The sequence below is a fragment of the Acinetobacter sp. YH12097 genome, from assembly GCF_013419225.1.
GTDB classification, from domain to species: domain Bacteria; phylum Pseudomonadota; class Gammaproteobacteria; order Pseudomonadales; family Moraxellaceae; genus Acinetobacter; species Acinetobacter amyesii.
This window is the reverse complement of sequence record NZ_VPAN01000023.1, coordinates 1-47,193: the sequence shown is the minus strand read 5'-3', so window position 1 is coordinate 47,193 and position 47,193 is coordinate 1. Positions and strand designations below refer to the sequence as shown.

Below are 47,193 nucleotides of genomic sequence, written 5' to 3'. Positions count from 1 at the left end.
TTGTTCCATTTTAGAGATTTGTTTAAGATAAGATATAACTCATTGAGATGTGTCATAGTATTCGTCGTTAGAAAACAATTATTGTGACATTATTTCAATGAGTTATCTATTTTTGTCGTGTACAGAGAAGAAAATTATAAGTTTTCAGTTGAGGATTTACTAAGTTTTTCCGCTTTTTTAGAAGATGAGATACAGAGTAATTTTGATGAGGGAAAAAAAGAAATTCACTTATTAGATTTATATCGCCAACGTTTTTTAGAGAAATGTGATGAGAATATTGCAAATTTTCCTTTGGAGATGCAAAAATTAAAAGATGATAGTGAACTACAGGAAAGAATGAAGAATTTTTTGGATAATTCTTTAAAAGTTTTTTCTATTCCTATTTCTAAAATGTCAGACAAATTCGAAAGTGAAAAATTAAATAATATCTTGAATGTGTTTTCATTAAAAAGAGGTGATGCAAAAGAAATAATTTATCTTACTGATAAAAATCCGATACAGTTTAAATCTCTATTTATTGATAAAGATAGAATTTATTATGTCGCTAATAATTCATTCTTCATCGCCATCATTAATTTTTTAGAAAACTTTTTATACAAAGAAGTAAAAAGTGCTCAAAAAAATATTCAAAATCGAGACAAAAAGCTTGAGTCAAAGACTACCGAATTATTTAAAAGAATATGTAGTAGTAATGCTGAGTTTTATGAAAGTGCCTTTCAGAATGCAAATTCTACAAATGAGCATGACTTAGTCATTTATGATAATGGTGTGCTGTTAATTGTAGAGGCAAAAGCATCTCCGCCAAAAGAGCCTATGCGTGATGCTGAAAAAGCTTTTATCAAAATTAGAGATCATTTTAAAAGTAATGCAGGTTTACAGAAAGCATTTGATCAGGCTAATAGTTTAAAAAATCGAGTCTTAGAAGATGAAAAACTAACTTTATATACAAAAAAAGGGAAACTTTTAGTAGAAATTCCTTTAGATGAAATTAAAGATATTCATACTATTTGTGTGACAAGAGATGATTTTGGAGCTCTTGGCTGCAATCTGGACTATTTATTAGATAAGCAAGAGGATGAATCTTATCCTTGGGTTATTGATATTGCAAATCTCGATAGTATTGTTCAGGCATGGGATCATTTAGAATTAAATTATTCTGAGTTTTATGAGTTTTTATCTCAAAGGAATCAGTTACATAATAAAGTAGTAAGTATGGATGAGTTGGAATATGTTGGTGCTTACTTAAAGTATCAAGGAGGATTAAAGGGGTTTATTTCAGCTAAAGCAGATTATATTCCTCTATCAATGGAGGAAGCAGATATTTTTGATGAAATTTATTTTACAACATTAGCTGATGACAAATATGAATTGAAGAAAGTACCATTATCATTACATCGTATTCGACGAGAGGATCTTTTTGGTAAAAATCAGGATAAAATTTCGAAAGAAAAGCCTAATAGAAAGCCTAGGTCTAAAATCCAAAGAAAATCGAGAAAAATGAACAGAAATAAATAGAGTTTTCACCATAGCCAAAAATCTCCCGAATAAAAAGTCGAAGAGGAAAAACGCTATATCGCTGCAAATGGTGCGGTAAAAAACGCTTAATTTGAACTATTTCTAACAGCCCCAATCAAGCGATTAGAGTCACTACTGCCATGAAGCCTGATGCAGATTCAGAAATCTTCGACAGCTTTGCAAACGACAAACTTTGGGTAGTTCGCATAATAGAAGTTGTAAATCATTCAAATGTCAGTGACGCGACATTAGTCAGATTATTAGAAGCTAAAGTTAGTAAGCGCGATGTCGTTCATCATGCAGCATATAAAAAATTGATGGAGCGAGGCATCAAAATAGATGAAGATAAGAATCTAGATGTGATTAATTATGAATAAGATTTTGAATTATAGTATTTATTTAATTTTATGGAGGTTGGAAATCAAAAAACACCAAAATTTCCATTCGAAATTATACTTTGCCTAAATGCCATTATCAATTGTCGAAATGACCAATAGACATTCATCACAAGAGGGTTATACTGAATCTACCATTTCTAAAAACACATGGAGAACAAAAATGGTTACTGCTGGTCAAAAACCCGGAACAGGCTTCTATTTTTGTGTTCAATGCGGACACCGCGTCTACTTAGAAATTGGTACTGATCGTTTACCACCGTGTACCAAATGCCAAGGCAATCAATTTAACAATAAGAATGCCTAAGCTGCAAAACACTAACAGTTATCCGCTGTTTAGAAAGAAAAGCCCTATCACTCGATAGGGCTTTTTGCTAACGTATAACACTGCATCTATAAAAACAAATTGTACGTTTAACCGTTCGGAGAAGCCCATGGAAACAATATTAGGACTGTGTATCGGTATTGGCTTAAGTGCTGCCTGTGGTTTCCGTGTCTTTGTACCTTTATTGGTGATGAGTGTTGCCTCCATTTTAGGACTATTCGAACCAATGAAAGGATTCGAATGGTTGTCTATGCCTGCGGTTTGTATTGGCTTGGCAATTGCGACTGTCTGTGAAATTGCCGCGTACTATATTCCTTGGGTAGATAATGCGCTCGACACCATTTCAACACCCGCAGCAATGATCGCAGGGACGATTGCCACAATGGCAGTCAGCTCAGGTGAAATGTCACAGTTTGCCAGTTGGGCGGCAGCAATTATCGTGGGTGGTGGTACAGCAACAGCAGTGCAAATGAGTACCGTCGCAGCGCGTGGCGTATCTACCGCAACCACAGGTGGCGTTGCAAATCCAATCTTATCTACAGGGGAATGGATTGGCGCGGCTGTCTTGTCAGTATTGGCCTTTTTAGTTCCATTTTTCGTGGTGATCTTAGTGATTGCAATCGTGATCTGGTTAGTTCGCCGCATACGCCAAAAACGAACTGTACAGGTCGATACCCCTTTATAAACCAGTCAACATTTCACTCTAAAATGAATCCATCTTTTAGAGTGAGTGATCTGCGTGTTTGCTTAATAAATATAGAAATAAAAATCCGAAACTGAGTTTTTGGCAGCGTTTGATAAAGATTATAAAAAATTATAAGAAGTGCTACTGATACAGAAAGCATCATACAGTTAGCGACGAGTACTATGGGTTGTCTGATTTGGACGCCATATTTGTTGATGTCAGCTCGAGTGAAAAATACCTTTACTCAACATTCAAAGCACTTGGCTTAAGCGCAAAAAATACTATCGAGCAATTTCACCTATCCGTCCTAAAAGAGCAGATCATTCTGCGTTTAAGTCATCCAAGAGACGGCTAAAAAAATCTTTAAAATTTGGTTGATTTTTAAACAATAAAGGCATAATTTTAGTATGTGATTATAAATCACATAATTTTTATATGGATTTATTAATCTTTGAATTTTATAAAAAATAATGAGGGGAATGATAGATGATTAAATTTATAGTCGATGAAAATGCCTTAACGAATGGCTCGCATTTAATTCACAATGGTTCGCAAGGATGCGTAGACATGCCGCAATTTGACCAGCAAATATTGATTGGTTATTTTGCCAATTTCGAACTCGCTTATAAGCGTGCACGAATGAGCTGGCCAACAGAAAAAGTTGTCGGTTGCGATAAATGCTGTAGTCAAAGCTAGAAATGCAACATGCATTAACCTTGAAATAAAGCTGTATATCCAAGAATAATGGCGCAGAAATTGCTAACTAAAACAGGTAATCGCGTTATTAATAGGATATACAGCATGACCACAGAAACCATCCGTTCTACAAAATATCCAGCAGTGGCACATGCCTATGCAGCATGGCCTTTGATCTTGATCATCATTGGTGGTGCGATTGGACTGGTATATGCCGTGATTGCTTATTTGATCAATCTCAAAATATATGCATCAGACCTCAGTCGAATGAATAAAATTTTGGCCAATTTACTCTGTGGTATGGCGGCATGTAGTGGTTGGTGGTTTAGCGCACAGTGGGTACAAAGCTATTTAGCTCATTGACCAATAATGCATTGAATAGATCATCCATTAAATAACTGATGTTACACACTTAAAAGTAGTTTTGCATTTTTAAAATGATTTTTAATTCTATTCGACGGTGTCTTATATCTAGGGATTGAATAAAAGGATTAGCCTTCGGCTGGAGGTACTCTTACGAAACGTTGTTTCTCATTCGGCAAAATGAGAAGCGAAGCTTCGCAAGGAAACCATCTTGCGGAGCAATGCTCCTCACCGCAAAACTCGTTCATTACCGTCAAATTATTCACAGTATCGCAAAAACATTTTTGATTAAAAATAGCCCTGTCTCAAACACTTGCGGATGACGTTACCGCGTATCGTTCATTTATTTGAAGCAAATTGCGCTTCTGATGTTACTGCGTAACCTCAGTTCAATAAGTAGAACAAAGATAGATCTAGATCATTAGTTACTCACTGAGCGGTGTTTTGTGAGTCGTGTTCAACCTAGATGGATGAAGCAAAGGGGATGAATGCTCAGTGGCGATACATTTTTAGAATTTGACGCTGTGTTCGGACATTTGGTCTGTTGTGAAAGAAAAATTTCTTATAATTGGGTAAATCTGCAGATAAAAAACGCTGAAATGAGCTGAAAAGATAAAATATCCTGCTAAACCTAAAATGGCTGAAAAAATTTGCTGAATTTGCAGAAAATTAGAAAAACTTAGGAAATTAATCCCGATGCCCTTTGGTTAAAGTATATCTCAAGGGTGTGATAGAGATTGAAAAGAGTAGCATGCTGACAGTGGTGCAAAACACGCGTACAGTACTCACCCAAAAGGTCTCGATTCAGCTTAGGACGCTATAAACCAGAAGTTTATAGGCTATAAGATCATGACTTACAAAGTGATGATAGTTGAAGTAAACAACATTGTTTTCTCTTATACCACCCCAAAAATTTAAGCCAAAATAAAAAAGAATAATGAATCATTACTCCTTTAATCTGCACAAAACAAACAACACCAGTTAAATCAGCACAAGCTCAAAGATCGTCAGGCATCTCTCTTAAAAATAGTCCAAATCTAAGTGGAAATTTAAAAGCAATATTCAACTGTTCGAAAGGGGCATAAACTAAGGAAAAAATACGCTTAGGAGATTTGTCATGAACTTGAGTCATTTAAGCGATTTCTTGCTGTATAGCTTAGTGATTAACTATCTGATTTTAATCATTTGGTTTGTGGTATTTGTCTTTGCTAAAGATTGGATGAAACGCCTGCATGGGCAGTGGTTTAAGCTGAGCGATCAGCAGTTTGACGCTATTCATTATGGTGGAATGGCTGTCTATAAAATTGGTATTCTACTTTTGAATTTAGCACCCTACATTGCACTGCACTATCTAAAATAAGCTTAAATCATAAAAAATATTGGTGTAAAAGCACAAGCTGCTTGCATTAAATTTAGGCAAAACAGTATGCTCAAAAGAACATAAAATTCAATTAGGCAAGGCAAGAATGAACGGGAAAGTAGAATGCCGTACTTGTTTGGTGTGCAAAAAAAGTTTCCCACTGAAAAATATGATTCCAATGGGAACCGTGCGTAAAGTCATTACAGAAGAAATTGCTCAGGATTTTCCTGAATCTGGTGCTCAGGACTATATATGCCAAACTGATTTGACCAAATACCGTATGCAGTATGTGCAGTCAATTCTGAACTCCGAACAAGGCGAAGTCTCCAATTTAGAATATGAGGTGCTGAACAGCATGCAGCAGCATGATCTGATTAGCAAAAATGTTGAAGAAAAGCTGGATCAGCAGTGGAGTTTTGGCGAAAGGCTTGCGGATAAAATTGCAACATTCGGCGGCAGTTGGGCGTTTCTTATTTGTTTTACATTGTTTTTAGCAGTGTGGATTTTAGTCAATACGGTGGTAATGGTGAAGCATCCTGCTGATCCTTATCCTTTTATTTTGCTGAATTTGATGTTGTCTTGCCTCGCTGCCATACAAGCGCCCATTATTATGATGAGCCAAAACCGTCAAGAAGCTAAAGACCGCATGCGTTCGGAAAATGATTATCAAGTGAATTTAAAAGCTGAATTAGAAATTCGCCATTTACATGAAAAGATAGATCATTTGTTGATGCATCAATGGGATCGTCTTGCCAAGATTCAGGAAATTCAGTTGGATTTACTGTCCGAAATGAGTAAAAAGAAGCAATAGTGTGCTTTGAACAGCATAAATAATTGTTATTTGAGTACTAAGTCTTGGCGGAAATTCTCGGAAAAAGTCATTTATGAGATGGAAAAAAGGCTAAAAAATGATACATGGAGAAAATATTTTCAATATATCTTTAAATGTGAAAAATATTTTTAAAATAAGCTGAAAACAGTAATTTTCAGGGAAACAATCCCTCATCGATACCACTACTATATATCTCAAGGGTGTTACAGAGATTGAAAAGAGTAGCATGCTGTCAGTGGTGCAAAACACGCGTACAGTACTCACCCAAAAGGTCTCGATTCAGCTTAGGACGCTATAAACCAGAAGTTTATAGGCTATAAGATCATGACTTACAAAGTGATGATAGTTGAAGTAAACAACACTGTTTTCTCTTACACCCTAAAAATTTTTTTAAGAATTCAATCGAATAATAAATCCTTCCATCTTTTTCAAAATTCCAGACTTCGCATGTATTCCCAACAAACTTTGATCATTGCTGATGTAATAAATATCACGCAGAAGATAGCAAAATTAAGCAAACCTTTAGATTGTCCTTTGCCACAAAGTTGTTATGCTTAACTATCTAAATTTTAAATAATTTTGTTATGGGTTATCTGGATCAATTGATACAGGATTGTCTGCAGGCACAGCAGACTAAAGCTGAGCGTATATTTGAGTTTTCAAGCTTTGATGATCTTGCTCAACATGCACTTTATATTTACGTGATAGAGCTAGTCGGTGGCGATATACAGCAGACATATCAAGACTATGCCGCATTTAAGGCATTGAAAACCCATGCCTGTGCCAAGTTAAATCAACCCAATCACATTCTGTATGTTGGATCATCACGGACAGGGATAAAGAGCCGTTTAAAACAACATTTAGGTCTTGGGCCTAAACAAACCTATGCCTTGCATTTGTCGCAGTGGTTTCAGGGCGAATATCGCATCACACTACATCAGTATCCATCAACCACGAGTTCAAGCATCTTACAATTACTGGAGGATGATTTATCTCATTCATTAGCGCCAGCCTTTGGTAAATTGGGGACCAATAATCGTTAGGGTAGAACCTGATCGGTCAAAGTCGATTGACAGCGAATTAGTCAGTTGTTATTTTGCCGACATTCTCCCAGTACACAGTCTGTCCATGCCTTTAGATCCCAACTTTGTCTATGCGCCGCCTCAAGGTCCTCTACGTATTTTGTATGAAGATGCAGACTTGGTTGTCATCGAAAAACCAGCGGAATTGTTGTCGGTTCCGGGACGTTTGCCTGAGCATCATGACAGTGCCTATCTTCGTGTTTTGGAGCAGTATCCTGCTGCAAAAATTACCCATCGTTTAGACATGGCAACATCAGGCATTTTGATGTTTGCGAAACACCGCGATGCAGAAGTGGCGGTGAGTAAAATGTTCCAAGCGAGGACGGTTCAAAAGCAATATGTGGCTTTGGTTCAAGGCAAACTCGAAGGTGAGGGCAGTGTTGAAGTGCCCCTCATTACGGACTGGGAAAATCGCCCACGACAGATGGTGCATTTTGAATTGGGCAAACCTTCAAAAACCTTGTATCAAGCCATCAGCTATGACGCAAGCAAGGATATTAGCCGAGTATTATTAACACCAGTGACTGGGCGTTCTCATCAGCTACGTGTACACATGATGCATATTGGGCACCCAATTACTGGGGATCAACTGTATCACCCGAATGCCAAACAGAGCTCACTCGGACGGATGGCTTTACATGCTTGCGATCTGGCATTTACCCAGCCCTTAACCCAACAAGCTGTTCATATTCATTGCGCGGCAGAATTTTAAAGCATATTCATGTGAATGCTCATTGTTCATAAAACCTGCTGTGTTGCATTGAAACTTTTAGGGTATGTAAAAAGCGCAGAATATCTACAGCTTTAAATTAGTTTTTCTGCTTAAAAATGAAACATGATATACGCCATATCCCCAATTCTGGGGATATATAAATAATTTAAATATCTCTATAAAGTGTGTGAAAAATTTAGAAAGATTGATATTAAATTTATTTGTATCTTTTAGTAAATAAATACCATTTCTAAAGTTTTATTATATTTTCTAATGAATATTGATTGATTATTTTTTAATATGAAAAATATTTTATTAAATTTATTTAAAACAGTATTTTAGTTAAATTGTGTGCAAGTGTGTATTTGGTCAGATAAATACATTTTTTTGCATTTATTCTGCTAATATGAAATGAATTATTGATTTTAACTTTTGTAACTTAGGTTTGTTTTGGGGAATAAACTTAAATTATTGAAGCTTATTTTGAGGATTGGCAAATGATCAATATTGCTTTAATCGTCCTTATCATCCTATTAATTGTGGCTCTCCTTTTTGTTTATAACCGCAAATTGAAAAATGATAAAACCCTACGTTCACTGCAGGAAAACTTCGATCGTGCACGGTTAAAACTGGCTGAAACAGAGTCGCAACAAGATGAACTGAATTATGAAATCAGTCAATTACGCATTCAAAACAGTGGCTTAAAAATCCAAGTCGATAAAGTAGCGAAATATCAACATATTGTGGATATTGAACAATATGTTGAGTATCGAACTTTACAGGCAGATGGCTTGTTAGAAGTCACCAAGGCCAATGCAGATATCATGTTGAATGATATTCGCGCACAGATCGAACAAGTGCGTCAGTATTTGAGCAAATATCAAGAAAAAGCCAAATTACAAACGCAGGAACAAGCCCGTGCCGAGTTAAAGGGTTTATATAGCCAAGCGCTGGATCAGCAGCATTTGGAAAACATCAACCGTGCTTTGGACAACAAAATACGGGGCTATCAGTCAGCGTTCTTTTTGCCTTTACAGAGTATTTTAGATCAGCTGATGGATGGTATGAATGAATCTGCGGCAAAGCAAAATTTGACTGCGGTACGTTGCAAAATGATTGATGCAATGGAGCAGCAATCGACTGCAAACTGTAATTATGTTGATGAAGAACGTCGTTTGGCTGCGATGCAATTATTTACATTGGTGTTTAATAGTCGTGCTGATTTGTATTTAGCCCAATTAAATACCAAAAACTTAGGTGAGCTATTGCAGGCTTTGGCGGATGATTTCACCTTGCTCAATGCGCATGGTGTACATTTTAGTCAGGCACGGGTACTCGACAGTTATCTACAATTACGCTTAGAAGAATTGAAAATGGCAGCTTTGGTTTTACATCTCAAAGAAACTCAGGCCCACATGGATGTTGTGGTTTAATTTGAATTGTTATCAGAAAGATCACTTCGGCGGTCTATTTCTGATTAAAGAGATTTAGCTAATGCAAATTGCAACAATTATCCGTTAATCTAAGTCAACAGAATAAAATTCATAAACGATAAGGGAAAGTACAATGACTCGTGATTTTAAACAATTTCCAGATGATGATAATGGCAATGTGCTGTGGCAGATGCAGCAAGATGGTGATGATTTATCTGTGCCGCACGAAATCGAATATTCAATTGCCTTTTCGAACGAAGCGCAGGCTGAACAGTGTGCATTGTATTTATTGAAAGAAGAGCAAAAAATTTCATTGTTCCAAGATGAAGAATCAGATCGCGTGGAATGGATTATCACGGTCTATGTTTATATGGAACCTGATTATGAAGATATCGTTGATTTAGAGCAGTGGTTTATTAAAATTGCGGAACAACATTCGGGCGAATATGACGGTTGGGGTTGTATGGCTTATATCTATGAAGATGATGATCTGGATGAAGATGAAGCACAATTGAGCTAAGTCTAACTATTGTATCGTTAGCAATAAGAACCCAGTGATTTAACTGGGTTTTTTATTATTTAAATTTTATAAAAATTGTGTAAAATTTTGATTTTTCAATATTTTTAATCAAAATCAATATGAAAGCAGCTCACAAAACATAACACGGCATTGCGTTAAAGTGATGGGATCAATCTGTAGGATTCGCTATAGTATTGAACAGCAATGACCTTTCTCGCACGTCTCAAGGCTGTCTCATTTAGAACGTTTCAGTGTGATAAAAATGGACGATAAAGCGAGGGTGAATGCATGTGGATGATTCAGTGAAAACAATGACACAAGGACATCATCATGAGCAATACTGTTCGATTACATCGTGTTTTTAGTGCGCCTGTAGAGCGCGTTTATCGTGCCTTTGTGGAGCCAGATGCTTTGGTGAAATGGATGGCACCGCATGGATTTACGGCCCATGTGGAACATTCGGATGTGCGTGTAGGTGGCTCGTACCGCATGTCGTTTCAAAATTTTTCAACAGGAACCACACACGCTTTTCATGGCGATTATCATGAAGTCGTGCCGAATCATATACTGCGTTATACAGACCAATTTGATATGCCAGAGTTAGCTGGTGAAATCGAGGTCACTGTTGAGTTTAAAGCGGTTATCAGTAGGAACCGAAGTGACGATTGTACAGGCAGGGTTGCCGAGCGTTATTCCACCTGATGCCTGTTATTTGGGTTGGCAGGAATCTTTACAGTTGCTGGCTTTTTTAGTGAATCCAGCGATCCCCGATGAATAATTTGAAGAATGATCGAAAAACTGTAAATAGATGATGGAGGGCTTAATGACCGTACATATTAAACGTATTTATGATGAGATAAGCCCAGATGACGGTAAACGCATATTGGTCGATCGCTTGTGGCCGCGTGGTATCAGTAAAGTGAGCGCAGAGCTAGATTTGTGGCCGAAGGCATTGACGCCATCTACAGATTTACGTCGTTGGTATCATCAAGATGAGGCAATGGCTTCTCGATGGGACGAGTTTAAACAGCGCTATTTGCAAGAAATACAGCCACATCAAGCCGAGTTGGAACAACTACGGGCATGGGAAAAAGAGGAGCCACTAACCTTACTCACAGCGGCTAAACATACGGATAAAAATCATGCGCATATCTTAAAAGCGTTAATATTAAACACCTCATTAGATATCTAAAATTTAAACCTTCAAGTGCTGTAGCGTTGTGAAATTTACGACCTTCACAAGGTGATTAAACCATACGATATTTATGGTTTTTAAGTTCATGAAATACATAAAAATGTTATATTAAGATTTTATGGATTTTTGCATCCATCTTTTTTTGAGGTCTTTTATGTCTTTACCCAATTGTCCCCAATGTAATTCTGAATATACCTATAATGATGGCGATTTACTGATTTGTCCTGAATGTTCACATGAATGGCGTGAAGGCGAAGGCGCTACAGATGAGCAGGTGGTGATTAAAGATGCCAATGGCAATGTATTGAACGATGGTGACACGGTTACTGTGGTGAAAGATCTTAAAATTAAAGGTTCATCTTCAGTGGTGAAAGTTGGCACCAAAGTTAAAAATATTCGTCTTTTAGTCGATGCAACAGATGGTCATGACATTGATTGTAAAATTGATGGTATCGGGGCAATGAAGCTCAAATCTGAATACGTGAAAAAAGTTTAAGTTTCGTTTTTGTTCGCTCCAAAGCAAATTTCAATCATCCTAAGCGAAGGCCACACTTGGCTTAGGATGTCTACTTAAACATGAAATAGATAACTAATTCGCTATAGATTTTACTTTTCAGCCTGCATAATAGAAGCATTACAGGTTTGAAATGTCTTTACTATGCCGCATATTCATTTGGAATATTCCAATAACCTTGAGCTGGAGCCTCGTCCTTTACTTAAAGCGCTGAACGCTGCCTTATTTGAATCGGGTCATGTAAGTGCCATCAATGATATTAAGAGCCGCGCTGTCGCTCAGGAAGAGTTTGTTGTGGGTTTGGATGAACACGCTCAACATGCGTATATGCATGCCAAAGTTTCATTATTGACGGGTAGAACGGTTGAAGTTCAAAAGCAAATTTCATTGTTGTTATTGGACGTGTTGAAACAACATGTCACAGCTTCAGCAATAGAAGTGCAACTTTGTGTGGAAATATTAGAAATGAATAAAGCGACGTATTCAAAGCAGATCGTCAGTCCTTAAAGCCTTTATTCAATGCGTTGAGTAATGCAACTCTATTCACAAATTCAGCATGATGAAAGAATGATGAAATCCGACTTCGGTCGGATTCTTTTTTATTGGAATTATTTATTAAAAATCATTTTCTTAGTGATTAAATTTTAAGCCTTTACACAGATCAAAAAAGACATTGAAAAATGTGACCGAGTTCATTTATATTCTGTAGATCAGGTTGAATTTCCAACAACAAATCCTGATCGAATAATAGATAAAACAATGAAAATGAAGGGGTAACATATGTCGGGATGGTACGAGATCAGTCATTCTAATGATCAGCAGTTTCGTTTTGTATTAAAAGCAGGGAACGGTGAAATCATTTTAACGAGTGAATTATATAAAGCGAAAGCATCAGCCCAAAATGGGATTGAGTCTGTACAAAAGAACAGTGCAGATGACAGCCGTTTTGAACGACTGACGGCCAAAAATGGCAAACCATATTTCAATCTGAAAGCGGCAAATCATCAAATTATTGGGACCAGTCAATTTTATGCCAGTGAGCAATCGCGTGATAAAGGCATCGAATCGGTTAAAACCAATGGTGCAAGTACCCAAATTAAAGATCTAACTGCTTAAGCTTGAAACAACCTGATTGAGACAGTCAAAGCGGGATGAACTAAACCTGAAGGCTTGTCAAAATCACAAGATCAAAAGCAATATGGTTCTCAAGTAAGCGCTGTTGGGTTGGACGCTCAACCTAGATCAGGCTTATTTGGCGGTACAAGGAAGTACCACAACTTCACTGGCTAGAGTGGTGAACGATGAATAAGCAGAATCATATTTGGTATTATGGGCTCATTACGATCTTGATCATCGTCATGGGTTGGATGATTGCGTCTCCGTATTGGGTGCTGTATCAAATACGTCAAACTTATGAGCACAATCAACCTGAAAAAATTGCTCAATATATCGATTTTGCGGCAGTCAAATCGAGTCTAAAACCACAAGTCGAAGATCTCATTCAACAGAAAACTGGGCTACAGCATTTACCCGAATTCGCCCAGTCTTGGGGTGGGCAGCTCAGCACAGTCCTCAGTGCAACGCTAGTCGACAGTCTGGTCAATCCAACCAGTATTATGCTGCTTTTACAAGGTAAAGCATTAAAAGAGTCGATCCAACTACCTGAAATAACCAAACTGACCAATCCGAGCAGCATGCTTAGCCCAGGGATTGAACTATTCACGCATGCTGAAAATAAGGTCGCAGAACCACCTCATACATCAACATTATCCAAAAATGATTCAACTTCAACAGCTGTTGCTTTAAAACAAAGCCAGCCACTTGAACCCAAAGCCAGCTATAGCGCTTGGAATCGATTTGATCTGTATGTGCCGCTCCAAGGCCTAAGCGAAGCAAAATATACCGTATTTAGTATGCAACGCCGTGGTTGGAGCTGGAAGATCGTTGAAATTCAACTTCCAAACGCCTCCCAGAACAATGCTTCATAAATAATAAAAGAAATAGGTGCCAGAGATGCAAGATAAAATCAAAATAGTCGGTGACCAACAGGCCGCTGACGAAATTCTGCAATTTTTAGCCAATTGGGATGAGGTCATCTGCCAATTGAAAATTGAAAATATCGCTGAATCCTGCGCAGCAGATGTGTACTTTTTTGATGCCAGTTGTGAAATGCGTGGCTTAATGGCATATCAAAAAATGTGGGAATTTTATCGGGAGTATTTTCGTGAAGGCTTAAAGGTGTTTAGGCGGGAACTGGTCATCCATGCAGATCCTGATATTGCCTTTCTGCACTGTTATTCCAAAATTGATGATCAGAGCGGGATACCGACGCCGGGGATCTCGTGGTGTCGTAACACCATTGGGATGAAAAAAACGCAGTCTCAATGGAAGATCGTTCATCAACATATTTCTGTTCCCGTGGATATTGTGACACATCAAAGTAAAGTGATTACCTTTTAATTCCTCTCGAAACGCAGTATGAAAACAGAGCCATGTCGCTCTGTTTTTTTCTTTGCAAATCATTACATGAAATGCGTATGCAGCCCTAAAACTTCAGCCTAAATTAAAAAATAATGACCATCGTTCAGGATAAGAAAATGGATCATAAAAATAATAAATTAGCGCAAGATTTTGAATCATCACCATCAGGTCAAAAGCAAGGCTTGCAAGATCTGAACGCATCGAAGCAAATGCCCCCTGCAGATTTACATAAAGTGATTCGAATCACGGCAGGATTTATCATCGGTAGTTTGCTGATTGCCGCCTTATATCTTGGCAAAGATATTTTTATTCCATTGGCACTCGCAATTTTATTGGCTTTTTTAGTTGATCCTTTGGTGATGAAACTCCGTGGTTGGGGACTACCACAGATGCCATCTATATTTATTGTGGTCGGTTTGGCTTTGGCGATTTTGTCCGGCGCAGCCTCATATTTGGGTTATCAACTGGGGCAATTAAGCCAAGAATTACCGCAATATCAGGGCACAATTCAAAAGAAAATGGATTCTATTCGTCAATTTGCACGCGGCCCAAGTGTTTGGGATGGCGCAAAAACCACCATAGATACCGTTGAAAACTCGATAGATGATGTGGTGCCTGAAGAGAAAAATCCTAAAGTGCAGCAAGTGAAAGTGGTGGGGCAACAACAAACCACGGCTGAAGCAGTCATGACTTGGAGTGAGCGGGTACTCAATCCTTTGGCAACTGCGGGTATTGTTTTTTTGTTTGTGATTCTGATTTTGGTTAATCGGAAAGATTTGCATGATCGGTTCCTTAAGCTGCTGGGCGGAAATTTAAATATCGGAACAGACGCCTTAGATGAAGCGGCCAATCGTATAGGTAAATATTTACGTATGCAGCTGATGGTCAATGTGACCTACGGTATTCCGATGGCCTTGGGACTATGGTTTATTGGGGTTCCGGCAGCAATTATGTGGGGAATGGTGGCGATTGTGATGCGCTTCGTTCCCTATGTCGGCCCGATGATTTCCGCGATTTTCCCCATTGCATTGGCTTTTGCGGTAGATCCCACATGGAATATGGTGCTGTGGACAGTCGGCTTAATCCTGCTCTTAGAGTTGGTCAGTAATAATATTATTGAGCCTTGGTTGTATGGGGAAAGTACTGGACTTTCAACTTTAGCCATTATCATCGCAGCCATGTTTTGGACGGCGGTGTGGGGGCCAATTGGTTTAATTTTATCGACGCCTTTAACCGCGTGTTTATTGGTGCTTTCGAGCTATGTGCCATCCTTAGGTTTAATTAAAACCCTGATCGGTAGTACTCCAGCATTGGCGCCGCATGAGCGCTTTTATCAGCGATTGGTCGCTGATGATGTGCAAGATGCCATGGATGTTGCACAGACTTTTATTGCTGAAAAGTTACCGAAAGATGCCATGGATGAAATTAAGGCACGTCGGGTCAATGCGTTTTATGCCAAAGTGGCGATTCCAGCCATACGGATTTTTTCGAGCGGACACAACACCGAGGCTAGTGCAGAGCATCGACTACGCTTACATCAAGGCTTAAAGCTGTTTAATCATAGTTTTCAACGGGCATATCCAGTGGCACAAGAGGATCAGAAAACTGAGGTTTTATGTATCGGCGCACGTTGGGAAATTGATGTTCAAGTATCGGCTATGTTGGCGCATGGGCTAAGTTTAAGTGGTATTCAGGCTCAGGCATTTAGCGACGTATTGATTCAAAATCAGCATCAAAGTATGGATGATATCCAAGAGGATATTCAGATCGTATGTATTTCGATTTTCCATACAGCACCAGAAGCTCAAATTCGCCTTTTAAGCCATGTTTTTAAGGCACAGTTTCCAGATATAAAACTGATTTTTGCACTGTGGAGCTGTGATGAGATATCCCAATTAGATGCGATCAAAGAAAATTTCACCGTCGATGCAGTGGTCAATAATATGAATGACTTGTTATTAACCATTGAAGCTTTTCAATTGAAGCATGGTGAATCTTGGTTGGATGAGCCTGATCCTAGCGTTGAAGCGCAGCGCTTAAAAGCATTAGAAGAACTGAATGTTTTGGATGAGCGGAATTTACCGATCTATGAACAATATATTGAAGAAGCCAGACAAGCCTTCGATGTGAAATATGCACAAATTTCTTGGGTCAAGCAAGACTGGGTCTATACCCCAGGTAGCCCTTTGGCTGAGGCTACCGAGCAACCGATGCAGATACGTCAGTCGAAGCAAGATTCGATCTGCAGTCATTTGGTGTATCAAAATGAACGTTTGATTATTGAAGACCTACAACGTGACCCACGCTTTGCGCATTTACCTGAATTGATGCATAACCGCATTCGCTTTTATGCAGGCGTTGCACTTAGAGACCGTAATGGGGTGGCGTTGGGAAGTTTTTGTGTTTTAGATCGGCAGCCGAATCAAATGACCGATGATGATATGAGTCTGTTAAAAGGACTGGCGGCAGATTTGATGAATACGCTCAGTGATGAAAATGTGAAGCGAAAAAAATGTGAGGAGATACAGCAACTGAATGATTCATCTTCATAATTTCAAATGATGCAGCAGATCTTTTTAGGCTGGAGTTTCGGTGAAAAGCATTTTAAGATGGTTCTAATATAATTATTTTGAGCCAAAGACATGAACAAAAATAATGTCATCTGGCAACTTCTATTGGGCTACGTTGCTGCATTGGGTTGTAGTATGAGCTTTGCTCAAATTCAAGGAAACTATTTTTCACATAAGGATTGGGAAATCGCTTGTGATAATACGGGGACTTGTCGCGTTGCAGGTTATCAAGCGGAGGGCAATCAGCCCGCTATTTCTGTGTTATTACAACGTGCCGCGGGCGCTCAAGCGCAAGTCAGCGCACGAGTAAAACTCGATCCTGAAACCTTCAATGCGGCAAATCAACCACTTCAACTTTATATTTTAGGTAAAAATCAGGGAACTGTGCAGCTTGATGCCAAAACTGCGGAAGGTCAGTTAAGTGCAGCTCAAACTCAAAAACTGATTCAAGCCTTACAAGCCAATCAACCGATTGTGTGGAAAGGCAACAACAAAACATGGTTATTGTCCGTACAAGGTGCTAGTGCGGTTTTGCTCCGTATGGATGATTTTCAAAAGCGCATAGGGACAAATTCAGCATTATTACGTAAAGCCAATAGCAGTTCGGTTAATGTACTCAAACCGAAAAGTATTCCGAAAGTGAATATTCAAAATTACAGTAAAGGCTTACAAACACGGTATGCCGTCAATGCGCCCACCGCCAAACAATTATTTGGATTGATAAAGAAGAAAACGACAGTGGAAGATTGTCCTCAACTCTTTGATGCAAATTTTTTAGAGGATGATCGGGTCGTGGTGTTTCCAATCAATGGGAAAAATGCCTTGGTCGAAGTGCCATGTTGGCGTGGGGCATATAATAGTGGTAATGGTTATTGGTTGATGGATCGCAACTTAAAGCAAATCAAACAATCCGTGACCTTTTCTGGAAGTGGTTTTAGCGAAGGGCAAATTTTTTCCAATCAACGTGGGCGAGGCATTGGTGACTGTCATAGTACGGGGGAGTGGTCTTGGAATGGTCAGCGTTTTATCCAAACCTATATGGCAAAAACCACACAGTGCAAAGGATTTGCTGGTGGTGCATGGGAAATTCCAACCTTAGTATATCGCGTTCAACTCGACTCTTAATTTGAAAAAGCCCTGATATTCAGGGCTTTAAATGATGCAGCGTTTTATTCTATCGGGTTTAAATAAATAACCGAGTACTTTAAAAACGTTTTGGAATTTTCTGTCCTCCGACAACTGGTGATTCAGCGATTTTCAACACACCAAATAGCCATGTTTCGGCATGATGAACAGCCGTTTTGAGCTCATCACCTAAGGCTAAACGCCCTGCAATAAAACTCGCCAATGAACAGCCCGAACCATGATATTCCCCATCCAGTCGTGGACAACGGGTTTCAGAGACTAATTCACCCTGAACGTACAACGAGTTTTGGATATAGTCAGGCGTATTTTCATGCCCACCTTTTACTAATACCGCTTGAGCACCCATCGCAAAAAGTTGCGCAGTTGCTTTAGAAATATCCTCTTCACCTGTGAGCGCACGTAATTCTACGGTATTGGGTGTAAGCACAGTGGCAAGTGGAATTAGTTCTGCAAAGGCTTTGACCAACGTTGCTTGATCGCCCAAAGAGCCACCACTATTGGCAACTAAAACGGGGTCGAGAACATAGTGATATTCGGGATGTTCACGTAAAAACTCAGCGAGAGCCGCGATATTTTCAGTCGTTCCTAACATTCCTGATTTTACACAGCGAATAGGGAGGTCACCGACGACGGCATGTGCTTGAGCCAGCAATAACTCACGAGAGGTTGCTTCAAACGAATACACTTGTTGTGAGTTTTGAACGGTTAATGCTGTACACGCAATGGCAGCATGTGCGCCACTTTGACCAATGGCTTCAATGTCCGCTTGCAGTCCTGCACCACCTGAAGGGTCAAGACCTGAAAAGCACAGTACAGTAGGGCGCACAATGATGTCCTTATTACACAAAATTTGCGATAGTATAGGCAACTTTGAGCGAACACTCGATAGTATTTTTGCAGAAGTGAATGGATAAGGTAAAAGCTGTGATTAAGAATATATTGATCGATCTCGATGGAACATTAACAGATCCAAAAGTTGGCATTACCACTTCAGCACGCTATGGACTGGCGAAAATTGGACATCCCATTTCGGATGAGACCAATATCGATTGGATCATTGGGCCACCTTTGAAAGCCTCTTTGGCCAAAATCCTCAATGTCGATGTGCATAATGTACTTGCAGATCAGGCTTTACTAGGTTATCGCGAGCGCTTTGCAGTGACCGGCTTATTTGAAAATAAAGTTTATCCTGCCGTTGCCGACACTCTAGCAACTTTACAACAGCAAGGCTTTCACTTGTACGTCGCTACAGCAAAGCCGACGGTCTATGCCCGCCAAATTTTAGAACATTTTGATTTGGCACAATATTTTACTGTGATCTATGGCAGTGAACTGAACGGTGAGCGCACCAACAAAGGCGATTTAATTGAATACATTTTGCAGCAAGAACAGTTGGATGCGAAGGAATGTGTGATGGTGGGAGACCGTGAGTACGATATTTTAGGCGCACGCCGTAATGCAGTGCATAGTATTGCTGTGAGCTATGGTTATGGTAGTGCAGAAGAAATTCAAACGGCTGCACCGGCACTGGTGATTGATCGTTTTAACGATTTGATTTCGAGTATTGAGCAATTGCAGCAGCAGAAAGTGTCGTAGTTGCACCTAATCAAGAGAATGATGCTGATTATTTAAAGATAATCAGCAAAATGAGCAAGATCACCCCACAGAAAAGCCATTTGAGCAAAGGAGACTCATCATTTTTGATGGTTTCTGCTTCGAGTGCGATACCATGTTTGTCGTAAACAAATACAAAATGTGCATTTGCGCTTAGAGCCATTTCTTGAATGGCTTGTAGCTCGAGTGCGCTGACTTCTTCACTTAAGCGTTCTTTTAACTGAATAAAAATAACCGGCTGTCCAAACTCATACCACTTGAAGTGGATCTGTTGTATGAGTTGGTTGAAGCACTGTTCTGCAACATGATAGTTTCGGACAAAACTTCCACGTTCTATAAAAGCCAGAGGGCAGTTTTGTTCAGCTACAATTTGATGATCACGCGTTAAAACTTGCATTTGATCATAATGAATCTGTACCCAAACTGCGTCAGGAAAAGACGCTAATTTTTCTTTTAACATCACTTTTAGGTTTCATTATTATTTTAGTGGATAGCAGTATGTCATTAAAATTTAGAGAAAAATATAGCTGAGATATAAAAAACACATCGATCTATCGAGTTTTTATCTTAAAACGTCTTTCGCAGTTTTGTCACTTTGAATTTTTAACTTCTACAATTGAAATATCTAAATCTTAAGTGTGTTTTTAAAGCCATTATCCTTTTTCTAGAAAACTGTTTCTCATCTGATTTATGTAATCGATCTTGTAACTGTTTCAGGCTTTTGAAAAAATTCAGACAGAAAACAATAAAGCTGAATGCTATGTCCAAATCATTTTTATTCCCTAGTCAGTGGCTCAAACCTTTGCACCCACGTGATCCACATGAGCATCATCGTGTCGCGACCTCTTTAGAATTGCTTTTTGACTTGATCTTTGTCGTGGCGATCGCAACAGCAGGGCAGCAACTGCATCATGCCATTGTTGAAAATCATTTAGCTCAGGGTTTAACGCTGTATGGCATGGTGTTTTTTGCCTTGTGGTGGGCGTGGATGAACTTTAGTTGGTTTGCTTCGGCGTATGATAATGATGATGCGCTCTATCGAATCTTAACTTTCGTACAGATCATTGGTTCTTTGGTCATTGCTGCAGGTATTCCAAGCGCTTTTCAAAAGCAGGATTTTGACGTAATTGTGATTGGTTATGCCATTATGCGTTTGGGCTTAGTTACAGCAGTGGTTTCGCGTTGCAAAGCATGATCTGTCCCGTCGGAAAACAGCATTACGCTATGCTTTTGGCATCATACTGGTGCAAGTGGGGTGGCTGTTCTTTCTTTTTTCACCGCTGCATTTCACCGTTTATCTTTTCATTTTGCTCGCAATTGCTGAACTGTCTATCCCAGTTTTTGCAGAAGCTGCAAGCCGTACACCTTGGCATGCGCATCATATTGCAGAGTGATATTCACTGCTCACCATTATCGTTTTAGGCGAATCTATTGTCGGATGCTCGATTGCCATAACCGATGCATTAACAAATCAGCGTTTTAGTACTGAACTGATTTTTCTGATGGTGGGTGGTCTGATGATGATGTTCACCATGTGATGGTCTTATTTTGATACCAGTATTGCAGAGCGTTTAAATAGCCGAAAAATGGCATTTACTTGGGGTTATGGACATTTCTTTGTCTTTATTAGTATCGCGGCGATTGGTGCAGGTTTAGCTGCCGCAGTTGATGTGGTTTCGCATGAGGCGCTGATTAGTTCTGAGAAAGAAAGCTACTTTGTGGCGATCAGCCTCGTGATTTATACGACAAGTTTATATTTACTTCATGAATTGCATCATCAAAGTGGTTTTAGAAAACTTTTATATCCTTTAACCGTGGTGATTGTTTTGTGTATTCCGTTGTTTATTACTCCTGCGGGTTATGCAATATTTGCGATGGCAGTGGTATATGCATTGAGATTGATGTTTACAAAATGCTATTTGGCAAGATAAGTTAATGATATGATATTCATCAATAATTCGTTATATTGCTGATGAAAATAACGTCCAAGAATCATCAAATAAAGATAAAACATAGAGGATTATATGAAAGGGCAAATACTCGATTTTTCTGTTCAAAATAATACAGGCATCATCAGTGGAGATGATCAGAATCGTTATCAATTTTCTGGAAGCGATTGGAAAGGACAAACTGTTCCTGCTCGTGGACAATTTGTTGATTTTGAGACAAGTGGATTGGGTTACGCAACCGATATTTACTTAGTCGCTGTGCCGAATGCTTTAGGCACGCAATACGGTCAAAAGAGTCGTATTGTTGCTGCACTCTTAGCATTCTTCCTTGGTGGATTTGGTATACATAAATTCTATTTGGGTCGTATTGGATGGGGGATTGTGTATCTGCTATTCTGTTGGACCTTTATTCCATCCATTGTTGCTTTTATTGAATTTATTATTTATCTATGCACTTCAGATGAAGATTTTGCGCGTAAATATGGCTAAAGTTTTTTGTTAAAAGATAAGGCGCATTGTGCGCCTTATTTTATTGTTGCAGATCTCTAGCGGGTTGACCCCATTGGTTGTTCTCGGCTTTGGTGTCTGTAGCCCACCATATAATCAGTGGAATGATTCCGATGATTGTGAGCATTAAAAGTTGCCACCAACCTGAACGTCCCGTGTCATGTAGTCGACGTGCGCCAACAGCTAAGCTAGGAATAAGTAAAACGATATTGGTAATATTTTCTAGCCAAGGTTCACTGCCAATAACGAAATCGCAAATAGAGGCAAGTATAGTGACCAATATACAAAATAGCCAAAAGAACCAGAACTCTTTACGTCGAGCACGTCCTTCAAATTCAGCAAACTTTTTCAGTGGTTTGAATGACCACGCGAAAAAGTCATAGTTTTCCTCTTCTTCACTGTAGTTTGCTCGCGTATTCGTGGAAAAACTTTGTTGGTGTAATGCAATATAGACTTGAATCGCTTGCCCACTTTCATCCAAAGCAAAATCAACCTGTTCTCCACGTGTAGGTGGTCTTTGACCGCGCCATTCATGACCAGCAAATTGATAGTGTTTTCCATCTTCAGCACTAATCACCCCAGTATTAGTTTGAATCGAAAAATCTAGTATTTGTCCTTTCATATTTTTCCTGAGTTAATGTGCTGTAGATAGGGTGGCTACATAAATAGTAGCCACGATTTTTTATTTATTTGGCAGGTTGTCCCCATTGGTTTACTTCAGGTTTTGTTTCCGTTGCAAGCCAAATTAGAACCAGAATTGGTCCAACGAGCGGAATCATTTGTATTAACCAATACCAACCAGATTTATTAATATCATGTAAACGACGTACTGCAACAGAAAGGGACGGAATAACCATTGCTAAGATGAAAATACCTGTGAATATTCCTCTGGTTCTAAGCACTGAATCGACAATCAGAGTAATAATCATTGCGATAAGATAGACCAAAACAAAAAACCAATATTCTTTACGGCGTGCACGTCCAGTAAAGTTGGCATAATTTTTTAGACATTTGACAAACCAATCAATCATGTTGAATTTTGATTCAGCTTGGTCTTGGTTTGAAATTTTATCGAGGTGCTGTGAAATTTGTTGAATAGGATTACTGCTGCCAAGTGCATTGAATACTTGAACCGCTTGACCTTCGGGACTGATATCGAAATCTACATGATCGCCACGTTTAGGTGAGTTTTGGCCACGCCATTCTGCACCTGTAAACTCATAACGGTTTTGATCATCTCCACTGATGATGCCTGAATTGGTTTGTACTGAATAATCTAATATCTGACCTTTCATTCTGTCCTCTTTTATTATGTGATTTTTATTAATTAATGTATTTTTATACCGTTTTATATTAGCAGAATATGAATTAAATTAAATGCATAGATTTGCTTGGGTGAATGAAATTCTTCATAAAAAAAGCGGAACACTTGGTTCCGCTTTTGATATTTCGCTGAAAAATTTATTACCAGCTTAACGCACCACCAGTTTGGTAATCCGTTACGCGAGTTTCAAAGAAGTTCTTCTCTTTACGTAAGTCCATCATTTCTGACATCCACTGGAATGGGTTATTCACACCAGCAAATTGTTCAGGTAAACCTAATTGGCTTAAACGACGGTTACAGATGAACTTCAAGTATTCTTCCATCATGCCTGCATTCATACCCAATACACCGCGTGGCATAGTGTCACGAGCATATTCGATTTCAAGCATTGTACCTTCAAGAATCATTTGAATGATTTCTTCTTGGAACTCAGCAGTCCATAGGTGAGGGTTCTCGATCTTGATTTGGTTGATCATGTCGATACCAAAGTTCAAGTGCATGGATTCATCACGTAAGATGTATTGGAATTGCTCAGCAACACCATTCATCTTGTTACGACGTCCCATAGACAAGATTTGGCTGAAACCACAGTAGAAGAAGATACCTTCAAGGACGCAGTAGAACGCGATCAAGTTGCGAAGCAAGATTTGGTCGTTTTCAGGTGTACCTGTTTTGAAAGTAGGATCACTTAAAGATTGTGTATATTTTAGGCCCCATGCCGCTTTACGAGCCACTGAAGGAATTTCACGGTACATGTTGAAGACTTCGCCTTCGTCCATGCCTAAAGATTCGATACAGTATTGGTAAGCGTGCGTGTGAATCGCTTCTTCAAATGATTGACGTAAAATGTACTGACGGCATTCAGGGTTGGTAATGTGACGGTAGATTGCAAGAACCAAGTTGTTTGCAACCAAAGAATCCGCAGTCGAGAAGAAACCTAAAGAACGCATAACAATGGTACGCTCATCTTCGGTTAAGCCATTTTCAGACTTCCAAAGTGCGATGTCATGGTTCATGTTCACTTCTTGCGGCATCCAGTGGTTTGCACAACCGTCTAGATATTTTTGCCAAGCCCATTCGTATTTAAACGGTACAAGTTGGTTTAAGTCAGCGCGGCAGTTGATCATCGCTTTATCGTCAACTTGAACACGCTGAGCACCCATTTCTAGCTCTTCTAAGCCAGGTGCAACGTCTAGATTTTCTAGAGCGTTAGATGCTCTTGCCAACGGATCGGTTGGATCTGTTGGTCGATTTGTACTGGTTCGAGCGGGTTGTGCAGCTGCCAAATTCGGCGATGAGTGCTGTGCATTAGATACCACTTGCGAATCAGTCGTTTTTTGCGGTTCGACGGGCGCAGGCTGGTGAGCTTGTGCAGCTTGTTTCGGTTCATCATCTTCGAAATCGTCCCAACTTAGGATAGACATAACAGTTCTCTCTTCGTTGCTTTATATCTTTTATAGACATCCAGCGTCGCTGAGATGTCCTACTATACGCTCAATTTGTGTAAGCAAAATTAAGTTTTGTCGATCACTGCTCTAAAATTGTTCGGTAGAGCAAATATCCCCACTACTTATTTTGATTACGCGATTTATATGCCTTGAACCAGAAATAGGCGATCGGGACATAAAAAGTCAAAATAAAGGAAACCACCAAGGCAATTAACCCTAACTGATAGTTATGCGTCATATGTGGCATGGTGGATTCCTTTATTTATTTTTAATTTTTAAATCTCCCCAAACCCCTCTTTAAAAAAGAGGGGCTTCCTTGAATCCAAAAGGGTTTTAGGAAGTCCCCCTTTACAAAGGGGGATTTAGGGGGATTAAAACCTGTCAGATTATTGACAAGCCTCACAATCAGGGTTGTCAATTGAACATGCTTGCGGCACTGGCGCTGCATTTGCAAAGCCATCTTCCTCTGCAGGAACTTCTGGTTTTGCTTCAGGAGCTGCAACCACGGCTACAGGTGCTGCAACAGTAGCAGGCTTAACCGCGTTCAATGCACCAGTATTAATGGTTGATTTCTCAGCAGAAGTCGCACCCAATGCACGTAGGTAGTAAGTGGTTTTTAGACCACGTAACCATGCCATTTTGTACGTCATATCGAGTTTCTTACCGTTTGCACCAGAGATGTAAAGGTTAAGAGACTGAGCTTGGTCGATCCATTTTTGACGACGTGATGCAGCATCAACAATCCAACGTGGCTCAACTTCGAACGCAGTCGCGAAGATTGCTTTAAGCTCTTCAGGAATACGTGCAATTTTTTGAACCGAACCTTCGAAGTGTTTCAGGTCGTTCACCATTACAGAATCCCAAAGACCGCGATCTTTTAACGCACGTACTAGGTACGGGTTGATCACTGTGAATTCACCAGAAAGGTTAGATTTCACATACAAGTTTTGGAAAGTTGGTTCGATTGACTGCGATACGCCACAAATGTTCGAAATGGTTGCAGTCGGTGCAATTGCCATCACGTTTGAGTTGCGCATACCGTCTTTTTGAACTTTAGTACGTAAAGTATCCCAGTCCAAACGTGTTGTACGGTCAACTTCGAACATACGGTCAGGACGAGCTTTTTGTACGATATCTAAAGAGTCAATTGGCAAGATACCTTGATCCCAAAGTGAACCTTTAAATGTCTCGTAAGTACCACGTTCAAGTGCCAAGTCGCTAGACGTTTGGATTGCGTAGTAAGAAATCACTTCCATAGATTCGTCAGCGAATTCAACCGCAGCATCAGAACCATAAGCCAATTTCATTTCGTATAAAGCATCTTGGAAGCCCATGATACCCATACCCACTGGACGGTGTTTCAAGTTCGAGTTACGAGCTTGAGGAACAGCGTAGTAGTTGATGTCAATCACGTTGTCGAGCATACGAACAGCAGTTTTTACTGTACGAGCAAGTTTTTCACGATCTAACACACCGCCTTGAACGTGTTGTACAAGGTTGATTGAACCTAAGTTACATACTGCGATTTCATCTTCGTTAGTGTTCAGCGTAATTTCTGTACACAAGTTAGAAGAGTGAACTACACCCACGTGTTGTTGTGGTGAACGTAAGTTACATACGTCTTTGAATGTGATCCAAGGGTGGCCAGTTTCAAACAACATAGACAACATTTTGCGCCATAAGTCTTTCGCACGGACTTTCTTATGTAGCATGTTGGTTTCTTTCGCAATGCCTTCGTAGTAAGCATAGCGTTCAGCAAATTCTGCACCTGTTAGGTCATGCAAGTCAGGTGTTTCAGATGGTGTGAACAGAGTCCATTCAGCATCTTCGAATACACGTTGCATAAACAAATCTGGAACCCAGTTCGCTGTGTTCATGTCGTGTGTACGACGACGGTCATCACCTGTGTTCTTACGAAGCTCTAGGAATTCTTCGATGTCCAAGTGCCATGTTTCAAGGTATGCACATACTGCACCTTTACGTTTACCACCCTGGTTGACTGCAACGGCAGTATCGTTGGCAACTTTAAGGAACGGTACAACACCTTGTGACTTACCATTTGTACCTTTGATGTACGAGTTAAGCGCACGAACTGGCGTCCAGTCATTACCTAAACCACCCGCCCATTTAGACAACATTGCGTTATCACGCATTGCGCCATAAATGTTGTAAAGGTCATCTGAAATCGTTGTTAAGTAACAGCTAGATAACTGTGGACGTAAAGTACCCGAGTTAAATAGAGTAGGCGTAGACGCCATGTAATCGAAGCTAGACAATAAGTTATAGAATTCGATTGCACGTGCTTCACGGTTGTCTTCGTTCAATGAAAGACCCATTGAAACACGCATGAAGAATAATTGTGGTAATTCGAAACGTACGCCATCTGAGTGGATGAAGTAACGGTCAAATAAGGTTTGTAGACCTAAATAAGTAAATTGGTTTGAGCGTTCTGGTTGAATCGCAGCAGCCAATTTTGCAAGGTCAAAGTTAAGAAGTTCTGGAGAAAGAAGATCAAGTTCGATACCTTTCTTCAAGAAAGTTTCTAAAGCGTCGCCTTCGTTCGTGTCAGTATCTAAACCTAAGAACTCTAACCCTGTAGCAACAAGGTCGTTACGCAATAAACGCGCAGTCACGTATGTATAGTTTGGCTCTTGTTCGATACGTGTACGAGTAGCCATCATCATGGTCGTTGAGATGTCTGACTCTTTTACGCCGTTATATAGGTTTTTCACAGTCTCATCGATAATCGCTTGAACATCGATGCCTTCTAAACCTTCAGCTGCTTTGACAATATTTGCCTCAAGCGCGCCAAGATCAAGCGGTTTAAGCTGACCGTTTGAACCCGTCACTTGTAAAGTAGGGTGGTGGTGAGCACCAGTTTGTTTACGAGCTTCAGCACGTTGTTCGCGGTAAATCACGTAAGAGCGAGCAACTTTTTGCTCACCTGTACGCATAAGCGCAAGTTCAACCTGATCCTGAATTTCTTCAATATGAATGGTACCGCCAGAAGGTAAACGACGGTTAAAGGTATTCAGTACCATCTCAGTTAATTGAGAGATACGGTCATGAATACGACTGGAGTCAGCGCTTTGCTGGCCTTCAACGGCCAAGAACGCTTTACCAATCGCCACAGAGATTTTTTCTGCATCAAAAGGTGCAACGTCACCGGTGCGTTTAATCACCTGAATTTGACCAGGGGTTGAATTCGTTACGCTCATGCTAGCATAGCTCCATTTTTCATCTATTTTTATGTTAGGACCGTTTGAACTGGGCAATTTTTATGCCACAGTGTTTGAGGTTTAAACACAAGACCTAGTGGTTTAAAAATTTATTGAACACAAGATACGGGAAAATTTAGGGTAGATCAATATTGACATTTTACTAAAAGCTTTGAACGTTTCTGGCAGCTATCCATCTCAAAAAATCCCTATTTTTTATCTTTGTTATATATGCCTTATCCGACAAGGGCATAGCATAGCAAAGTCGAAAAAGAGTGCTTATAGATAACATTGTGGATAACTTTAGAAAGCGTAAAAAGTTGTGAATCAACCAGTCAGTTTTTATCCGATGAAAATGTATCCAAATTTATAATTGTTGCTATTGTGAGCAATAGGTCATGGAAATGATCGGTAAATAAAATTGCAGAAATATGGCAGGTTAAAATTTATTACAAAATACGATATTGATGTATCAGTTTGGTGAATGCCATCTTGTTTACAATGTAAACGTGTGTATATTGCAAACTATGTTTAAGCGTATCTATCGGATTTCAAATAGGATACGCCCAATCAAATAAGGGGCAATCAATGAGCCAAGAAGAAAAGTTACCTAAAATTTTAATTGTTGAAGACGATGAGCGTCTTGCTCGTTTAACTCAAGAATACTTAATCCGTAACGGACTTGAAGTTGGGGTAGAACCAGACGGTAACCGTGCAATCCGCCGTATTATCGCTGAACAACCAGACATGGTATTACTTGACGTGATGCTTCCGGGTGCAGATGGTTTAACCATTTGTCGTGAAGTTCGTCCGCATTACCATCAACCAATTTTAATGTTGACTGCACGTACCGAAGACATGGACCAAGTTTTGGGTCTAGAGATGGGTGCAGATGACTACGTTGCAAAACCTGTTCAACCTCGCGTTCTACTTGCGCGTATTCGTGCATTATTACGTCGTACAGACAAAGCACCAGAAGATGAAGTTGCACAGCGCATCGAATTTGATGACCTTGTGATTGATAACGGTGGTCGTTCTGTCACGCTCAATAATGAGTTGGTTGACTTTACTAGTGCGGAATATGACCTTTTATGGTTATTGGCATCTAATGCGGGTCGAATTCTTTCTCGTGAAGATATCTTTGAGCGTCTTCGTGGTATTGAATACGATGGTCAAGACCGTTCAATCGACGTGCGTATTTCACGTATTCGTCCAAAAATTGGCGATGATCCTGAAAACCCGAAACGTATTAAGACCGTACGTAGTAAAGGTTATTTATTCGTAAAAGAAACCAACGGCATTTAATGTAAAATGCCGTCCCTCAGTTTGGCAAAGTAGGACACTTTTTACGTGTTTAAACACAGTATATTTTTGCGCGTCTACGCGGGACTACTGATATTAGTCTTCTTAGTCGCTACATTTGGCTATTTGCTGGTACAGATCATCAACTACCAGCGCGCGCAAGAATATCGTGAGTCGCTTACTGACGGCTTGGCTTTCATTATTAGTGAAGGTATTGCACGTCAGCCAAACGAACAACAAAAGTCAGATTGGGTGTCAGATGCATCTGATCTACTTGAGTTGCCTATTTATTATGTAAAAGCTAATCAGGTTGATTTAACCCGAGCGGAAACAAAACGTATAGAAGAGCGTAAAGCTGTAGTGCGTTGGGATGCACAAACTACGGCAGCCTATATTATTATTGGCTTAAAAGATGACCCTGCGCATCTGCTGTATATCAAAGCCGATAATATTTCAGAACGCCAAATGAAGGCGTTGCCTGTCTTTATACTGGATTATTTGGTTTATTACCCAGGTCAAGAAAAACAATATCTTGAAAAAATTCAGCATCATTTTTCATATCCAATTTCAATTCAAAATGTTCAGAGTTTACCTTTAGATTCTGAGCAAATCGGCCGATTACGCTTAGATCACAGCATTATTTTGTATCGTGACAGTGCGACGGAGCGCGGCACGACCATTTCGATTGTATCGCCAATTCCAAGTTCAACTTCAGAAGTCTTGGTCATGGGGCCGGTACCATTATTTAATTGGATGCCTTTCCAGTTGGCAGCCGGTATTACGCTACTAAGCTTATTTGTCTTGAGCTTGGGTGTTTATGGTCTATTGGTGCCGATGCAACGTAAGTTACGTGCTGTAAATTATGCTTTAAATAAAATGAAGGGCGGGGACTTATCTGTACGTCTGCCTGTCGAAAGTACCGATGAATTTGGTACCTTGGCATCGAGCTATAACTCAATGTCAGATCATATTGAACGTTTAATTGAAGCACAGCGTGAGTTGATGCGCGCGGTATCGCATGAACTGCGAACACCTGTGGCGCGGATTCGCTTTGGTGTAGAAATGATGGCGGATGAAGACGACTACGACTACCGTCAGCAGCAAGTTGAACAAATCGACAAAGATATCGAAGCTCTCAATACCTTGATTGATGAGATCATGACTTATGCCAAGCTCGAACAGGGCATGCCATCTTTAGAGTTTGAAGATGTCAGCTTGTTTGAAGTTTTAGATCAGGTCTTGATTGAAACCGAAGCCTTAAAGACAGGGAAAACCTTGGAATTGCAAGCACCACCGATTGGGGTGATTGTGGAAACCGAGCGTCGCTATTTACATCGCGTTGTACAAAACTTGGTGGGTAATGCAGTGCGTTATTGTGATGATAAAGTGCTGATCAGTGGTGGTGTGAATGATGAAGGCATGGCCTATATCTGTGTTGAAGATGATGGCCCCGGCATTCCAGAAGAAGATCGTAAGCGTATTTTTGATGCCTTTGCACGCTTAGATGATAGTCGTACCCGTGCTTCAGGGGGCTATGGTTTAGGTTTATCGATTGTTAGCCGTATTGCTTATTGGTTTGGTGGAACAGTTGGTATTGATGGAAGTCCAACATTGGGTGGGGCGCGTTTTACCATGACATGGCCTGCGACACGTTTTAAGAAGAATAAGCCGAAGCTAGATGGTAAAGAGCTTAGTGCCAATGAAAGCTAAACAGCCTAAGAAATCTAACTCAGCTGTATTTAGCGAGTGGTACATATAAAAAGCCATTCAATTTGAATGGCTTTTTTACATCAGGTTTTTATTTATTCGGTAATCGTTGCATCAGGTTCAATAATGGGTTTGCCATTTTTCAGAGCAGCAAGGGCATCTGCATTGAAATCGATGAGTAAAGAGTTGTTTTTAGCATCGATAGAATAATTGCTAATGAGTTTTTGGTCGCCGTTTAGAGTCTCAATTTTATATTCATCTACAATATTCATAATCCCGCTAAGGTTGGTGGTTGCAGAAGCTAAATCTTGACGTAATAACTCATAGATATCACGTAAATCAAAAATGGCATTTTGAGCATCAGGGTGCTTATCTAAGTAGTTTTTAATATGGTGAATCACCAATTGCGCAGATAGAAAATAATCAGGTTTATGCGTAAATTCTAAAGTCATTATTGTCTCTCCGTTGTGATTGCTTTTTGTGTTTTAACTACAAATATCACACTCTTTATAGGTCGTGTCAAAGAATTGCAAAAAAGCCACAAGAAGCTAAAAAAATGTCTTTTTACATAGAACCAATACAGCTGGCTTTTCATTTGAAGAAAAGATCAAAAGCAAAAGAAGTGAATAAAGAAACAACAAAGTTGAGGTGGGGGAGTATTTATTTAATAAATGACACAGTTGATAAAAATACGCCAATTTAAACGTGTATGCTGAGAAATGAAGGGTTTGTTGATGAAACTGAACAGTCATAATTTTCTGATAAAATCACATAAATGTAATAATTAATAAAAAAATGCAATCTAATCTAATTAAGCGATTAATCCTAATTTTAAGGGAGTAAACCCAATTTAAATGCTGAAATGATTAAAAAATCATCCTAAAGACGAATACCGATAAGCTAGCAAGAAGCCTCCTCAATCAGGTACAATTGGCGGGATTAATTTTGTGTTTGGTGTATTTGAAGGCCAATACATACATTCTTTGTTAATAAATAGGCCTGCCAGGAGTTATCCCCGCATGAGTGCCATTACTCCATACGATTGGGCAATTATTGCCTTCGTGATCGGCGTTACATTCCTTTGCGTCTTTATGCTGACCGTCCCTTTACTCCTTGGGGGTAAATCATGGGGTCGTGCTAAGCAAGAGCAGTTTGAGTCAGGTGTAGTAGGTGCTGGTGGTGCACGTATTCGCTTGTCTGCGAAATTCTATTTAGTTGCAATTTTCTTCGTCGTGTTTGATATCGAAGCACTTTATCTATATGCATGGTCTACTTCTGTTCGTGAAGCAGGCTGGTTTGGTTTTACTACCGTGGTTATTTTTGTGGTCGATTTATTGATTGCTTTAATTTACGCGGTAAAAGTAGGTGCATTAGATTGGGCGCCTTCTGATAAGCGTAAAGCTGCAGGTAAAGCGTTGAAAATTGGTTCACCAAATATGGACATCGCAGAAATCACACGCTTTAACTCTATTGAAGAGTTGGTTATGGACCCTACAGGTCAAATTCCAGCGCAATCATCTGGTCGTGTGAAATCTAAGTCACCGACTGCATCATCTGACAAGGAGTAAGACGGGATGAAATATACATTAACCCGTGCGAATCCGGATGCTGATCAATATCCACTTCAAGAGCGTCAAATCGTTACCGATCCGCTTGAAGAAGAAGTGAATAAAAATGTGTTCATGACTCGTTTAGAGGATGTTGCACATACAGCAGTAAACTGGGGTCGTAAAAACTCAGTTTGGCCGTTTAACTTTGGTACATCTTGCTGCTACGTAGAGTATGCAACGACTTTAACAGGCGTGCATGACTTGTCACGTTTCGGTGCCGAGGTTATTCGTGCTTCACCACGTCAGGCTGACTTGATGATTGTTGCAGGTACATGCTTCATGAAAATGGCGCCTGTAATTCAACGTTTGTACGAGCAAATGCTTGAGCCTAAATGGGTAATCTCAATGGGCGCATGTGCAAACTCTGGTGGTATGTACGACATTTATTCAGTTGTACAAGGTGTGGATAAAATCATCCCTGTCGATGTGTATATCCCGGGTTGCCCACCACGTCCTGAAGCTTTAATTCAGGCATTGATGTTATTGCAAGACCAGATTCAACTTGAGCGCCGTCCTTTATCGGCCGTGATTGGTGATGATCTTAAGCCAGTGTATAAGCCGAAGATGATGCCAGAACGTGACCGTAAGAACGCACAGCGTATTGCAGTGAAAAACTTACGCTCAATGGATGAAATTAAATAATCACTGCGACGAAATATTGATACACCCGGACTGGGTGTAATTGTCGTTTTGATTGACTGAATTTGTATTAAATAGGAAGCCAAGCCAATGGCTGAAACTGACATTGCTATGCCAGAATCAACTCCAGTTGATTCCCGCCCTGCATTTGCAATTGTAGAAGAGCTCAAAACCAAATTTGGTGAGAACTTCTACGTGCAAACGACTTTTGAAGACTTTCCAACAGTCTGGGTTGAGCGCGCACGTGTACAAGAAGTTTTAATGTTCTTGCGTACGGTGTCACGTCCATACGTGATGCTGTTTGACTTGTCTGCGGTTGATGAGCGTTTACGTACACACCGCGATGGTCTGCCTGCATCTGACTTCACTGTGTTCTATCACTTGTTATCGTTAGAGCGTAACAGTGATATTCGTATCAAGGTTGCATTAGCTGAGAATGATGTAAACATTCCAACGGCAACCAATATTTGGCCGAATGCCAACTGGTACGAACGTGAAGCTTACGACATGTTTGGTATCAACTTCGAAGGGCATCCAATGCTCCGTCGTATCTTGTTGCCAACATATTGGGAAGGTCACCCGTTACGTAAAGAATATTCTGCACGTGCGACCGAATACACGCCTTATCGCCAAAACCAAGCGAAACAGGATTACGAACAAGAACATCTTCGTTTCGTACCTGAAGATTGGGGTATGAAGCGTGGGAACGATGATGAAGACTTCATGTTCCTAAACTTGGGTCCTAACCATCCATCTGCGCACGGTGCCTTCCGTGTGATCTTGCAGTTGGACGGTGAAGAAGTGAAAGACTGTGTTCCTGACATCGGCTATCACCACCGTGGTGTGGAAAAAATGGCTGAGCGTCAAACATGGCACTCATTCATTCCGTATACAGACCGTGTTGACTACTTAGGTGGTTGTGCGCAAAACATGCCTTACGTTCTTGGCGTAGAGCAAATGGCAGGGATTACCGTTCCTGACCGTGCACAATGTATCCGTGTCATGATGTCTGAATTGTTCCGTATCAATAACCACTTGTTGTTCATTGGTACTGCGATTCAGGATGCCGGCGGTATGACCCCTGTATTCTATATGTTCGCTGACCGTCAAAAAATCTATGACGCGATCGAAGCGATCACGGGTTACCGTATGCACCCAGCATGGTTCCGTATCGGTGGTACAGCGCACGACTTGCCAAACAACTGGCAGCACCTCATTCGCGAAATCCTAGATTGGATGCCGAAGCGTATGAACGAGTACTACACTGCGGCACTGAAAAACTCAGTGTTTATCGGTCGTACCCGTAATGTTGCTCAGTATGATGCAAAATCAGCATTGGCTTGGGGTGTAACAGGTACAGGCCTACGTGCTACAGGTATCGACTTCGACGTTCGTAAATATCGTCCGTATAGCGGCTACGAAAACTACGACTTCGATGTGCCTTTAGAGTACGAAGGCGATGCTTATGCACGTGTTCTTGTTCACTTCCGTGAAATTGAAGAATCACTGAAAATCATCAAACAATGTTTAGACAACATGCCTTCTGGTGCATACAAAGCAGACCATCCATTGGCTGTTCCACCACCAAAAGATAAAACTTTACAAGACATCGAAACATTGATTACGCACTTCTTGAGCGTGTCATGGGGTCCTGTAATGCCAGCAGGCGAAAGCTCTGTAATGGCGGAAGTGGTAAAAGGTGCGTCGAACTACTACTTGACTTCAGATAAGTCAACGATGAGTTACCGTACACGTATCCGTACACCAACCTTCACGCACTTACAGCAAATGCCTTCTGTGATTAACGGCAGCTTAATGTCTGACTTAATCATTTATTTAGCGACAATTGACGTCGTAATGGCTGACGTGGATCGCTAAGGGGTAATCGCATTATGATGATTTTGACTGACAAAAAACCACGTGTGAATGTTGAAGGGATTTTAACTGCGGAAGAAATCCACGATATCGAACATCACATTGGTCACTATCCGTACCCACGCGCAGCATGTCTTGATGCTTTGAAGTGTGTACAACGCCGTAATGGCTGGGTAGATGATGCACAGATGAATGCTATTGCTCAATTGCTTAGCATGAGCCTTGCAGACCTAGAAGGTGTTGCTACTTTCTATAACCGTATTTACCGTCAACCAGTTGGTCGCCACGTAATTTTATTATGTGACTCGATTGCTTGCTTCTTGATGGGTGCGGAAACACTTGCTGAAGCATTCCAGCGTGAATTAGGCATTTCATTTGGTCAAACGACTGCAGATGGTCGCTTTACTTTATTGCCAATTTGCTGCCTAGGTAACTGTGACAAAGGTCCGACGTTAATGATTGACGAAGACACTCACGGTCTAGTTGAAGTGACTTCAATTAAACAGTTATTGGAGAAGTATGTATGAATACTGAACCAAAACCAATTTATGGCGACGGTAACCCAGAAACTCACCCACTCACATGGCGTTTGAGCAAACAGGAACACGTTCGCAGTGCAGATGATTACGAAGCACTTGAAGGGTATGCAGGCTTTAAGAAAGCTGTTGGCATGCAACCGAAAGAAGTGCTTGAAGTGATTAAAGCTGCGACTGTAAAAGGTCGTGGTGGTGCGGGCTTCCCTGCAGGGATCAAATGGTCGCTTATGGCGCCAAATGATAACTCAGGCCCTCGTTACCTCATCTGTAATGCCGATGAAATGGAACCAGGTACCTTTAAAGACCGTCTGTTGATGGAAAAACTTCCTCATCAGTTGATCGAAGGTATGTTGATTGCTGCTTATACATTAGAAGCAACACAGGGTTATATCTTCATCCGTGGTGAATACATCGAAGCGGCTCAATACTTAAATGAAGCATTGGACCAAATTCGTGCCAAAGGTTACTTAGGTGAAAACATCCTAGGTACTGGTTGGAACTTTGAGTTACACGTGCATACCGGTGCGGGTCGTTATATCTGTGGTGAAGAAACTGCATTGATTAACTCGCTTGAAGGTCGCCGTGCGAACCCACGTACTAAACCGCCATTCCCACAAGTTGCAGGTGCTTGGGGTCGTCCTACGATTGTTAACAACGTAGAGACTTACAACAACTTACCCGCAATTATGCTTCGTGGCCCTGAATGGTATATCGGTTTATCTGAAGGTAAGTCGAAAGATCCAGGTACTAAAATCTACGGTGCATCAGGTAAGGTAACTTTCCCAGGTCTTTGGGAACTTCCATTTGGTACAACTGCGCGTGAAGTGATTGAAGATCATGCCGGTGGTATGCGTGATGGTTTAAAACTCAAAGCATGGTTACCGGGTGGTGCTTCTACAGACTTCCTTGCTGCTGAACACATTGACCTTCCTATGGATGCTGAAAGCATCATGAAAGCAGGTTCACGTTTAGGTACGTGTTTGCTCATGGTGGTTGATGAAACTCAGTGTATGGTTTCTGCGACACGTAACTTAGAAGAATTCTTTGCGCGTGAATCTTGCGGTTGGTGTACACCATGCCGTGATGGCTTACCTTGGGCGGTTAAAGCGCTTAAAGCCTTGGAAGATGGCACAGGTAAGAAAGAAGATATCGATCACTTACAAGAACTTACTCGTAAGCTTTGGATTGGTAAAACTTTCTGTGCGCATGCTCCAGGTGCGATGGAACCGTTAATGGGCGCACTCAAACATTTCCGTGGCGAATTTGAAGCTAAAGTCGTAAATGCGGCAGCTCAAACTAGCAACGTAGAACAAGCTTAAGGAATTCGACTATGGCTACAATTCATGTCGATGGAAAATCGTATGAAGTCAACGGCTCAGAGAACTTGCTACAAGCATGTCTTAGCCTTGGCATCGACATCCCATACTTTTGTTGGCATCCATCCTTAGGTTCTGTCGGTTCTTGCCGTCAATGTGCTGTGACTCAATACGCGAATCCTGAAGATACTCGCGGTCGTTTAGTTATGTCATGTATGACGCCTGCATCTGACAATACCTACATCTCGATTGAAGATAACGAAGCAAAGAATTTTCGTGCTTCTGTTGTTGAATTCTTGATGACCAACCACCCACACGACTGTCCAGTGTGTGAAGAGGGTGGTCACTGTCATTTACAAGATATGACTGTAATGACTCAGCATGACCGTCGTCGTTACCGCTTCACAAAACGTACGCATTACAACCAAGAGCTAGGCTCTTTCATTTCTCATGAAATGAACCGTTGTATCGCGTGCTACCGTTGTGTGCGTTACTACAAAGATTATGCAGGTGGTACGGACTTTGGTGTGTATGCAAACGCTTCGCGTGTTTACTTTGGTCGTCCAGAATCAGGTACTTTAGAATCTGAATTCTCTGGTAACTTGACTGAAGTTTGCCCAACAGGTGTATTCACAGATAAAACTCACTCTGAACGCTATAACCGTAAATGGGACATGCAGTATGCGCCAAGCGTATGCCAAGGCTGTTCTTCAGGTTGTAACATCTCTCCGGGTGAACGTTATGGCGAACTACGTCGTGTAGAAAACCGCTTTAACGGTGACGTGAACCAATACTTCCTTTGCGATAAAGGTCGTTTCGGTACAGGTTATGTGAACCGTGAAGATCGTCCACGTCAACCACAATTCCGTTCTGGTGCAAATGTGACTACAGTTTCTGTAGACCAAGCATTGGATACCGTAATTGAAAATATCCAAGGTAAAAAAGTATTGGGTATCGGTTCACCACGTGCGTCACTTGAATCAAACTTCGCACTTCGCGAACTTGTAGGTCAAGACAACTTCTCAACCGGTATGGCTCAAAAAGAGCAAAAACTTGTTGAACTTGCAGCTTCTATTATGCAAACCGAAGGTGTTTATAACCCTGGTATGCGTGAAATCGAAAGCTACGATGCTGTGTTGATTTTGGGTGAAGATCTGACTCAAACTGCGCCTCGTATGGCTCTATCTGTTCGCCAAGCTGCGAAAAATAAAGCTAAAGAAATGGCTGCAGAGCGCCGTACGCAAGAGTGGTTGGCTGAACCTGTACAACGTATTGCTCAAGATGCCAAATCTCCGATTTACATCCTTGCTGCAACTCAAACACGTTTAGCTGATGTTGCAACAGGTGAAGTTGTTGCATCACCTAACGACATTGCACGTTTAGGTTTTGCGGTCGCTGCTGCTGTCAAAGGTGAAGTGATCTTAGGTTTGGATGACGATGCAAAAGCATTTGCACAAACGATTGCTGATACTTTAAAAGCTGCGAAAAAACCATTAATCATCTCTGGTACGAGCTTGCAAGACGCATCAATCATGGAAGCTGCTGCACAAGTTGCACAGAACCTTGGTAATGCGGGCTTAACATTGACTGTTCCTGAAGTGAACTCAATGGGCTTAGCGATCTTTGGTGGTCAAAGCTTAGAACAAGCATTTGCACAAGATTACGATACCGTGATCGTGGTGGAAAATGACCTTTATCGTCGCTTACCAGCCGCGCAGGTGAATGCTGCACTTTCTGGTAAAGAAGTGATCGTACTTGATCATTCTGAAACTGAAACTGTGAAAAAAGCCAACATCGTACTTTCTGCTGCTTCATTTGCTGAAGGTGACGGTACTGTTGTCTCTCAAGAAGGCCGTGCACAACGTTTCTACCAAGTGTATGACCCAAGCTACTACAAACCTGAACTTGCGATCAAAGAATCTTGGCGCTGGTTACATGCCATTGAAACTGGCGTGAAAGGCAAAGCGATTTCTTGGACACTTCTTGATGATGTTATCGAGTCAGTAGCGAAAAACGTTCCTGCACTTGAAGCGATTCAAGACGTAGCACCAGATGCTGGCTTCCGTGTACATGGTCTGAAAGTGGCACGTGAACCACGTCGTTACTCAGGTCGTACTGCGATGCGCGCACCACTTTCTATTCATGAACCAAAACAACCAGTCGATAAAGACTCTGCGTTGACGTTCTCTATGGAAGGTTATGTAGGTAACCAAACTCCAGCTTCACTTGTACCATTTGCTTGGTCTGCAGGTTGGAACTCTCCACAAGCTTGGAACAAATTCCAAGACAACGTGGGTGGTCACTTAAAAGGTGGCGATGCAGGCGTTCGTTTATTCGATCGTTTAGCGAAACGTCCAGCACGTACTTTCGTTGCACCTGCACCTGTTGCGGTTAATGGTGAAAGCTTCCGTCTTGTACCGATGCATCACATCTTCGCTTCTGGTGAATTTACAGTGAAAACACCTGCGATGGAATCACGTATTCCTGAAGCAATGTTTGCTGTGGGTGAGCAAGATGCAGCACGCTTAAATGTTCAAGATGGTCAACGTATCGCTGTGAAAGCAGGGGATGCTGAAATCGTCCTTCCAGTTCAAGTGATTGAATACTTACCTACAGGTTATATCGGTTACCCAGTGGGTCTAGCACCTACAGTATCGCTTGCAGAACCTGTTTCAGTCGCGGTAGGAGTGTAATTCATGGAACAAGAATTAATCCGTCAAACGCCGCTGTGGGCTGAAAACTGGCCAATCGCCTATTCAGTTCTTCAAGCAATTGTGATCTTACTGGTTGTGGTATTGATCGCTGCGTTGATGTCTTTTATTGAACGTCGTTTACTCGGCTTGTGGCAAGACCGTTACGGTCCGAACCGTGTAGGTCCGGGCGGTATGTTCCAGATTGTTGCCGACATGCTGAAAATCATGTTCAAAGAAGACTGGACACCAAAATTTGCTGACAAATTGACTTTCCGTATGGCTCCAGCAGTTGCGATGGCAACTGCGGTGCTATCGTTCATGGTTATTCCTGTTTCACCTTATCTAGGTGTTTCAGACATGAGCATCGGTCTATTGTTCTTTATGGCAATGGCTGGTATTGCGGTATACGCAGTATTGTTCGGTGGTTGGTCTTCAAATAACAAATACGCATTACTAGGTGGTTTACGTTCTGCTGCTCAAACCATTTCTTATGAAGTGTTCTTGGGTATTTCACTAATGGGTGTGGTTGCGATTGCAGGCTCATTCAACATGCGTGAAATTGTTGAAGCTCAACGTGATGTTTGGTTTGTTATTCCTCAGTTCTTAGGTTTCTTGATCTTCGTGGTTGCGGGTGTTGCGGTAACTCACCGTCATCCATTTGACCAACCAGAAGCAGAACAAGAATTGGCGGAAGGTTACCATGTCGAATACGGCGGTATGAAATGGGGTATGTTCTTCGTTGCGGAATACGTCAACGTCGTACTGATCTCTGCATTAATCGTGACTTTATTCTTCGGTGGTTGGTTAGCGCCTTTCAACCTAGATATTCCATTCATTCCAGCTGCGTTCTGGTTCATTATTAAAACAGCATTCTTTGTCATGATGTTTGTCTTGGCTCGTGGTTCTTTAATGCGTCCACGTTATGACCAAGTTATGAACTTTGGTTGGAAAATTTGCTTGCCATTGGCGTTGGTTAACCTTCTGGTAACTGGTGCTGTGATTCTGATGAATCAGGCCTAAGACAGCAAGGAGAATAAAATGTTTAAATTTCTAGCTGGATTTGGGTCAATTGTACGTTCGTTGTGGATGGTATTCTCACACGCGACACGTAAACGTGACACCATTTTATATCCAGAGGTTAAAGCGGAAGACATCGTACCACCACGTTTCCGTGGTCGTATCGTGTTAACGCGTGACCCTGATGGCGAAGAGCGCTGTGTAGCATGTAACCTTTGTGCGGTTGCATGTCCAGTCGGCTGTATTTCACTACAAAAAGCTGAAAAAGAAGATGGTCGTTGGTATCCGGAATTTTTCCGTATCAACTTCTCACGTTGTATTTTCTGCGGTATGTGTGAAGAAGCATGTCCTACGACTGCGATTCAAATGACACCTGACTTTGAGTTAGGTGAGTATGTTCGTCAGGACTTAGTTTATGAGAAAGAAAACCTTCTTATCTCAGGTCCTGGTAAATACCCAGACTATAACTTCTACCGCGTAACAGGTATGGCTGTTGCTGGTAAAGATAAAGGTCAGGCTCAACGCGAAAGCACACCAGTTGATGTACGGAGTCTATTACCATGATGTGGCCATTTTATTTGATGGCGCTTGTGGCCATCGTCTCTACCGTTCGTGTTGTAACTAACACGAACCCAGTACATGCTTTATTAAGCTTGATTATCTCTTTACTTGCAGTTGCAGGTATCTTCATGATCGTGGGTGCGCCGTTTGCCGGTGCCCTCGAAATTATCGTTTACGCTGGCGCAATCATGGTGCTATTCGTATTCGTCGTGATGATGCTGAATCTTGGTCAAAATACTGTTGAACAAGAAAGCAAATGGCTGACTTCTTCAGCGTGGGCATATCCTGCGTTGATGAGCTTCCTGATGGGTCTAATCCTTGTTTGGATGTTGAAGTCAGACTACACAACTGCTGGCACTGTCATGGGTGCTCAAGTTGTCGGTCCGAAAGAAGTGGGTACTTCACTCTTTACTCAGTACTTATTGCTGGTTGAAGTTGCTGCGATGTTATTGCTTGGCGCACTTGTCGCTGCATTCCATCTTGGCAAACGTGAGCCAGGTGCAGAAGAGGACAAAGAATAATGGGCAACATCCCTTTAGAACATGGTTTGATCGTTGCAACCATTCTTTTTGCACTGGGTTTTTACGGTGTGATGGTTCGACGCAACCTACTATTTATTTTAATGAGCCTTGAAATCATGATGAACGCAGCTGCTTTAGCGTTCGTTTTGGCAGGAAGCGCATGGGCACAGCCAGATGGTCAAGTGATGTTTATCTTGATCTTAACGCTTGCTGCAGCAGAGGCTTGTATCGGTCTTGCGATCGTCCTTCAGTTCTATCATCGCTTCCATCATCTGGATGTGGATGCTGCTAGTGAGATGCGCGGATGAGTTATTTATATTTAACAGTACTTTTCCCGCTAATTGGTTTTATCCTGTTGGCGGCAGGTCGTAAAAATCTTCCTGAATCAGTTGCTGCAATTATTGGTGCAGGTTCAGTGGGTCTTTCAGCTTTATTTGCATTAATTGCCGGTATCGACTTTGTTAATAATGGTTCAGTTGCAACAACTCAGCATCTTTGGACTTGGTTCAGTGCAGGTAACTTAGCACCGGACTTCACGCTTCATTTAGATGGCTTATCATTATTGATGATGGGCATGATCACAGGTGTGGGTTTCTTAATTCACATCTTTGCAACATGGTACATGCGTGGCGAAGAAGACTTTGCACGTTTCTTCTCATACTTCAACCTATTCGTGGCAAGCATGCTGCTTTTAGTGTTGGGTGACAACTTAGCGTTGTTATTCCTCGGTTGGGAAGGTGTAGGTCTATGTTCATACCTATTAATTGGTTACTACTACCAAACACCTGCAAACGGTTTTGCTGCAATTAAAGCATTCACTGTGACACGTGTGGGTGACGTATTCTTACTGATTGCATTGTTCTTGATCTACCAACAATTCGGCACTTTAAACATTGCAGAAGTTGTGGCTGCTGCGCCAACAGTTTTGGCTCAGAGTTCTTCGATTGCAATTTGGACTGCATTGATGTTGTTCTTGGGTGCTGCAGGTAAATCTGCTCAGATCCCATTACAAACATGGTTGGCAGATGCGATGGCTGGTCCTACACCAGTATCTGCATTGATTCACGCAGCAACAATGGTAACAGCGGGTGTTTACCTATGTAGCCGTATGTTCAGCGTGTTTGAACAAGCGCCAGAAGTGATGATGTTCATCTCAATCACGGGTGCAGTGACATTGTTGGTAGCAGGCTTTGCTGCATTGGTACAAACAGACATCAAACGTATTCTTGCTTACTCTACTATGAGTCAGTTGGGTTATATGTTTATGGCTGTAGGTGCTGAAGCTTACCAAGCCGGTCTATTCCACATGCTGACTCACGCATTCTTCAAGGCATTATTATTCTTGTCTTCTGGTGCTGTGATTTTGGCTTACCATCACGAACAAAACATCTTCAAGATGGGTGGTCTATTCCACAAAAACAAATTCTTGTTTGCTTGTTTCGCGATTGGTGGCGGTGCATTGGCAGCGATTCCATTCATCACGATCGGCTTCTTCTCGAAAGATGCGATTCTTGGTGCGGTATGGGTGAAAGGTCAAGCGATTGCAGTTTATGACTGCTTGTACTGGACTGGTGTAGCAGGTGCGTTCTTAACTTCAATTTATACATTCCGTCTTATTTGGGTTGTATTCTTTGGTAAAGAAAACACGCCTTACCATGAAATCAAAGGTGTTACTTACTGGGGTCCATTGGCGATTCTTGCAGTGCTTTCAACTGGTTTAGCTTATGTCTTAAAAGCACCAGTAACGAATATTTTAAATGCTGCACAAATCCCAGCGTTTAATATTCCAGAAGCACTAGAACACGGTATGCATAGCGCTGAATATACAGCAGTTGGTATTGCACTTGCAGGTCTTGCAGTGGGTGTGGTGTTATTTGCCTTTGCTTATGGTGCAGTGAAATCGTTCGCGAAAACTTCACTGGGCGCGGGTCTTGCAAATATCTGTCGTAATGCACTTGGTTTCGATGCTTTGTATAACATTGTTTTCGTTAAGCCTTATTTGCTACTGGCTAAAATCTTTGGTCGTGATCCAATTGACGGCTTATGGCTTGTATTGCCTGCACTTGTTAAAGGCGGTAATAGCTTTACAAGTTCACGTCAAACAGGTTCATTGCGTGAATACGCATCTAGTATGGCATTCGGTACGTTTGCATTACTATTGATCCTGGTCGTGATTCAGGTCGTGGGGAAATAAAATGGAAACTCCAAACAATTTAATTCTACCCGCTCTGATCCTTATTCCGTTCATTGCAGGTTTTGTATGCTGGCTTGTCGATAAACTCGACAAGCACTTACCACGCTATATTGCCTTAATTGGTATGCTATTAACGTTGGTGTTAACCGTCGTTTTATGGCAAAGCGGTACTTATAACTACGAGTTGGGTACACAGGCTCCACAGTGGGCTGCTCAATTTAACCTACCGTGGATTACCACTTTAGGGATTAACATTCACCTTGCGGTGGATGGTCTTTCACTGCTTATGGTGGGTTTAACTGCATTACTGGGTGTACTTGCGGTCGGCTGTTCATGGGGTGAGATTCAAAAGAACGTTGGTTTCTTCCACTTAAACCTACTTTGGTCTTTAGGTGGTGTGATCGGTGTATTCTTAGCGATTGACATGTTCCTATTCTTCTTCTTCTGGGAGATGATGCTGGTACCAATCTACTTCTTGATCGCACTTTGGGGTCATAAAGGAGCAGAAGGTAAGTCACGCGTTTACGCTGCAACTAAATTCTTTATCTATACTCAGGTTGCGGGTCTGATCATGTTGATCGGTATCTTGGGTCTAGTGGTTGTTGGCTTCCAACTTCACGGTCAAATCAGCTTTAACTATGACTTCTTGATGAGTGTTGCACACACTGTTGAGGCGAAAGCTCCAGCACTTGCGTATGCATTCATGATCTGTATGTTCATTGGTTTTGCGGTAAAACTTCCAGTTTTCCCTTTACACGGCTGGTTACCAGATGCACATGCGCAAGCACCTACAGCGGGTTCTGTCGACCTTGCAGGTATCTTGATTAAAACTGCGGCTTATGGTCTTTTACGTTTCGTTATTCCATTCTTCCCAGTAGCATCTGCTCAGTTTGCTGACATCGCGATCATTCTTGGTCTAATCGGTATTTTCTACGGTGCATGGTGTGCATTCCAACAAACAGACATGAAACGTCTGCTTGCGTACACATCTATTTCGCACATGGGCTTCGTACTTCTTGCTTTGTATGCAGGTAACATCCTGACATTCCAAGGCTTAATGATTATGATGCTGGCTCACGGTCTATCTTCTGCTGCATTGTTCATTATGTGTGGTCAGGTTTACGAACGTCTGCATACACGTGACATGCGTTTGATGGGCGGTATTCGTGGTCAGTTCCAATACCTTTCATTCTTCTTAATGTTCTTTGTTGCGGCACTTGTAGGTATTCCGGGTCTAGGTAACTTCATCGGTGAATTCCTGATCTTGATGGGTTCTTATGACAAGTTCCCTGTGTACACAATCCTTGCTGCAGTAAGCTTAGTATTTGCCGGTCTTTACGGTTTAATCCTGATCCACAAAGCATTGTTCGGTACACCAAACGAAGAACAAAAACAGCATTACGCAAATCCGTTGAAAGACTTAAATGCGCGTGAAGTTGTGATTCTTTTAATCTGTGCTCTTGGTCTAGTATGGCTTGGTCTATTCCCACAAACCTTCCTTGATATTTCAAATTCAAGCATGGCGTGGATTGCAAATAGCTATATCCCAGTTCAAGAAGTCGTTGATGTTGTGCAGCAGATTGCTGTACAACCTGAAAATGTGGAGATGCAATAAGCCATGGACTTCACAATGTCATTTTCTGAGCTTATGCCATTAGCTCCTGTGATGATCGTGGCTTTAACTGCGATCGTCGTGATGTTGCTAATTGCAATCAAGCGTAACCACAATTTAGTTGCAACGACTTCCGTTATCGGTCTGAACCTTGCAGCCTTTTATATTATTTTTGTTTTCGTTGCAGGGCAGTATGCACCTGCAAACGTAATGAATTTGTTCATCGTAGATCCATTTACGATGTTGTACCAATTCGTGATTTTGATTGCAGCACTTGCTTGCTGCACATTGTCACATGCGTATATCGAAACCTATAAAGATAACCGTGAAGAACTTTATATCTTGATGCTGTGCTCTGTAACAGGTGCATTGTTAATGGTTGCAAGTTCGCACTATGCGTCATTCTTTATCAGTCTTGAGTTAATGTCGATTCCTGTATACGGCCTATTGGCTTATACACACCAACGTTCACAGTCGCTTGAAGCGGGTGTGAAATACTTGGTGCTTTCAGCAACTGCTTCTGCGATGTTGTTGATGGGTATGGCTTATGTATATGCGTACACAGGTACAATGGCATTCGTTGCTGAACCAGGCAAAATGTTCACAACATTCAGCCAACCGGGTGTAGTCCTTGGTCTTGCACTGATTGTTTTTGCTGTTGCATTTAAATTGTCTCTTGCGCCATTCCACAAATGGACACCAGACGTGTATGCAGGTGCGCCAGCGCCAATCGCGACATTCTTAGCGACTGTGGCTAAAGTGGCAATGATCGGTCTATTCGTTCGTTACTTCTTGGCTTCTGGCTTAATCCTTTCTGACAGCTTCATCACGATCGTGACCATCATTGCAGTATTGTCTATCCTTGCGGGTAACTTACTAGCAGTACGTCAAGTGAACTTGAAACGTATCCTTGCATACTCTTCAATCGCTCACTTTGGTTACTTACTTGTTGCGATTGTCAGTGCACGTAATACTGACTTTGTTCAAGTACAAGGCTTTGCAACATTCAGCAGCGTCAACGTCTATGTGATTACTTATGTATTAACAACGATTGGTGCGTTCGGTGTTGTGACACTGATGTCTAGCCCTTACAACAACAAAGACGAAGCAGGTAGCCTTGCGGAGTACCGTGGTTTGTTCTGGCGTCGTCCAGTGTTGACTGCAACACTGACTGTCATGATGTTATCTCTTGCAGGTATCCCATTAACAGCTGGCTTTATTGGTAAGTTCCTTGTGATCAAAACAGCGGTTGCTGGTGGTTCATGGTTCTTAGCTGCGATGGTGATCCTTGGTTCAGGTATCGGTTTGTACTACTACCTACGTGTGATGATTGTGATGTACATGACTCCACCGGAAAACCCACGTATCGATGCTGTCGATCATTGGGGTCAAAAAGTGGGTGGTATTATGGTGCTTGGCGCAGCTGCACTTGTGTTGTTGATCGGTGTATATCCAGATCCAATCATTGCAGTATCTCAAGTGGCATACTTTGCGATTTCACCTGAATTACAACAGTTCATTTTTAGCTTAATTCAGAGTGGTTTTAACTAATGAATTAAGCAATTAATTTGCTTATTACAAAAAAGCCTCCTGTAAAGGGTAATGCCAGTCAGTTAAGAGATTGACTGGCTTTTTCTTGGGTATTTTTGAGGTTTTCCTTTTACAACCCTTGGATAACTCCTCACTCTTCTCTCAGGTATAACATACCGATTAGATTTCTCCATTA

At 41.1% G+C, this 47,193-nt stretch carries 46 protein-coding genes and 2 pseudogenes; 40 read left to right on the top strand and 8 right to left on the bottom strand.

What is annotated here, in order from left to right:
* Positions 1–117 precede the first annotated feature (117 nt).
* The 22 genes and pseudogenes from FTU37_RS11000 to FTU37_RS10895 all read left to right on the top strand — a co-directional run bounded on the left by FTU37_RS11000 (position 118) and on the right by FTU37_RS10895 (position 17,803).
* Entirely contained in the window at positions 118–1,515 is a 1,398-nt protein-coding gene (locus FTU37_RS11000) for a hypothetical protein (protein ID WP_180124341.1), read from the top strand.
* Positions 1,516–1,655: 140 nt separating this feature from the next.
* Positions 1,656–1,892, top strand: a complete 237-nt coding sequence (locus FTU37_RS10995; RefSeq protein WP_218954663.1) for a hypothetical protein — start codon at positions 1,656–1,658, stop codon at positions 1,890–1,892.
* Between the two features lie 88 nt (positions 1,893–1,980).
* Entirely contained in the window at positions 1,981–2,217 is a 237-nt protein-coding gene (locus tag FTU37_RS10990; RefSeq protein ID WP_143221616.1) for a hypothetical protein, read from the top strand.
* 127 nt (positions 2,218–2,344) lie between these two features.
* Complete coding sequence (locus FTU37_RS10985; RefSeq protein WP_111884815.1) at positions 2,345–2,920, top strand: DUF4126 domain-containing protein; 576 nt, start codon at positions 2,345–2,347, stop codon at positions 2,918–2,920.
* 128 nt (positions 2,921–3,048) lie between these two features.
* The gene (locus FTU37_RS16855; RefSeq protein WP_180124344.1) at positions 3,049–3,189 is read left to right on the top strand and encodes a DUF2569 family protein; all 141 of its coding nucleotides are present in this window, start codon (positions 3,049–3,051) and stop codon (positions 3,187–3,189) included.
* Between the two features lie 217 nt (positions 3,190–3,406).
* Positions 3,407–3,616 carry a hypothetical protein gene (locus FTU37_RS10975; protein WP_180004724.1) on the top strand — a complete coding sequence of 70 codons (210 nt, stop codon included), beginning with the start codon at positions 3,407–3,409 and terminating at the stop codon, positions 3,614–3,616.
* A gap of 105 nt (positions 3,617–3,721) precedes the next feature.
* Positions 3,722–3,979, top strand: a complete 258-nt coding sequence (locus FTU37_RS10970) for a hypothetical protein (protein ID WP_180004725.1) — start codon at positions 3,722–3,724, stop codon at positions 3,977–3,979.
* Between the two features lie 1,117 nt (positions 3,980–5,096).
* Complete coding sequence (locus FTU37_RS10965) at positions 5,097–5,339, top strand: DUF6868 family protein (RefSeq protein WP_180124339.1); 243 nt, start codon at positions 5,097–5,099, stop codon at positions 5,337–5,339.
* Between the two features lie 106 nt (positions 5,340–5,445).
* Complete coding sequence (locus tag FTU37_RS10960) at positions 5,446–6,150, top strand: DUF1003 domain-containing protein (protein ID WP_180113814.1); 705 nt, start codon at positions 5,446–5,448, stop codon at positions 6,148–6,150.
* Between the two features lie 605 nt (positions 6,151–6,755).
* Positions 6,756–7,214, top strand: a complete 459-nt coding sequence (locus FTU37_RS10955; protein WP_180064954.1) for a GIY-YIG nuclease family protein — start codon at positions 6,756–6,758, stop codon at positions 7,212–7,214.
* 85 nt (positions 7,215–7,299) lie between these two features.
* A complete protein-coding gene (locus FTU37_RS10950; protein ID WP_078191125.1) occupies positions 7,300–7,965 on the top strand; it encodes a pseudouridine synthase in 666 nt (221 codons plus the stop codon).
* A gap of 497 nt (positions 7,966–8,462) precedes the next feature.
* Complete coding sequence (locus FTU37_RS10945) at positions 8,463–9,398, top strand: hypothetical protein (protein ID WP_180124337.1); 936 nt, start codon at positions 8,463–8,465, stop codon at positions 9,396–9,398.
* Between the two features lie 133 nt (positions 9,399–9,531).
* Positions 9,532–9,918, top strand: coding sequence for a ribonuclease E inhibitor RraB (locus tag FTU37_RS10940; protein ID WP_111884820.1), 387 nt, complete (start codon positions 9,532–9,534; stop codon positions 9,916–9,918).
* Positions 9,919–10,248: 330 nt separating this feature from the next.
* Positions 10,249–10,696: pseudogene (locus tag FTU37_RS10935) on the top strand (SRPBCC family protein).
* A 45-nt stretch (positions 10,697–10,741) separates the two neighbouring features.
* A complete protein-coding gene (locus FTU37_RS10930; protein WP_180009302.1) occupies positions 10,742–11,110 on the top strand; it encodes a DUF488 domain-containing protein in 369 nt (122 codons plus the stop codon).
* A 157-nt stretch (positions 11,111–11,267) separates the two neighbouring features.
* Positions 11,268–11,609 (top strand): zinc ribbon domain-containing protein YjdM, encoded by a 342-nt coding sequence (locus FTU37_RS10925; RefSeq protein ID WP_180124335.1) that lies wholly within the window; start codon positions 11,268–11,270, stop codon positions 11,607–11,609.
* 162 nt (positions 11,610–11,771) lie between these two features.
* Positions 11,772–12,134 (top strand): 5-carboxymethyl-2-hydroxymuconate Delta-isomerase, encoded by a 363-nt coding sequence (locus tag FTU37_RS10920; protein ID WP_180124333.1) that lies wholly within the window; start codon positions 11,772–11,774, stop codon positions 12,132–12,134.
* 273 nt (positions 12,135–12,407) lie between these two features.
* Positions 12,408–12,743: a YegP family protein gene (locus FTU37_RS10915; protein ID WP_078191118.1), complete on the top strand. Its 336-nt coding sequence runs from the start codon at positions 12,408–12,410 to the stop codon at positions 12,741–12,743.
* A 185-nt stretch (positions 12,744–12,928) separates the two neighbouring features.
* The gene (locus tag FTU37_RS10910) at positions 12,929–13,615 is read left to right on the top strand and encodes a DUF2939 domain-containing protein (RefSeq protein ID WP_180124332.1); all 687 of its coding nucleotides are present in this window, start codon (positions 12,929–12,931) and stop codon (positions 13,613–13,615) included.
* Between the two features lie 25 nt (positions 13,616–13,640).
* Complete coding sequence (locus FTU37_RS10905) at positions 13,641–14,087, top strand: nuclear transport factor 2 family protein (protein WP_218946117.1); 447 nt, start codon at positions 13,641–13,643, stop codon at positions 14,085–14,087.
* 137 nt (positions 14,088–14,224) lie between these two features.
* A complete protein-coding gene (locus FTU37_RS10900) occupies positions 14,225–16,660 on the top strand; it encodes an AI-2E family transporter (protein WP_257225317.1) in 2,436 nt (811 codons plus the stop codon).
* A gap of 90 nt (positions 16,661–16,750) precedes the next feature.
* Positions 16,751–17,803 (top strand): DUF1176 domain-containing protein, encoded by a 1,053-nt coding sequence (locus tag FTU37_RS10895; RefSeq protein WP_180064019.1) that lies wholly within the window; start codon positions 16,751–16,753, stop codon positions 17,801–17,803.
* Between the two features lie 79 nt (positions 17,804–17,882).
* On the opposite strand, the gene FTU37_RS10890 is transcribed toward FTU37_RS10895, so the two are convergent.
* Positions 17,883–18,650: a hydroxymethylpyrimidine/phosphomethylpyrimidine kinase gene (locus FTU37_RS10890; protein WP_078191115.1), complete on the bottom strand. Its 768-nt coding sequence runs from the start codon at positions 18,648–18,650 to the stop codon at positions 17,883–17,885.
* A 98-nt stretch (positions 18,651–18,748) separates the two neighbouring features.
* Here FTU37_RS10890 and FTU37_RS10885 point away from each other — a divergent pair, with 98 nt between their 5' ends.
* The gene (locus FTU37_RS10885; RefSeq protein ID WP_168378589.1) at positions 18,749–19,420 is read left to right on the top strand and encodes an HAD-IA family hydrolase; all 672 of its coding nucleotides are present in this window, start codon (positions 18,749–18,751) and stop codon (positions 19,418–19,420) included.
* Positions 19,421–19,448: 28 nt separating this feature from the next.
* Here FTU37_RS10885 and FTU37_RS10880 read toward each other — a convergent pair whose 3' ends face one another.
* Entirely contained in the window at positions 19,449–19,901 is a 453-nt protein-coding gene (locus tag FTU37_RS10880; RefSeq protein ID WP_180124330.1) for a hypothetical protein, read from the bottom strand.
* Between the two features lie 297 nt (positions 19,902–20,198).
* On the opposite strand from FTU37_RS10880, the pseudogene FTU37_RS10875 reads away from it, so the two are divergent.
* Together FTU37_RS10875 and FTU37_RS16735 are read left to right on the top strand one after the other, a co-directional pair.
* Positions 20,199–21,369 (top strand): annotated as a pseudogene (locus FTU37_RS10875) (low temperature requirement protein A).
* A gap of 93 nt (positions 21,370–21,462) precedes the next feature.
* Positions 21,463–21,876, top strand: coding sequence for a TM2 domain-containing protein (locus tag FTU37_RS16735; RefSeq protein ID WP_257220987.1), 414 nt, complete (start codon positions 21,463–21,465; stop codon positions 21,874–21,876).
* 40 nt (positions 21,877–21,916) lie between these two features.
* Here FTU37_RS16735 and FTU37_RS10865 read toward each other — a convergent pair whose 3' ends face one another.
* The 5 genes from FTU37_RS10865 to FTU37_RS10850 form a co-directional block, all read right to left on the bottom strand.
* Positions 21,917–22,516, bottom strand: coding sequence for a DUF805 domain-containing protein (locus tag FTU37_RS10865; protein WP_168378560.1), 600 nt, complete (start codon positions 22,514–22,516; stop codon positions 21,917–21,919).
* A gap of 64 nt (positions 22,517–22,580) precedes the next feature.
* Positions 22,581–23,189 (bottom strand): DUF805 domain-containing protein, encoded by a 609-nt coding sequence (locus tag FTU37_RS10860; protein ID WP_180004739.1) that lies wholly within the window; start codon positions 23,187–23,189, stop codon positions 22,581–22,583.
* A 169-nt stretch (positions 23,190–23,358) separates the two neighbouring features.
* Complete coding sequence (locus FTU37_RS10855; RefSeq protein WP_078191110.1) at positions 23,359–24,642, bottom strand: ribonucleotide-diphosphate reductase subunit beta; 1,284 nt, start codon at positions 24,640–24,642, stop codon at positions 23,359–23,361.
* A 142-nt stretch (positions 24,643–24,784) separates the two neighbouring features.
* Entirely contained in the window at positions 24,785–24,913 is a 129-nt protein-coding gene (locus tag FTU37_RS16730; RefSeq protein ID WP_257220656.1) for a hypothetical protein, read from the bottom strand.
* Between the two features lie 139 nt (positions 24,914–25,052).
* On the bottom strand, positions 25,053–27,884 hold the full coding sequence (locus FTU37_RS10850; RefSeq protein ID WP_180124328.1) for a ribonucleoside-diphosphate reductase subunit alpha: 2,832 nt from the start codon (positions 27,882–27,884) through the stop codon (positions 25,053–25,055).
* Between the two features lie 588 nt (positions 27,885–28,472).
* Here FTU37_RS10850 and bfmR point away from each other — a divergent pair.
* Positions 28,473–29,189 carry a response regulator transcription factor BfmR gene (gene bfmR / locus FTU37_RS10845; protein WP_067764711.1) on the top strand — a complete coding sequence of 239 codons (717 nt, stop codon included), beginning with the start codon at positions 28,473–28,475 and terminating at the stop codon, positions 29,187–29,189.
* 45 nt (positions 29,190–29,234) lie between these two features.
* Positions 29,235–30,896 carry a sensor histidine kinase BfmS gene (gene bfmS, locus FTU37_RS10840; RefSeq protein WP_180039654.1) on the top strand — a complete coding sequence of 554 codons (1,662 nt, stop codon included), beginning with the start codon at positions 29,235–29,237 and terminating at the stop codon, positions 30,894–30,896.
* Between the two features lie 92 nt (positions 30,897–30,988).
* On the opposite strand, the gene FTU37_RS10835 is transcribed toward bfmS, so the two are convergent.
* On the bottom strand, positions 30,989–31,345 hold the full coding sequence (locus FTU37_RS10835; RefSeq protein WP_180009319.1) for a hypothetical protein: 357 nt from the start codon (positions 31,343–31,345) through the stop codon (positions 30,989–30,991).
* A 567-nt stretch (positions 31,346–31,912) separates the two neighbouring features.
* Between FTU37_RS10835 and ndhC the strand changes: the two genes are divergently transcribed.
* The 13 genes from ndhC to nuoN all read left to right on the top strand — a co-directional run bounded on the left by ndhC (position 31,913) and on the right by nuoN (position 47,018).
* Entirely contained in the window at positions 31,913–32,461 is a 549-nt protein-coding gene (gene ndhC / locus FTU37_RS10830) for an NADH-quinone oxidoreductase subunit A (protein ID WP_078191106.1), read from the top strand.
* Positions 32,462–32,467: 6 nt separating this feature from the next.
* Entirely contained in the window at positions 32,468–33,145 is a 678-nt protein-coding gene (locus FTU37_RS10825; RefSeq protein WP_078191105.1) for an NADH-quinone oxidoreductase subunit B family protein, read from the top strand.
* 87 nt (positions 33,146–33,232) lie between these two features.
* Complete coding sequence (gene nuoC / locus FTU37_RS10820) at positions 33,233–35,020, top strand: NADH-quinone oxidoreductase subunit C/D (RefSeq protein ID WP_078191104.1); 1,788 nt, start codon at positions 33,233–33,235, stop codon at positions 35,018–35,020.
* Between the two features lie 14 nt (positions 35,021–35,034).
* The gene (nuoE, locus tag FTU37_RS10815; RefSeq protein ID WP_078191103.1) at positions 35,035–35,544 is read left to right on the top strand and encodes an NADH-quinone oxidoreductase subunit NuoE; all 510 of its coding nucleotides are present in this window, start codon (positions 35,035–35,037) and stop codon (positions 35,542–35,544) included.
* Positions 35,541–36,872, top strand: a complete 1,332-nt coding sequence (gene nuoF / locus FTU37_RS10810; RefSeq protein WP_168378564.1) for an NADH-quinone oxidoreductase subunit NuoF — start codon at positions 35,541–35,543, stop codon at positions 36,870–36,872. The genes nuoE and nuoF overlap by 4 nt, the downstream gene beginning before the upstream one ends.
* Positions 36,873–36,883: 11 nt before the next feature.
* On the top strand, positions 36,884–39,562 hold the full coding sequence (gene nuoG, locus FTU37_RS10805) for an NADH-quinone oxidoreductase subunit NuoG (RefSeq protein WP_180064947.1): 2,679 nt from the start codon (positions 36,884–36,886) through the stop codon (positions 39,560–39,562).
* A gap of 3 nt (positions 39,563–39,565) precedes the next feature.
* Positions 39,566–40,582 carry an NADH-quinone oxidoreductase subunit NuoH gene (nuoH, locus tag FTU37_RS10800; protein WP_078191100.1) on the top strand — a complete coding sequence of 339 codons (1,017 nt, stop codon included), beginning with the start codon at positions 39,566–39,568 and terminating at the stop codon, positions 40,580–40,582.
* Positions 40,583–40,600: 18 nt separating this feature from the next.
* A complete protein-coding gene (gene nuoI, locus FTU37_RS10795) occupies positions 40,601–41,143 on the top strand; it encodes an NADH-quinone oxidoreductase subunit NuoI (RefSeq protein WP_078191099.1) in 543 nt (180 codons plus the stop codon).
* Positions 41,143–41,661: an NADH-quinone oxidoreductase subunit J gene (gene nuoJ, locus FTU37_RS10790; RefSeq protein ID WP_171262661.1), complete on the top strand. Its 519-nt coding sequence runs from the start codon at positions 41,143–41,145 to the stop codon at positions 41,659–41,661. Before nuoI ends, nuoJ begins: the two co-directional genes overlap by 1 nt.
* Complete coding sequence (gene nuoK / locus FTU37_RS10785) at positions 41,661–41,969, top strand: NADH-quinone oxidoreductase subunit NuoK (protein WP_067665227.1); 309 nt, start codon at positions 41,661–41,663, stop codon at positions 41,967–41,969. Before nuoJ ends, nuoK begins: the two co-directional genes overlap by 1 nt.
* Positions 41,966–43,855: an NADH-quinone oxidoreductase subunit L gene (nuoL, locus tag FTU37_RS10780; protein ID WP_180124327.1), complete on the top strand. Its 1,890-nt coding sequence runs from the start codon at positions 41,966–41,968 to the stop codon at positions 43,853–43,855. The genes nuoK and nuoL overlap by 4 nt, the downstream gene beginning before the upstream one ends.
* 1 nt (position 43,856) lies before the next feature.
* Positions 43,857–45,470: an NADH-quinone oxidoreductase subunit M gene (gene nuoM, locus FTU37_RS10775; protein ID WP_078191096.1), complete on the top strand. Its 1,614-nt coding sequence runs from the start codon at positions 43,857–43,859 to the stop codon at positions 45,468–45,470.
* Positions 45,471–45,473: 3 nt separating this feature from the next.
* The gene (gene nuoN, locus FTU37_RS10770) at positions 45,474–47,018 is read left to right on the top strand and encodes an NADH-quinone oxidoreductase subunit NuoN (RefSeq protein ID WP_078191095.1); all 1,545 of its coding nucleotides are present in this window, start codon (positions 45,474–45,476) and stop codon (positions 47,016–47,018) included.
* Positions 47,019–47,193 lie beyond the last annotated feature (175 nt).

Excerpts from the sequence above, each read along its gene's own strand:
- FTU37_RS10995 (WP_218954663.1), top strand. The coding sequence starts at position 1,656 with ATGAAGCCTGATGCAGATTCAGAAATCTTCGACAGCTTTGCAAACGAC.
- FTU37_RS10990 (WP_143221616.1), top strand. The coding sequence starts at position 1,981 with ATGCCATTATCAATTGTCGAAATGACCAATAGACATTCATCACAAGAG.
- FTU37_RS10985 (WP_111884815.1), top strand. The coding sequence starts at position 2,345 with ATGGAAACAATATTAGGACTGTGTATCGGTATTGGCTTAAGTGCTGCC.
- FTU37_RS10975 (WP_180004724.1), top strand. The coding sequence starts at position 3,407 with ATGATTAAATTTATAGTCGATGAAAATGCCTTAACGAATGGCTCGCAT.
- FTU37_RS10970 (WP_180004725.1), top strand. The coding sequence starts at position 3,722 with ATGACCACAGAAACCATCCGTTCTACAAAATATCCAGCAGTGGCACAT.
- FTU37_RS10965 (WP_180124339.1), top strand. The coding sequence starts at position 5,097 with ATGAACTTGAGTCATTTAAGCGATTTCTTGCTGTATAGCTTAGTGATT.
- FTU37_RS10960 (WP_180113814.1), top strand. The coding sequence starts at position 5,446 with ATGAACGGGAAAGTAGAATGCCGTACTTGTTTGGTGTGCAAAAAAAGT.
- FTU37_RS10955 (WP_180064954.1), top strand. The coding sequence starts at position 6,756 with ATGGGTTATCTGGATCAATTGATACAGGATTGTCTGCAGGCACAGCAG.
- FTU37_RS10950 (WP_078191125.1), top strand. The coding sequence starts at position 7,300 with ATGCCTTTAGATCCCAACTTTGTCTATGCGCCGCCTCAAGGTCCTCTA.
- FTU37_RS10945 (WP_180124337.1), top strand. The coding sequence starts at position 8,463 with ATGATCAATATTGCTTTAATCGTCCTTATCATCCTATTAATTGTGGCT.
- FTU37_RS10940 (WP_111884820.1), top strand. The coding sequence starts at position 9,532 with ATGACTCGTGATTTTAAACAATTTCCAGATGATGATAATGGCAATGTG.
- FTU37_RS10930 (WP_180009302.1), top strand. The coding sequence starts at position 10,742 with ATGACCGTACATATTAAACGTATTTATGATGAGATAAGCCCAGATGAC.
- FTU37_RS10925 (WP_180124335.1), top strand. The coding sequence starts at position 11,268 with ATGTCTTTACCCAATTGTCCCCAATGTAATTCTGAATATACCTATAAT.
- FTU37_RS10920 (WP_180124333.1), top strand. The coding sequence starts at position 11,772 with ATGCCGCATATTCATTTGGAATATTCCAATAACCTTGAGCTGGAGCCT.
- FTU37_RS10915 (WP_078191118.1), top strand. The coding sequence starts at position 12,408 with ATGTCGGGATGGTACGAGATCAGTCATTCTAATGATCAGCAGTTTCGT.
- FTU37_RS10910 (WP_180124332.1), top strand. The coding sequence starts at position 12,929 with ATGAATAAGCAGAATCATATTTGGTATTATGGGCTCATTACGATCTTG.
- FTU37_RS10905 (WP_218946117.1), top strand. The coding sequence starts at position 13,641 with ATGCAAGATAAAATCAAAATAGTCGGTGACCAACAGGCCGCTGACGAA.
- FTU37_RS10900 (WP_257225317.1), top strand. The coding sequence starts at position 14,225 with ATGGATCATAAAAATAATAAATTAGCGCAAGATTTTGAATCATCACCA.
- FTU37_RS10895 (WP_180064019.1), top strand. The coding sequence starts at position 16,751 with ATGAACAAAAATAATGTCATCTGGCAACTTCTATTGGGCTACGTTGCT.
- FTU37_RS16735 (WP_257220987.1), top strand. The coding sequence starts at position 21,463 with ATGAAAGGGCAAATACTCGATTTTTCTGTTCAAAATAATACAGGCATC.
- FTU37_RS10865 (WP_168378560.1), bottom strand. The coding sequence starts at position 22,516 with ATGAAAGGACAAATACTAGATTTTTCGATTCAAACTAATACTGGGGTG.
- FTU37_RS10860 (WP_180004739.1), bottom strand. The coding sequence starts at position 23,189 with ATGAAAGGTCAGATATTAGATTATTCAGTACAAACCAATTCAGGCATC.
- FTU37_RS10855 (WP_078191110.1), bottom strand. The coding sequence starts at position 24,642 with ATGTCTATCCTAAGTTGGGACGATTTCGAAGATGATGAACCGAAACAA.
- FTU37_RS16730 (WP_257220656.1), bottom strand. The coding sequence starts at position 24,913 with ATGCCACATATGACGCATAACTATCAGTTAGGGTTAATTGCCTTGGTG.
- FTU37_RS10850 (WP_180124328.1), bottom strand. The coding sequence starts at position 27,884 with ATGAGCGTAACGAATTCAACCCCTGGTCAAATTCAGGTGATTAAACGC.
- bfmR (WP_067764711.1), top strand. The coding sequence starts at position 28,473 with ATGAGCCAAGAAGAAAAGTTACCTAAAATTTTAATTGTTGAAGACGAT.
- FTU37_RS10835 (WP_180009319.1), bottom strand. The coding sequence starts at position 31,345 with ATGACTTTAGAATTTACGCATAAACCTGATTATTTTCTATCTGCGCAA.
- ndhC (WP_078191106.1), top strand. The coding sequence starts at position 31,913 with ATGAGTGCCATTACTCCATACGATTGGGCAATTATTGCCTTCGTGATC.
- FTU37_RS10825 (WP_078191105.1), top strand. The coding sequence starts at position 32,468 with ATGAAATATACATTAACCCGTGCGAATCCGGATGCTGATCAATATCCA.
- nuoC (WP_078191104.1), top strand. The coding sequence starts at position 33,233 with ATGGCTGAAACTGACATTGCTATGCCAGAATCAACTCCAGTTGATTCC.
- nuoE (WP_078191103.1), top strand. The coding sequence starts at position 35,035 with ATGATGATTTTGACTGACAAAAAACCACGTGTGAATGTTGAAGGGATT.
- nuoF (WP_168378564.1), top strand. The coding sequence starts at position 35,541 with ATGAATACTGAACCAAAACCAATTTATGGCGACGGTAACCCAGAAACT.
- nuoG (WP_180064947.1), top strand. The coding sequence starts at position 36,884 with ATGGCTACAATTCATGTCGATGGAAAATCGTATGAAGTCAACGGCTCA.
- nuoH (WP_078191100.1), top strand. The coding sequence starts at position 39,566 with ATGGAACAAGAATTAATCCGTCAAACGCCGCTGTGGGCTGAAAACTGG.
- nuoI (WP_078191099.1), top strand. The coding sequence starts at position 40,601 with ATGTTTAAATTTCTAGCTGGATTTGGGTCAATTGTACGTTCGTTGTGG.
- nuoJ (WP_171262661.1), top strand. The coding sequence starts at position 41,143 with ATGTGGCCATTTTATTTGATGGCGCTTGTGGCCATCGTCTCTACCGTT.
- nuoK (WP_067665227.1), top strand. The coding sequence starts at position 41,661 with ATGGGCAACATCCCTTTAGAACATGGTTTGATCGTTGCAACCATTCTT.
- nuoL (WP_180124327.1), top strand. The coding sequence starts at position 41,966 with ATGAGTTATTTATATTTAACAGTACTTTTCCCGCTAATTGGTTTTATC.
- nuoM (WP_078191096.1), top strand. The coding sequence starts at position 43,857 with ATGGAAACTCCAAACAATTTAATTCTACCCGCTCTGATCCTTATTCCG.
- nuoN (WP_078191095.1), top strand. The coding sequence starts at position 45,474 with ATGGACTTCACAATGTCATTTTCTGAGCTTATGCCATTAGCTCCTGTG.